This is a genomic window from Candidatus Nanosynbacter sp. HMT-352, from assembly GCF_022819365.1.
Taxonomy (GTDB): domain Bacteria; phylum Patescibacteriota; class Saccharimonadia; order Saccharimonadales; family Saccharimonadaceae; genus Nanosynbacter.
Map to the genome: position 1 here is coordinate 1 of NZ_CP089289.1, position 57,671 is coordinate 57,671.

Below are 57,671 nucleotides of genomic sequence, written 5' to 3' on the forward strand. Positions count from 1 at the left end.
ATAGCTCCTGGTCTTTCTTATTGTAGTGAAGGAGAGAAAGGAAGAGGAGGGAAAATGAGGGTATTAAGACGAAAAGAGGAAGCCCATATTTAAAAGCAGAAAATGCACCGATTATTCCTCTGATAATATCGTCAGATACTGGTAGTCGCGGATTAATATACGTATTAAACAATATAGCAATAAACTTCAATGGATTACTATGCAGAGGGTTGTGGGCTGCACCAGTAGTAAGCAGAGGTTGAGTGTATATTTGGAACCATAGCATTAAACATAGTCCTGCTAATATTGAGGCGAATATAATTAGACGCCACTTCTGAATATTAAAAGGAATCTTCTTATTTTTATTAGGAGAAAATAGGTGTTTTGGTAGGAATATTAAAGGGAAGAGCAAAAGTATGGAAACTGACTTAGTGAGTATTGAGAAGCAGAATATGAAAACAATAAGTAATTGTTGGCGGCGTGTCATTGGATGTTTCTGGCTGAATAAGTTTAATAGAGTAGCTACAGTGGTGAAAATTGCTATATTTGCCATACAATCTCCTGAGAGAGAAGCTGACAAGTGTATCATTAGTGGAAATAATCCAGTTGCCACGAATGCCCATTTACCAACACGTACCCATTTGATAATGAAATACAGAGCGATAGAATAAAATATTAAATTAAATAATCTTCCGAATAGAATCGTTATTCCCAATGATCTGTGTATAGTATTTGCTATACCGATGCCGATAGCTTGAGGTAAGTGCATAATTGGCGGATAACCAGTAGCACTACTGCATTTATGTATTTCTGTGTCGTTTTTATTGATAAGTTTTTTATAGCTAGTTATAAAATTGTTAGCTTCTGCTTCCTTCACTTTTAATAAAATATCTTTAGGTAGAGAACAGGATTTCCCTGACTCGATTCTTCCTTGAGATAATGTGTAGGAGCGCATGTAGTGATGGCCCTCATCTGCAACCGACAATAAAGGCACTGTAATTGCAGATAATACTCCAAAGAACAATGACAACGATATAAAAACATTCTCAGGCTTTTTAATAAATGATAAGAAATAGGACCAATATTTTTTCATATGCTAAGCAGATTATAAATTAGAATAATATATTGATCAAACTTGTTATACTATTAAATATATGCAGGCTCAAAAGAAGGATTATATATGGAACTCGATAGGGTCATTTTTACAGAGTGCAATTTCTCCAATTCTTCTGATTGTTATTACGCGTCTTAACGGAGTTGGTGATTCCGGGTTATTTTCTTTTGCAATGTCTCTTTCGGTGGTATTTTGGGCTATATCTTTATGGGGTGGTCGAACATATCAAGTATCCGATGTTAAAAAAGAGTTTTCTAGTGGTGATTATATTGTAGTGCGCTTTATATCATCATTAATTGTGGCGGTTTTTTCCATAAGTTTTTGCATATTAAGTGGATACGATCTTATAAAAACAGAATTAATAATGGTCTTGGTATCATTTAAGATTCTGGAGTCAATTGCTGACTCGATGTATGGGGTATTACAGATTCATAATAAATTGTATATAGTGGGAATTTCTCTAACCATGAAATCTGTTTTCGGCTTCATGCTCTTTACTCTGGTTGATATTTTGACCAAAAACATTATTTATGGCGCTTTATCTATATTTATAGTAAATATAGCAGTGGTTATTTTTTACGATATTCCATGGATGAAACATGTAGAAAGTGTTGGCTTAACTAAGAAAAATATTATACAAGCTGGAAAAATTATGAAAAAAACCGCAGAGGTGTTCGTTGTAGTTTTTTTAACGATGTTTTCTTTGAATATACCTCGTTATTTTTTGGATAAATATCATTATGACCAAATTGGGTATTTTGGAATAATGGCGATGCCGATCACTTTATTAACTCTATTTATATCATTCGTTCTTCAGCCTAATGTTGTAAATTTATCTGAATTATTGAAAAAGAAAAAAATAAATGAGTTTACTAAGATTGTTAGTAAGATAGATTTTATAACGTTTACATTGGGAATTTTATTTGTTGTTTCGAGTTATTTAATCGGAGTTTGGGCTCTTAATACTGTTTTTGGTATTGATATAAATAACTTTCGTATAGATTTAACTATTATGGTTATTGGCGCCGTAGCGAACGCTTTTGTGTCAATTTATGTTAATTTATTGATAATTCTACGTCGATTTAAGGGTCAATTTTATACTCTACTAGTTACGAATATTTTGGCTGTGATACTGTCTGTCTATTTAATTGATAGACTGGCTATGTTGGGTAGCGTGCTAGTTTTTATGATAATTAGTTTTTTACAAGCAATCATTCTTTTGTTTATATACAAGAGGTCTCTAAAAAATGTTATAATGCTTAGTGAGGATAAGGTGAGGTATGAGTAAAAAATATATAATTTTAGGAGCGGGCGGACAATTAGGTAAGGCTTTATGTGCAATTTTCCCAGATGCTAAGGCTCTAACTCATAAAGAGTTGGACATATCTGATGAAGCACAGGTAAATGCGTTTGATTGGTCTAAATATGATGTTATTTTAAATGCGGCAGCATTGGTTAATTCTGATGGTTCAGAGACTTCGGAATTAAGAGCTAAAACTTGGCTAGCTAATGCTTATGGTCCACGGAATTTAGCCAAAATTGCGATTGAGAAGAATAAAACTATCGTTCATTATTCTTCTGACTATGTTTGGGATGGGAGAAAAAAGAATCACAAAGATGATGAAATTGTTGCGCCGCTATTGGTTTACGGACAAAGCAAAGCTGCCGGCGATTTAGTAGTCAGTTTAGTGCCAAAGCATTATATTATGCGAGTATCTTGGGTAGTCGGTGATGGTCATAATATACCAAAAACCATGAAAAAACTGGCAGACATGCGTATTAATCCAAAGGTTGTTGATGATCAATTTGGACGGTTAACTTTCGCCTCAGAAATTGCTAGGGCTACTAAATATTTCTTAGACAATAAAGTGGCGTACGGATCATATAATGTGACTAATGATGGTCCAGTAAAATCATGGTACGAGATTGCTGCTGATGTATTCGAATATGCTGGATATGATCGTAATCGTGTGCATCCGGTTTCCACGGAAGAATATGCGGCAGATAAGCCAGGTTTTGCTCCACGCCCACTTAATAGTGATATGGATTTAGTGAAATTACGTCAAACAGGATTTATGCCGGTTGACTACACCGACATGTTAAAAGAATATGTTAGACATCTCCCACTAGATGAATAAGAGATTCAATAATTATGAATAAAGATATTTTAAATGTTTTATATCAGAGTGATGATAATTATGCGGCAGTAAGTGCAATTTCTATCGCATCTTTACTGGAAAATAATAAACACTTAAAACAGATTAATATTTTTTATCTTGGGCACAAGCTTAAAAAAAGTAGTATTAATAAATTTAACGAAATGGTTGGTAGTTATAAAAACGCTACAATTACCTTTGTCGACGTTTCTGGCTATCCTGATGAACTAAAGGAAATAGGCGTTAAGGCTTGGAAGGGGTTATATATAACTTGGTATAAAATGCTGGCATTCGCTAAGCTTGATATCAAGACCGATCGAATCTTATATATAAATCCGCATACGGTAATTAGTGGCGCTCTTGACGGTCTTTTGGAACTTGACTTTGAGGATAATATTTTGGCGTTATCGTATGACGCAACTATGGTTAATGCTCATAAGAATGCAATCGGCTTAAAATCTACTGACGGATATTTTAACTGCGGAATTATGCTTGTTAATCATAAAAAATGGATAAAAGACAAAATTGATTCTAAGATGCGCGAACATTTACGACATAATCATTATGAGGTGGCTGACCAAGATCTATGTAATGTCTTTTTTAAGGATAAAATTAAACTAGTTGGCGTTGAATATAATTTTTCTACTGTATTTTATGGTTATGATATCAAAAAATACATTAAAGCTAATGGTTTTATGTCAGAAAGCTTCTATAGTTATAATGAGATTATGGAAGCTTATTATGCTCCAAAGATTGTTCATTCTCAATTTGGTATAACAGGTCGACCATGGCAGGTAGGAAATGATAATCCAGTCGGCTTATTATGGCACAAGTATTTGGAGATGACTCCATGGAAGAACGCTAAAATGCCAGAAGCGAAAAAAGATATGAACTGGCGACTCTATAAATTACTATCACAAGCAATAGTTGTAAAATTATATGCTTGGGCAGTCAAACGTAAGTTTGCTAAATAAAATATTTCCATCAAAGCTTTGACAGTAGGCTGTGAGCTCGTGACGTAATGCGAGTTTTTGCGGCGAATGAAGCTTTATTCCAGTTGATACTCTTAAATTTATTGGCGAAATCGTTGTATACTTCTTTTTCTTCGTTGAATCGGATTCCGTTTTTGCTCTTTTCTTTGCTAGATAATGAGTCTGCAAATCTACGATATTGAAATGTTTCTGTCGAATCGAAACATAGAGAAGCTCCGTCAATTATCATAGTTAGTTCGATAATGACATCTTGAAGAATTTTATATCTTGGATCGAATGAGTATTTTTTAAGTGTGCTAGTTCTCCAGACAATAGACGGAAAATAGAGCCAATTACCATGACAAAGTGATGTAGCGAGTTTTTCTCCTGCTAGTACGCAAGTTTTTTTAGGATGTAATAATCGTTTGATTTTATCGACTAAAGGTAGATATGTATTACTTTTGGCGTCTATTACCTGTACACCAGGCTGGTAAAAATCAGCTTCGTTAATATTCTTTAATGCGGTTTCGACGTAATTGGGCAATAGTTTATCGTCACATCCCATAATTACACAAAAAGGAGCACTTACATGTTTAATTGCATAATTAAAATTGTTAGTAATACCTATATTTTTACGGTGTCTAATATATGTGATGCGTTTGTCGTTAATCTTACTGTAATAGTTTTTTGCAGTCTCATCTGGGTAATGATCGTCGAGAATAGTTAGATGCCATGCGTCACTAGTTTGTTCTAATACCGAATCGACAGCCTGTTTTAATAAAGAAAATTCTCCCCAATATGGAATTATTATATCTATTCTATTTTTCATTTGATAACCTTATGGACAATTCCTGATGTAAATCTCTTAACCTTCGTTCGTTTTGATCAATACGTTGACGCTGATTGTTGATTATGTAAAATAATAAAATTATTGCTGTGGTTTGTAATATATCAAATACACTTAATTCCGATGAGTCGAGCGGTGGGTGATTGATTGAAATATTATAAAGTGGAAACGATCCTACTAACACAACCATAATAATTAGCCAGATAATCAGTTGATGTTTGAAGCGTGTTGCGCTGACTCTACGGAGTTTAAATTGAGTGATTATATTAATGAGAGCCGCTAAGATAATCGGCACGTTAAGTAATACAAGAGTGATATATCTCATTCAAATAACTCCGTTAAACGTTGTTTAAATAATCGCTTGACAATATTAATAGCATTCCAGTTGTTTTGTCCTTTGGAGCGAGAATAGTCGGTGTAAATAGCTTTAATTGGGTACTCGGCAATATTCATTCCAGACTGTTTGGCACGCCAGATCATTTCAGAGCAAAATTCATATCCAGTAGATTTCCAGTCAAGATTATCGATTGCTTTTCGTGAGTAGATTCGTAGGCCAGATTGTGAGTCTGTAACGTTAGTCCCGAATAAAACATAAGTAATGAAGCTTAATCCTTTATTTCCTAAAATTTTTGTTTTTGACATGCCGTCACTGTTAATTAGTCGACTACCAATCAATAGATCTATATTAGAAGTGGAGATTTTTTTAATTCCAGCTAAAACATCTTCTGGGTCGTGTTGACCGTCGGCATCCATAGTAGCGGCAATGTCATAATTATTTTGTCGAGCGTAGGCGAGGCCGGTTAATGTGGCGCCTCCAGCTCCGGAATTCAATATATGATCAATAACTATTGCGCCGCCTTTTTTAGCTTGCTCAAGAGTGTCGTCTTTGGATCCGTCATTAATTAGCACTACATCAATAGAATATTCTTTTTTAGCCTCTGAAAATATTCTCTTAGATTTTTTAATAACATTTTTTATAACAGGAGCTTCATTGTAGGCAGGAATGATAATACAAACTTTTTTCATATTATTTATTAATTAATCTTGTAAAATAACTACCATATCCAGATTTAGCAAGTGGTTCGGATAGATTTTTTAGCTGATCTTTAGAGATCCAACCGTTGTAAAAGGCGATTTTTTCAGGACTGCCAATAATCCTACCGGTTCGTTTTTGGATAACTCTAACGAAGTCGGATGCATCAGTTAAGCTGTCAATCGTTCCTGTATCCAACCAAACGTCTCCATTATCTAAGGTTTGAACTTGCAATTTACCGCGACGTAAATATTCTGCATTAATGGATGTAATTTCTAATTCCCCTCGAGCTGATGGCTTTACGTTTTTAGCAATCTCTACTACGTCATTATCGTAAAAATATAAGCCGACAACTGCGAAGTGGGATTTTGGGGAAGTTGGTTTTTCTTCAATTGATATTGCCTGATTTTGGTCATCAAATTCAACGACACCATATCTTTCTGGGTCAGATACTTTGTAGGCAAAAACCGTGCCTCCGTCGGGATTTGTGCATTCCCGCAGAGACTCATCTAAACGCTCTCCATAAAATATATTATCTCCCAGCACTAGAGCTACTTTATCGTCACCAATAAAATCTTCACCAATAATAAAAGCTTGCGCCAGACCATCTGGAGTGGGTTGAACAGCGTATTCCAGATTTATGCCCCATTGTGATCCATTGCCAAGAAGCCTCTTGAAGCCGTCTTGATCGTCTGGAGTGGTAATTACGAGAATGTCACGAATTCCCGCTTGCATTAATGTGGTAAGCGGATAATAAATCATTGGCTTGTCATAAATAGGCATTAATTGCTTGCTTATGGCCTGAGTAATTGGCCATAATCGCGTACCCGATCCACCCGCTAAAATTATTCCTTTCATAAACCTCCTACTTTTCTGATATAAGTATAGCAAATAGGTATGTTGATTGACAAAGATAAGATTTATCGTACGAGATATTGGTACATATAGAAACTAATTAAATAATTTACTTAGTTTATCTCGCCAATCTTCTGGCGTAAATCCAGTTTTTTCAATTTTCGTTAAATTCAAAATACTATTTAAAGGACGTTTGGCTGAATCTGGTTTATCTGAGAAGTATTCGGCTGTAGAAATTGATCGCACATCCGAAGCTGGCTTGTCTGATTTTTCAAATACGATTTTAGCAATTTCAGCCCAACTAGCAAACGGACCTTCGTTGGTTATATTATAAGTTCCATATGGTAGATTTGCGTCTAAAAGATGCTTAATGCCACAGGCTAAGGTATCGGTAAAAGTTAACCTGCCGATTTGATCGCTTACTACAGACGGCTTTATGTTGCGTACCGCTAAATCTTTCATAGTATTTATGAAGTTTTTACCCTCACCGACGACCCAAGAGGTTCGGACTACATAATGCCTAGCTGTTGTAGATGCAGCTAAATCTCCGTCAGCTTTGGTTTTTCCGTAAATATTTAGTGGAGAGAAGGGTTCGTCTTCGTAATGAATTATTCGCGACCCATCAAAAACATATTCAGACGAAACGTGTACTAGAGTTAGATTGTGTTTCGTCGCTGCTTCTGCTAAAAATCGTACAGCTTGGTGATTGACAAGATCTACTTGGTGAAAGTTTTCAGGTTTCTCGGCTGCATCAACGTTAGTCCAGGCTGCGGCGTTTATAATGATCGATCCATGTTGCCAATCGAAAGAGTCGACAGCGGTTTTATTGGTAATGTCTAAATCTTGATGCGATAACGCCGTCGCATTGGGAAAAACACGCTGTAGTGCTCGTCCTAGTTGGCCATTAGCTCCAGTAATAAATACCGCTTTATTATCCATTAAATCTCCATAGGAATTACATTACTTAATAGTGGATGCGCGGCATCTTTTTCGGAAATAATTGCTTGATCCTTATCAATTGGCCAGTTGATTTTTAGTTCTGGATCAAATAAATTAACAAAAGTATATTTAGCATCTGGGAACCAATGAGCGTCAACTAGATATGTGTAGGCGACATTATCATCAAGTGTTTGATAGCCGTTAGCTACGCCTTTAGGGACGAAAATTGCCGTACCCGGATTAATCTCGTGCGTGAAAACTCGGCCGAAGCTATCTCCTTTACGGAGGTCACACCAAGCACCAAAAACGCGACCGTTAGCAGTTGATATAAATTTGTTCCAAGGCTCAGCATGAAGTCCACGAGTGGCGCCAGTTTTGTCATTGAAGCTTATATTGTTTTGTACGATATCGAACGACGGTAAGCCTAAGGCTTCCATTTTTTCTTTTTGATAATTCTCTTTAAACCAGCCGCGATTGTCGCCATGTACGGGTAATTTAATGACAAATAACCCTGGAATTGACGATTCAGTGACTGTAAGTTCATTGTAATCAGTTGGATCAAACATAATTATTGTCCTTGTTTTGCATAAGCTGCTTCAACGGCGTCTTTTTGGGCGCGCCACCAGTCTTCGTGTTCGCGATACCAGTTAATAGTTTGCATTAACCCATCGTGCATGCCTGTTTTATTATCTGTGTATTGCGGTTGCCATCCTAACTCGCGGCGTAACTTGCTGGAGTCCATTGCGTAGCGCATATCATGACCTGGACGATCGTTGACATGTTCGTACCAATCTTTACCTTTACCCATTAGTTCACAAATCAATTCAATCACCATCTTATTATTAACGTGATCATTATCTGCACCAATGATGTAGGTTTCTCCTAGAACGCCTTTTTCTAGGATTAAATGAACCGCTGAGTTATGATCATCAACATGAATCCAGTCGCGTACTTGTTCGCCAGTACCGTAAAGTTTTGGCTTGATATCACTTAAAATATTGGTAATCTGACGCGGAATAAACTTTTCAATATGTTGGTATGGTCCGTAATTGTTAGAGCAGTTTGAGATAGTTGCTTTAATACCAAAACTACGAATCCAGGCACGAACTAGCATGTCGCTGGAAGCTTTAGTGCTAGAGTAGGGGCTGGAAGGCTTGTATGGAGTGTCCTCTGTGAAGCGATTTGGATCATCAAGCTCTAGATCACCAAAAACCTCATCAGTTGAGATGTGATGTAATCTCTTATTATGTTTTCGAATAGCCTCTAGAATGGTATACGTACCAATTATATTTGTTTCAACAAATGGCCATGGATTACGTAAAGAATTATCATTGTGACTTTCGGCGGCGAAGTGTACAACTATGTCATTTTCAGCGACTAATTTGTCTATTAATTCGGCGTCACAAATATCGCCTTCTACGAATGTAATTTGGTCAGCTACAGTTTCCAAATTAGCACGATTTCCGGCGTAGGTTAATTTGTCAATAACAGTGACTTCATATTCTGGCTTGTGTTTTACGGTGTAATGCACAAAATTCGAGCCAATGAATCCCGCGCCTCCCGTGACTAGCATCTTTGTCATAAGTATAGTATATCAGGTATAATAGAGAAGTTATAGAGGAGGATATTATGAAAGTTGTAATTGTTAGCGGCTATTTTAATCCATTGCACGGTGGACATTTAGATATGATTGAGGCGGCTGCAAAAATGGGTGATTATTTGATTGTAGTGGTGAATAACGACAAACAGCAATTGCTAAAAAAAGGAAAAATTATTCTTAATGAAGAAAATCGACTCCGCTTAATGCGATCATTAAAGGGCGTGGATCGGGTGATGCTTTCTATTGATGAGAATCCTCCGGTTACTGAAACCTTAGAGATGATCGCTCGGCAATATCCGGGATGTCAATTGGTGTTTGCAAATGGTGGCGATAGATCAGCACCGGAAGTTGTTCCAGAGCGTGATGTTTGCGAAAAGTACAACATTGAAATGGTCTATGGAGTTGGCGGCTCAAATAAAGCAGACTCGTCTACTCGAATTAATCAAGCTACTGGACAGGAAAGCTAGCTTCAACTTTTCCGACCATATTTTTCATATACAGCCAAAGTTTGCTCGGCCATACGCTGCCATGAAAATGTCTTAACGTGTTTCTTGCCTTTTTTAACTAGTTCATTGCGTAATTTGTTGTCAGATAAGATGTCGTCAATTGATTTTGCTATATCCTCGACATTGAAAGGATCAAAATAGTGAGCAGCATCACCGTGGGTTTCCGGTAGGCAAGTAGCTGTGCTCGAAGCGACTGGCGCGCCGTGTAACATTGCCTCTAGTCCTGGCAAGCCAAATCCTTCACTGAGTGAAGGGAAGCAATAAACTGCCGTATTTTCATACATCCAGCGCAATTGCTCATCTGATATAAAGCCGGTAAACACGACGTTTTTAATTCCGTGCTCATTTACATATGTCTCGTGGCGAGCATAATTGCTATCTTTTTTACCTGCCAAAGCCAGTGTTAAATCTGGATATTTTTCCTGCAACAAGGCAAACGCGTCAATTAGCCGTCGAAGGTTTTTATGTGGCGTTGGTCTACCGATATACATAATGAATTTTTTACCAATCAGCTCGTCAACAGGTTCGTTGCCTTTTGGCAGTTCGTCTGCAGACTCCAAAGTTACAGTAATTTTCTCTGGGTTTACGCCGGTGAATTTAATCAAATCATTTTTTACGAAGTTAGAAATTGTGATGATATGCGAAGATTTTTTCGCAACTTTTTTATTGACCCATTTATAAATTTGCTGCTTAATCCAGAAAACGACAGGATTTTTATCTGGATTCTTAAACCTCACAGTGGTTAAATCTTGCATCGTAGTAACAACTGGGCTGGAATTATACCAAACAGGCTGCTGCACCATCGCAAAATGAACTAAGTCTGGATGGAGACTTTCAAGTTGTTTTTTAAAGCCGATTTGCTCGGCGAAAGTGTATTCTTTATAGGGGCAAATGACTTTTTTAAAGCGCGAATTGCTTGGTTGCCAACCATCGAAGTCTTTTGGCTTGAGCAGAATAACATAATCGTTTTTATTGTCAATTTTCTGCAAATAATGAATCAGTCGTTCGATGTACCGACCAGTACTAGTCCTTAATGTTCGGGCGTCAATTACGATTTTCACGATAATGTTCCTTCCATGATTTATCAACTATATTTTTTATCGCTTTATGAAAAATTGCAGCTGAAAATTCGTTGGCTGTGGCTGAGATTTTTGTTGGTGAAACTTTTTTACCAGGAAGTTTCTCTAAGGTTTTTATCAATGAAGAATCTGTTTGCTCAGAAAAGAACCAGCCGTTTTTTTCGGGTTTTATATAATCAAGCGCGCCGCCAGCTTCATACGCAACCACTGGAATACCAGACGCCAACGCTTCAACTGGCGCGATTCCAAAATCTTCGTGTGAACAAAAAATAAACAAATCTGCTTTTTTAATATATTTTTCTCGTGTGGCATTATCGACAAATCCTAAGAAATTAGTATGTTTATCGGCGATATTTTTTAGATTATCAACATCTGGACCTTTTCCAATAATATCTAATTGCCAGCCAAGTTTCTGACAAGCTTTAATAGCAATGTCAAGCCGTTTCATTGGCACAATTCGCCCCCAAATCAGGCAGCGAGGTTTTTTTGGGATGGACGTTTGCTTGCGATTTTTAGCAAGCGGCGAAAAGCTCGATACGTCAATTGGCGGAAAAATAACCGTACTTTTTCGTTTATAAAACTCTTCAATGTCAGCCTGAATTCCCGTAGAGTTGGCGATAAAAACATCAACTTGCTGAGCGGCGTTAAAATCTCGTTTTTTCAGTGGTCGGACTAGGGTTTTTAAGCCTAGGCGCGCCAGCCATTGTGGGCGAAAACTTGGTCGTTTGATGTATTCGTCGTAGTGTCGCCAATAAAAATGTGTTGGCGTGTGGCAATAGCAAATATGAAGTTGATCTGGTCTGGATTTGCGGACGAATTTTGCCTCACCATTTCCCGAACTGGAGATGATAATGTCAAATTCGCTAAGATCAAGCTTAGCAAACCACCACTGTCGAAGAAGCGGCAATAATCGTCGGATTTTTGAAAACGGCCATCGCTGTAAATAGCCAGTAACGACTTTATTGTCTAACCTTTCTCGCCATTCATCGCTACAAAAAGAAGTGTAAATTGGTGCATCTGGGTACAATTTGTGAATTTCCAAAACGACCTTTTCGGCTCCGCCGCCGTAAATCCAATCGTGAACTATGGCAATTTTTGGCTTACTCATTAATTATCTTTCTGGAAAATAACCAAGCAGGTTTTTAATAAAATCGTGATGTCCAGCCAGAGACTCCAGTTTTGAACATAATATAAGTCAATTCGTCGCCGTTCTTCAAAGCTGATGCTGCGTCGACCAGAAACTACAGCCAGTCCAGTGAGTCCTGATTTGACCGCTAATAAAACGTGTTTTTTGTCGTAGGCGCTTAACTCGTGTGGCACCAGCGCTCGCGGTCCGACTAGGCTGATATCTCCCCTAACGACGTTGAATAATTGTGGCAATTCATCAAGGCTAAATCGACGAATAAATCGACCAACTGGCGTTACACGAAAATCATGATCAAGCTTATCGCCGTTTTTGCGGTATTCTTCAATTAGCTCAGGCTTACCTACCATTCGAAACACTTCTTCGTCGGTTTTGCCGTCAAACTTTGCGTAATGCGAGCGGAATTTATAGACCTTAAACGGTCGATTGTAACGAGTGAGGCGTTTTTGCTGTTTACCGTGCATTAAAATCGGTCCCGCTGGGTCGCTGATTTTTACGGCAATTGCCACCAAAAGCATAATTGGCGAGGCGATGATAATCCCAGCTGTTCCACCGATAATATCCATAATTCGCTTAACAATTCGCCCATAGCCCATTAACGGTGTCGGATGAGTGTGAATTAGCGGCACGGAGTCGATGATATCAATAGTGTGTTTGGTGGTCATAATTCCGTCGAATTCCGGCGCTTGATAAAAATCCAGATAATGTTTCTGGGCAATTTGATAATGTTCGCTAACGTTTTTTGAGTCGGTTTGGATGATAACATCAATTTTATCCATGGTGAGCGCCGATTCTAATGACGAGCGTCGAAGCTTTTTTAATTCAATAGGAATGAACTGGGTTTGCGCAACAATTCCGCTAATCTTAAAACCAGTTAACGGATTGGTTTCTATGAAATCAGCCAGAACGTGAGTTAAATCACAATTGCCAATTAATACAACACGACGCGCACCCAAACCGCGCTTTAATAGCTTCAGGCGAACAATATTGGCGGCGCTGCGGAAAATCATTAGTAAGATGAAGCCAATTCCGGTGGCGTAAACCGCGACAAGCTTGGCTGGGAATAACGGAGTGTTGGTAAAGAACGTCACGGAAATCATTATCATAATTCCAGTGATTGATGCCAAAAGTATTCGTCCAAAGTTTCGCAATGGGTGCGTGTAAATCTCTCGGTCGTATAAGCCAAAGAAATAGAACATCACGATCCACAACGGCAACGTCATAAAAATTGAGGTAATAAAATCTATAGCATTAATGCTGATATGGAATGGTCTAGGGTCTAGGGAAATTCGCAAAATATAGGCAATAGTAAATGCACTTAATAAAGCTAAGATATCAAGAATGACCAGAGCAATTTTGAAGTAAAAATCAGACTTTTTCCGCATAATCTCTGGGGTAATTATACAAAAATATGCCGATTATAGCAAAACAATGAATCGTATTTATAAAACTGCCAAAAAACCAGAAATGCACAAACATCGCGATGGTTAGAGATAAGATAAATTGAGCTTTAATTTTACGGATATTTTTTATGGCAAAAAATGTAATCGTCAATGGGGCGATTAGAAGAGTAAATAGTCCAACAATTCCTAAGCCGCTGAGTAATAATATATAAAAAACGTAGACTGTTTGGTCCGCTGGGACGTTTACGTGAAGGTGTTTTTGGATGAAATTTCCAAGGTTGCCGAGCCCGACGCCGAAGAAGAACGTTCGTGGCGATGATAGCCAGGATTTTACGGCCAGGTCACTAGCGCTAAGTCTGTCGTTGGCGGAAGCTTCAACAAAACCGGCAGGCTGGAAAGAATTGTTGCTTGACGGAACGTTTTCGGCGGGTTTTGGTGACAGATTTTTGGTGATGGATTTTTGCGGAATCTTAATTTTCCCGAGAGATAATTGATCGACCATACTGACGAAGGTATTGTGCGCAATGAAAGGCGTATTGGCATATCTAATGTTGGCTGACGAGAATAATAAGGTGAATCCAAATAGTAATCCAGCGAAGATGATTGGAAGTTTTTTACGAATAAAAGATGCGTCAATTCGTTTTATGAAAGCGATTATCAATAAGGCTGTGATGGCTAGAAAAATTGCCAAAAATCCGCCACGAGAAAATGTTAAAGATATGGCAAGAGTCGTGAAAAATAGGCTAAATTTGGCTAAGCGAGATTTTGATTGAAATAGCGCAATGAAGAATGCTGGAAGTAGAGAATTGGCGAAGAATTGCGGTTCGGCGGCGAATAAATTGATTCGTGGAAATCCAAAAACGTCGGCTTTACAGCCAGCGCAAAGCGTACCAAATCCTGTTGGCTCAAAAGTGGCGACGACGAGCTGAATGATTGCTAAAATCCCAAAAACTAGTCCGCTCCATAATCCGATTCTGATGAGTTTACGTTTTTCTGATTTTGACAATTCGCCGTAAATTAAGCCAGCGGATAATCCGACGGCGAGTAGGAATAATAGCGATAACGAATATAACGCGGTGCGCAGGCGCGCTTCTGCGAAAAATATGCCGACGACGATGGCGATAAAAATTGCCAAAAATCCGCCGATTAGCCATCGGTTTTTCAGTAATTCTTGGCGTTTTTTAAGTAGTAATGGCAAGGAGAATAACAATAGGCTTACGGCAACGATTTGGTATAATCCTACGCGCAGTGACGGGAAATCCAGAATTGATAAGCCGACGCTGGGATGCAGGGCGAAGCCGCCGCCAAAAATAATAATAGCCAATAGCCAGAATCGAATGTCGTTAATATATTTTTTTGCCATATTTTAAGTATAGCGTATGGTGTATACTTTAGATATGAAACTGACGAAAAAGCAAAAAATAATGTTGGATTTTATCGATGGGTTTATAAAGGGCAATGGCTACAGTCCGACGCTTCGGGAAATTATGCGCGCCTTGGGTTATAAATCGGTGTCGACGGTAGCAAAACACGTTGATAATTTGGTGGCTGCGGGGTTTTTGGAGAAGCAGGACGGCGAAGTTAGGTCTTTGACGCTGAGTAGTGAGAAAAAAGAAGTTTGGTGGCAGAATTTAGCGAAAGAAATTAAGAAGAGAGAAGCTGAAGATGACGAAAAATCACGCTCGGAAGTGGAGATTTTAAAAAAAGCATTGGAAATTGTCCGTCAGTAACTTTACAACTATTCAAAAACTCGCTATAATACAAGACATATTCCGGCATAGCTCAGTGGTAGAGCGGTTGGCTGTTAACCAATAGGTCGCTGGTTCGAGCCCAGCTGCCGGAGCCAAATTGAATTTTAAGACTTCAACAAATATAGTTGAGGTCTTTTTATTGTTTTTGCAGTTATACATTTCTAATAACGCGGAATAGGTGAGATAATAATGATTATGAATAACACTTATTGCGATGGCATGTGGGCTAGATTTCTTTCTAGTCAATGTCTGCGGGATGATTTTAAGAGCAGCTCAAGAAGTAATGATTTAAAGGATATTTTTAACTTTGTCAGTAGTTTGGCGGAAAGCGCTGAAGATTTTGAGCAGCGATCTCCAGTGATTGCGCATATTGATCTTTATGGGCATACTGCTGTAGATGGCTACCCGTATGTTCTGCTGATGGAAAATGAATTGCCAGAGATACGAAAGTTAGCGGAAGAGAGACAAGAGGTTGACATTGTTAAGCAGATAGATGATTTGATGAGGTTTATAGAGTTGGGTGTTAATGGCGCAGATGGCGATGTAGTTTTATTGGTCTTTGATGGCATGTAGGCATTCTGAGATATTTGCAGATGTCTTAAAGCATTTTTACAGAACGCTTGTTTATAGTGGTTTGCATAAGAGCAATAACCACACCCCAACCATTAGCTAGGTCGCGACTTATTACGTCCGATTCTAGTTCATCGCCGTTTCGGGCGATAGATAATCCATTTGTCGACATAGTCGTGCCGGTGCTGAACGAGGAGAAAATTCTTCAAAGCAGCATTGAAACGCTTGACGAATACATGATGGAAAATTTGCCATATCGTTATAAGATAACGATCGCGGATAATGGCAGTCAAGATAACACCTTAAAAATAGTGAAAAGCTTAGCACAAAACCATCAATCAGTTCGTGTTGTAAGGCTGGCTAAACGCGGTCGCGGGCGAGCATTAAAGCAGGTTTGGCAAAGCAGTCAGACGGATATTCTGACGTATATGGATGTCGATTTGTCTACCAGTTTGGATGATTTTCTACCGATGATTCAACCGCTTGTGGCGGGCGAAGCTGGTGTGGCGATTGGTTCTCGATTGATGAAAAAATCAAAGACCAGTCGCGGTTTTAAGCGGGAGTTTATTTCACGGTGCTATAACAAGATTATAAAATTGACGTCGCGTACCAAATTTAGCGATGCGCAGTGCGGATTTAAGGCAATTCGTAGTGACGTGGCGAAGAGATTTTTGCCAAAAATTAAGGACAATGAATGGTTCTTCGACACGGAGCTTTTGATTAAAACGGAGCGCGCGGGCGTGCCGATTCATGAGCAGCCAGTCACTTGGATTGAAGATACTGATAGTCGTGTGAAGATTGTAAAAACTGCGGTCGATGACTTAAAAGGACTTCATCGAGTTAATAAGGAATTGGACAATCGTTCGTGGTTTGAGAAAATAGCGTTTCCGATTCTGTTGATTGCGACGGGCGCGTTGTATTTGTTTGGCGTGATGCATAATGGTATGGCGAATAGTTATTACGCGGCGGCGGTACAGGCGGCAAGCCAAAACTGGACGGCGTGGTTGTTTGGCAGTTTGGATGCGGCGAATTATGTTTCAATCGACAAGCCTCCACTGGCGACGATGATAATGGGACTTAGCGCTCGACTGTTTGGATTTTCCAACTTTTCAATGTTACTACCAAGCGTATTAGCGGGCGTCGGTTCGGTTTGGTTGTTATATTCGGCGGTGAAACGGCAATTCGGCTTTACTAGCGCGATAATTTCTGCAGTCACATTAATGCTAACTCCTGTTGCGGCGTTAATGTTCGGATTTAATAATCCAGATGCTATTTTGACATTTATGCTCACCGCTAGCGGTTACGCATTTCTCAGATCATTAGAGGGCAGGCGACCGCTTTTATGGCTCGGTCTGGCGGGACTATTTACGGGACTAGCGTTTAACACGAAAATGCTTCAGGGCTTGATGGTTTTGCCCGCGATGGTAATTGTCTATCTAGCGTTCGCCAAGCCGCCAATTGTTACGCGATTTCTACATTTGATGTTTGCGGGCGTGATTACGACGGTGTCGACTTTATGGTGGAGCGTGCTTGTTTGGTTGACGCCGTCTGGCAATCGACCGTGGGTTGGTAGTACGAATGACAATAGTATTTGGAGTTTGATTTTTGGCTATAACGGATTTGGTAGGCTATTAGGAAACCGCGGCGGCGGAGGTGGCGGAACTCCTCCGAGTGGTGGAATGGCAATAGTAAGCCCTGGTGGAATGGGTGGCGCTCCCAGTGGTGGTCATGGTCCTGGCGGCACTGGATTCGGTGGACAGACTGGAATATTCAGGATATTTAATAATGATTTCGGACCGAACATCGCATGGTTGCTAGTCTTAGCATTAGCAAGTGGCGGACTACTTTTATGGATTTTACGCAAGACTCCGCGGACTAATCGTGGACGAGCGGCAGTGATATTCTGGACGCTTTGGCTGATCATTCACATCGTAATATTTAGTATGACTAGTGGCGTGATTCATCCGTACTACGTGGTGGTTATGGCGCCAGCTGTCGCGGCTCTGGTTGGAATTGGCGTACCGTTTCTGTGGGGTGCGTACGTCAGACGAAAGTCGTATGCTTGGATTTTGCCTATGCTGGTCGGTGTAACGGCGGCGATTGCGATAATTATTCTTAGCTACGCTGGTACGATGACTTGGCTAATGTGGACGGTTGGCATTCTGGGGGCTATCGGTATGATTGGACTATTAGTCAATTTGTATACACCGAAACGTTGGCTTCAGAATTTAGCAATTATCACCTCCGTGGCTGCGTGTATGACCGCTCCAGTTGTCTACACGCTGTCGACCGTCAACGTCACGCATACGGGCAGCATTCCGACGGCTGGCCCGAGTTCAACAGCGATGCAGGGAAGTAATAATGAGAAATCGCAAGCTGACAGTGCGCTGGTTCAGTATCTTTTACAAAATCAAAATGGCGCGACTTGGTTGGTGGCGGTGGATAGCGCTAATGAATCAGCGGCAATTCAGCTAACTAGCGGTCAGCCAGTCATGGCAATTGGCGGATTTAACGGCAGCGACACGCCGCTCACGCTTGAGCAATTTAAGCAATTGGTGGCGGACGGTAAATTGAAATATTACGCCGCCAGCTCGCACGGTCATGGTGGCGGTCCAAACGGTGGAAATAGCGAAATCACAAATTGGATTAAGAAAAACGTTAAAGTCGTTAATTATGGAGGTAGTGATGTAACATTATACGAACTATCTGCATAAGAAATAAATTTAACTAAAGGAGAAATATTATGAGAAAATTAGACCAAGAATCTCAAACAACACCAGAAAATATCTTTAACAATTCGGAAAGCACTTCGAATGAAAAACGCTCAATTAGCGTCGGCGCGGCAATGGGAATAGCAATTGGTGGCGTGGTTTTGTGTGGACTGGGATTTGTTGCGGGTATGCAAGTTGGCGGCTCGAGCGGAAGCCAAACGGGCGGGCAAGCTGGCGGCCCTCCAGGAATGAGCCAATCTCAAGGCGGTCCTGGCGGATATAGGCAGCAATCTGGCGGAAATGGCAGCACGTCTCAAGTTCAATCTGATCAATCGGGACAATCGGGTTCATCTTCGGTTGGGCAAACTCCGTCAGCTCAAAATAGCACAACTAACACGCCGCCATCAGACGCTTCACAGTCTGGTGTGACACCGCAACCAACTTCTCAATCCTCTCGACAATAAAAACCTAGTTCTCAATAAAAAATTACCACCTCATCGCGGGGTGGTAATTTTATGTAGTTGCAAGTTAGCGTAGAATTAATAGTCCTGCAGCAACTAATGCTAGGGTGGCTATAACACCTAAGAAGACATTAAATCCTGTGTTTGCAAGTAGTCCACTTATAGCATTCTGAGGCTTATTAGCTGGATTATGAGCGGCAGCTGGCGGATTCCCAGGCTGAGGTTGAGGTTGAGGCTGTACTGCCCTAGGGATTGCTGATGTATCAATAGCCAGAGTGCCGCTAAACGTAGTTGAAACTGTTCCGATTGTTATACTTCTGGTCCAAGGAGTATTCAGTATAGGAGATGCTCCGCTAGCTGGCAGTGACAGTAGCTGAATGTTTCCAGGAGTTGCCGTGTCGTTAATGACTTCTGCTGAGTTGGTCACGGAGACTACATTTCCTGCCAAATCCTTTAATGGCGAAGCGAATGACTTGTCGTTAGGCTTAGCATTAGCTCGCTGATCTTCAAGGTGTAGGGAAGTTAGAGATGTTAATCCAGTTAGTGGACTTATGTCGGTGATAGAATTCTCTTTTAGAGACAGGGTCTTTAGAGAAGTTAGGCTAGATAGTGGGCTTAGGTTTGAGATTGAGTTGTGGTTTAATGACAAATTCTTAAGGTTTTTGGCGGCTTCTATTCCGGTTAGGTCGGTAATGTTTGAGTTGTCCAGGTTAAGATCTGTCAATTTTTCTAGCTCTACGTCAGTAATCTTTTGATTGTCTGTACGAGTTGTGCCAAGTTTTTCTCCCAGTTTTTTATTAAGTAGCTTACGTAGTTCTGTATCTTTTACTTCAATCTCTTTAGGTTGTCGTCTTTGGTATATACGAACGTAGTCGACTGACATAGTTGCAGGGAATGTGCCTGGTTCTTCTGCTACGACATTGTAGGCATTCGACCATTTACCACCAGGGCCGTCGATATAAGTACCGCCAATTGCCATGTTAAGACGCAGGAAGAACGGTACGTCGAATGGTCCGTGCGGTGTGTTTGCGGCATTTGGTTGACCAAATCCTTCAACTGTATGATAGCTTTTTCCATCAATGAAGTATTCTAGCTTTCCTTCGGTCCATTTTACTCCATATGTATGCCAGTCAGTAGTATTTGAAAAGCCTGCCGGTAGGTCCGATTTGTGGCTGTTCTTGTGTGTCTTATTGGTTATGGATTTTCCCCAGTGTGCATCCGCGGCAGCATAGTCCAAATCAGAACCCTTTGTTTCTACGATGTCGATTTCGCCATTCATAGGCCACCCGTCACCGTATCTTTTTTCATTAGGGCTCATCCAGAATGCTGGCCAGGTGCTCTTATTATTTGGCATTTTTATTCGAGCCTCAAAATATCCGTAAGTCCAGGTTTTTTTGTCTCTTGTTTCTATAAATCCAGAGGTAAAATCTTTATTTTTGCCCTTATTACAGGTTACGCCTGGTTTATATAGACCGATCAGATTCAGGCTACCTCCACTGACGTTTATATTTTCCGCGGATTCTGTATAGCACCCCTGAACCTCACTAGCGTTCCAGCCTCCTATGTATGGAGACCATACGTTCGTATCTAGTGAATCTCCATTAAACTCATCTGACCATACTTTCTCGTATTCACTATCTGTTGGCGGATATGGACTTCCTGCACTTTTGGCATTATCTATAGGCATAGTAAACAACGCCCCGCCAATAATAACCGCAGCGGCCATTAATCCAGTTACCGACTTAAGCTTTGTATTCAAAAAACGTTTTTTTATTAACATTTTTTATCTCTCCCAATATTTTGATATTTAACACCACTATAACAATAAGCGGAATAAAAGTAAAGTTTAGTATGTAGTTATTTTAACAACAGAACTATAGAGATGTCGAATACTGGAGTTTCAGGTTGAAATAAAAAATTGCCACCCCGTAATGAGATGACAATTTTCCTGTAAACACTTAAGTCGAATTAGCGATTAATCGTTAGGTTTACTGATTTTAGAGATTTGATATTAGAAACTGCTCTTAGGTCGAAGACAGAGTTGTTCTTAAGAGACAAAGTCTTAAGGTTTTTAGCCGCCTCTAAGCCTGTTAGGTCGTGAATCTTTTCTGCTTCTGATGCGTTGTCGGCTGCGTCCAAGTTAAGGTCTGTCAATTTTTCCAACTCTACGTCAGTAATTTTTTGATCGTCTTTACGATTAGTACTAAGCGCTGTTGACAATTTTTTATTAAGTTGAGCGCGCAAGTTATTGTCTGGTACGTTAACTTCTTTAGCTGTTCGCCTTTCGTATACGCGGACGTAATCGATTGACATAGTTGCCGGGAATGACTTTGGATATTCAGCTAGAGCGTTGTAGGCATTTGACCACTTGCTACCATTGCCGTCAATGTAGTCGCCGCCGATTGCCAAGTTAAGTCGTAGAAAGAACGGCTTGTCGAATGGGCCGTAAGGTGTGTTTGCTGCGTTTGGCCATCCAAAACTACTGACGGTATGGAACTTTACGCCGTCAATGTAATATTCCAATTTTCCTTCAGTCCATTTTACGCCGTAAGTGTGCCACTGAGTAGTGTCTTTAAATCCAGCTGGCAATTTTTTACCTTGGGCATGCTTCTTGTATCCTGGTGAGATTCCCCAGTGAGCATCTGCTGCTGCGTAATCTAAGTTAGAGCCTTTAGTTTCTACGATATCAATTTCACCACTGCGAGGCCAACTACCATATGCAGATTCGTTAGGACTCATCCAGAATGCTGGCCAAGTACTCTTATTATTCGGCATTTTTATGCGAGCTTCAATATAGCCGTAAGTCCAAGCTTTTTTGCCCTTCGTTTCTACGAATCCAGAGGTGAAATTGCCGCTTTTTTCATTGCCACTACACTTTTCGCCTGGCTTATATAACCCAACCAGATTTAGACTGCCATCTTTAACATTCACGTTTTCTTCTCTATTTCTATAGCAACTTTGAACGTGGTTCGCACCCCATCCGCCACTGCGCACATTCCAAGATTCTGCGTCTAATGACGTGCCATTAAATTCATCACGCCAAACAGGCTCTTGATTCCAGTTGGCGCTATCATTTAGTGGATAATCATCGCTAACAGTATTCTTAGCTTGTACGGTTGGCAAGGTAAGTAGTGATCCACTGACAACTAATCCAGCTATCATTATGCCGGTTAATATTTTAACTTTTGTATTTAAAAAGCGTTTTCTTATTAACATACACTCCCCTTAAATTTATGTTAGACACCAATTATAACAACAAGCATTATAAAAATAAAAGAAGAATAGTCAATTTTACAGCAAAATTAAAGAACCATTATTTACTATATAAATAGCATTAATTAGAGGAATAATTACCATGAAAAAGGTATAAATGAGAACAAGTTAATTTAACAACAAACCTACGGCGACGATGACCTCGCAGGAGATTAACTTGACCGCTAAGGAATATGGTGTTCTGGAATATTTGATGCGGAACAAAGGTAAGGTTTTATCGAAAGAACAGATAGAATATATAGTTTTTTTTGTTGTATTTTATACAATTATGCTTGTAAAGCTCATTTAGTAATGATATTGTGAAGTCACAAATTAAATTAAAACACAAACGTGTACGGGAGGGAAACAAAATGGGTGTTTCTTATACTAAAATAATCGGCGCCGCGTCGGTGGCGGCTATTGTTGGCATAGTGGCGCTTCATTCGCCGGTAAGTGCTGCGCCAGCTTCATTTACGTGGACTGGCTCAGCTGGTGACCATAAAATGTCAACCGCTGGTAACTGGAAAGAAGGTCAGGTACCAACAGAAGGTTCTAAGTTGGTATTTAAGTGTGTTGATGGGCCTAATGAAAACATTCAGAACGATTTAACGGTAGCTCTGTCAGGATTAGAGGTTAAAAAGGGTAGTCTTCCTGACGACAAATTTTGCGCCTATTATCGCATTGATACGATGCGATTTACCTCAAATGCTGAATTTACTGGCGACGAGACTAGTAGCGACAGTAAAGATAAAATACCAGGTGTTCATATTACAGGCGCTGTCACTGGCTTATCAAATCTGAAATCGAATGGATTTGATGGTAGATTTGATGGCAAACCGACAATAAGCCGTTTTGAGGTTACTAATGCTGGATGTAATAATATAGATGGTTATATAAAAGCTGCAGAAAAAATTGTCGGAGAAAATGCTAGTGTGTCGCTAGCTGGCGCTAATAGTATCTTGGTTAAAAATAAAGGCCAGTTAGATATTGATTATTATGACAATGAAACAAGTTCTAGCAAAATCACTTTTGAAAATGGTGCGATGATTTCTCACGGAATGGGTTGTCAAGGCGGCGGTGGTGGTAGTGCTTCGAGCGTAACGACTGTTCTGTCTGGTGACATTGTACTTAACGGTGATGTTGAATATCGGCTAGCGTCAAATGTCACATTGAAGATTACCGGTAAACTTAGTGGTCCAGGTAAGCTGGTTGCGCATAAAGATAATGAAGGTACAGTACTGGTTGAGTCTTCAAATAACACCAGTGGCACGCCGAATGGTCAGATTGGTAATGCTCATGAAGCTAAAACAATACAATTAGACGGCGACAAACCTGATGAGTTTGTGACTGTTAAAAAAGGTGAAACAGTTTTACTAAATGGTAGCCGTTCTGAGGTAAGTGTTGATGAAGGCGGCGTGTTCGGTGGTGACGCTACTGTGAAAAGTCTTTATGTATCAGGTGTTGTTGCTCCGGGTAATTCACCAGGTAAAATTACCGTATTGGAAACCTTCGCTCTACAGAATACCGGTGTTTATAAGGCGGAAATCTTAAACAAAGATCACTATGATCAGATTGTTGCACATGATGTTTATCTAAATGGTAGTCTAGACTTAACATACTTGGCTGGTGGTGTCATTAAGAAGGGCGATACCTTTACGATAGTCAGCAACAACGGCACTAACCCTGTTCAAGGAACATTTAAGGACTTACCTGAAGGTGCAGAGGTAACTGTAAGCGGTGCAACCTTCAAGATTAGTTATGTTGGCGGTGACGGTAATGATGTTGTACTGACGGCACAGAATGACTCAAAAGCTCCAAAAGCTCCAAATACGGGTGGTGAAAAATTGTCTGTTAATTTGATTGGGGCTATAGCTGGAGTAGCTTCAGCAGCCGCTCTGCTATTCGTAACAAAGCGAAAGAGTCTTAGCAAGAAGTAAAGAGCCGAAGTAAAGGCTTAAAAAAACCGACAGGCACGCCATAAGCGGTTTGACGCAGAGCGTGCCTGTTGGCTACAATGAGGTAGGTATGATACGGGGAGAACGAAATATACGCAATTTACAGACACCGCCAAAGGCTAGGGGTCGAGTGGTCGTACCGCGACGCAGGCTGATGAGTGATATTGTTGTAAATGTGACTGATAGTGTGAATATGAAACATACTGCAGATATTGCTCATCATTCTGCGTCGACTAAGACAAAACAGCCTCGGCAGTGTATAAAATCAAAGAAACCTACGCTAATTAATAAAAAACTGACTCGAGCAGCCCGCTTGCTAGATGTCTACGGAGAATCTGTGATTGTCGGCGATTTTCGGGGTAGTAAGCGGAGACGTATTAAGCAATCTTTGCGAAATATTTTAGGTGGTAATTTTCGTAAAAAGCTTCCTGGCGTAATTGCAGTTATTCTTTTGACAGTCTCGATATATTCGTTTGTTGACTCTTGGCTGTTGAATAGTCGAATAAAGAACGCCGTTAATGGGGCGCCAGTAACAGCACGCAGCGATGATTCTAATGACCGTAGAAGTAGTGAAGGTAAAGATGAAACTAAAGTGTCTAATGATGCTATTGCCAAATATAGGGTTGCTGCAGATTTGCCGCGAGTCATCACCATTGAGAAGTTGGGGGTTAAGGCTAGGGTTTTGCAAATGAGCGTCAATTCGGATGGTTCAATGCAGTCTCCTGTCAACATCTTTGATGCTGGATGGTATACCGGCAGTGTTAAGCCAGGTCAGCTGGGGGCATCTATTATTGTCGGACATGCATCCGGTACAACGTTGGGCGGGATTTTTAATAAACTAGAATCTCTAAATACTGGTGATACGATTAGTGTCGAGCGTGGCGACGGTAAAATACTACGTTATCAGGTGATAAAAAAACAAACAGTTAAATTATCTGATGTGGATATGAATAGTTTTATTCGGCCAGCTGATGGTGTATCTGAGGGTCTGAACTTGATGACGTGCGCAGGGGAATGGATAAAAAATTCCCAAACTCGTGATCGTCGAGTGATGATATTTACTAAGCGGATTTAAGTTGTCTGATGTTATAATTTATGCATGGGAACATTACCAGATCACGATAAATTATTAACCAACAGAGCCTTGCGGTGTGCGGCGACGGAGCTAAAAGTTGATTCATCTGAATTACGGATCACGCCAGTAAGTGGTGGTTTTTCGCTTAATCGCCGAGCGTTAGTGTCGTCTGGTGATCGAACGATTTTCGTTAAAGAAGTTGATACTAATTTATTGTCGGATGAGGGCGAGCGGGAATTAGGCTGGCTAAAAAAAGATTATGCAGTAGCACGCTTGTTACAGAAAACTTATCCGCAATATGTTGCTGATTGGACTGAATTGGCTGATGACGGTTACGTGTTGATGACGAGCAGTTACGCTTCGTCAGATGGTTGGTTGTGGCAACCTCCGACGGATAACTCTGTCGCGGAACGTTATATTTCGACGGTGATAACCGCGGTTCGAGAGTTGGAAAAAATAAAATTGCCGCAGGAGCTAATTGAAGAATTGCAACTACAACCGTTTGCGGCGGAAAAGCTTGGCTTAGATGATGGGATTGATCAGATTATTGCTGACGCTGATATTCGTCGTCGGTTGATTGATAATTATCAAAAACTATTGCCAAATCAGTTGGAAATTAATCAGCGGCGTTGTCAGGCTATAATTGAGTTGCTAGAAAAGCGCGATGAGTTGACTGATATTTCGGTGCGTGCTAAAGAATTTGCCAAGCAGACGGAAGATTGCTTTAATCATTCGGATGTTCGTAGTGACAATTTGGCATTTAATCCGCAAACTGGCGAGTTGAAGTTGGTTGACTGGAATTGGGCTTCCTATGCGCCACAGGGATCTGGTGCGACAGAATTTCTGGTTGATATGGCACGCCATGGTCATGACGTAACGCCGTGGCTAGGTGAGTTGAACGTGGAAATGCTGGCGTCATTTGTCGGATTTTTCCTTACACGTAGCCTCAAGCCACCACTCAAGCCGGGTGATAATCTTCGTCAAATGCAGGCGTTATCAGCGGCTGCTGCTTACGATTTGCTGGAGCGTATGTGACGGCCTCTCATCCACTAATCATTCTCCGCGGTAATTCTGGTTGCGGCAAAACCAGCACGGCGCGCTTACTCCAGCATCAACTAGGCTACGGCACGATGTTGGTGTCACAGGATGTGGTGCGCCGAGAAATACTGCGCGTGAAAGATAACGAAAGCAATCCGGCGATTCAGCTGATTTACGATCTATGCATGTATGGCAATAACGTTGGTTATACGGTGATTTTGGAGGGTATTTTGAGCAATAAAAAATACGGCGCGATGCTGCGCCGGCTGCTGGATGATTTTCAGGGTGAAAAACTGATTTATTATTTTGACGTATCGTTTGAGGAAACGGTGCGCCGCCATGCTACCAAGCTAAACGCTCATGAATTTGGCGAATTAGAAATGCGCCAGTGGTGGAAAGATCAAGATGTTTTGAATGTACCGGGCGAGCAGCGAATCGATGAACAGCTGTCTCAGGCAGGAATTGTCGATCTGATTCGCCGCGACGTTTTTATATTATCAGAGGGAGCAAATGCTTCCGCACCTCGCATGTAAATAATACAATGTACTTTCATTGACAGACGCTATATATCGCGTGTATATTCAATATTAAGCACTACATATGGTGTTTTAGAAAATAAATAACGTTTTTTGCAACATGTACCCACTGGAGAGGTTGGGCTAGTTTGCTATTTTTATAAACAAGGAGGGGGAATGTATAAATCAATTAAAAAACGCGATGGTCGAACTGCTAAATTTGATCGAAAAAAAATTGAAAAGGCAATTGAAAAGGCAGGGCTGGAAACTGGCGAATTTGACGCCGCTCAAGCAGTTGAATTAACCGATAAGGTTTTGGGCGTTTTGGAAACTCGTAACCAAAAGCGTTTACCAAGCGTTGAAGATATTCAGGATATTGTTGAGGATGCGTTGATTGACTCTAAGTTTAAGAAGACTGCAAAGGCGTACATTATTTACCGCGATCAGCATAAAAAATTGCGCGAAATTACCTCTAATGCACACGTTGATTTGATTGATAAATATCTGGAAAATTTGGACTGGAAAGTTAATGAAAACTCTAATATGGGCTACAGTCTTCAGGGTTTGAATAACTATGTTTCAGCGGAGATTACGAAGACTTACTGGCTGGATAAAATTTATACATCGAAGATTGGACAAGCTCACAAAGAAGGCGACTTGCACATTCACGACCTTAACTTGCTAAGTGTTTATTGTGTTGGTTGGGACTTGACTGACTTATTACAAGAAGGATTTACTGGCGTGGCTGGTAAGGTTGCCTCTAAGCCAGCTAAGCATTTCCGATCAGCACTTGGTCAAGTTGTAAACTTCTTTTATACGTTGCAGGGCGAAGCGGCTGGTGCGCAGGCTTTCTCTGATTTTGACACGCTATTAGCACCATTTATTCGTGCCGACAAATTGAGTTATAAAGAAGTAAAACAGGCTATTCAAGAATTCGTCTTTAATGTCAACGTGCCGACTCGTGTTGGCTTTCAGACGCCGTTTACCAACATTACACTTGACCTTGAATGTCCAAAACACATGGCAGATAATCCAGTGATTATTGGTGGCGAAATGCAGGACACGACTTATGGTGAATATCAAGAAGAAATGAATATGCTAAACAAGGCTCTGCTGGAGGTTCTTTCTGAGGGCGACGCTAACGGTCGAGTCTTTACGTTCCCAATTCCAACGGTTAATATTACCAAGGACTTCAATTGGGATAATCCGGTGATTGAAAGTTTGTGGGAAGCTAGCGCCAAATACGGCATTCCGTACTTCTCAAACTTCATTAATTCCGACATGGATCCAGAGGATGCTCGCTCGATGTGTTGTCGATTGCGTATTGATAATCGTCAATTGGAATATCGTGGCGGTGGCTTGTTCGGCTCAAATCCAATGACCGGTTCGGTCGGTGTGGTAACGATAAACTTGCCACGACTGGCGCTAAAATCTAAGAATGAAAAAGAATTCTTTAAGGGGTTGGCTGAACTTATGGATATGGCAAAGGACAGTTTGGAAACCAAGCGTAAAGTTTTGGAGCGATTGACCGACGCCAATTTGTATCCGTACACCAAGTTTTATTTGCGAAACATTAAGCAACGCTTCAATCAATATTGGAAGAACCATTTTTCAACTATCGGTTTGATCGGCACGAACGAGGCGGCGCTTAATTTGTTGGGCGTTGATATTGGCACGGAAAAAGGTAAGGCTTTTGCTGAGAAGACGCTTGATTTTATGCGCGACCGTTTGGTGGAATATCAGAAGGAAACTGGCAATAATTACAATCTTGAGGCAACGCCAGCTGAAGGCACGACTTATCGATTGGCACAACTTGATAAAGCCAGTTTTCCAGATCGAGCGCATTTTGCTAATGGAATTGGCGCCGAAGTTAAATGTCCGTTCTATACCAACTCTAGCCACTTGCCGGTCAATTACACGGACGATTTGTTTGAATTGATGGATCTTCAGGACAATTTGCAAACCAAGTACACGGGCGGCACGGTGATTCACTTCTTCTTAGGTGAGCGTATGGACGATCCGCAAACTTTGAAAAAATTAGTGAAAACGATTTGTGAAAATTACAAACTGCCATACTTCACGTTCAGTCCAAGCTTTTCAATTTGTAAGAATCACGGCTATATTGTCGGCGAACATTCAGATTGTCCAAATTGTGGTGAAGCAACTGAAGTTTACTCACGCGTGGTTGGTTTCTTGCGTCCAGTTTCTCAATGGAATAAGGGTAAGCAAGCGGAATTTGAAATGAGGGAGCATTATGACGATGCCGCCGAACACCAGCGACTTAGCGCCGTCGCGGCAGCTTAAGGTATCAATTGGTGGAATTCAGAAGCTGTCGCTCGTGGATTATCCAGGGCACGTGGCGGCAGCTCTGTTTCTCTCTGGTTGTAATATGCGCTGCGGTTATTGCCATAATCCTGAATTGGTATTGCCTGAACGGTTAGCACCGAGCCTTCCAGTTGATGAAGTGATGATATTTCTAAAATCGCGAGTTGGTCGACTGGACGGCGTGGTGATTTCTGGTGGTGAGCCAACGGTAAATGAAGATTTGCCGGAGTTATGTCGGATGATTAAGAAACTTGGTTTTGATATTAAATTGGATACCAACGGCACGCATCCAGATGTGGTTCGCGAAATGGTTGAAGAAGGACTGATTGACTTTATTGCGATGGATGTAAAAGGTCCGCTGGAAAAATATGTTGAAATTGCGGCGCGACCGATTGATTTGGAAGCGATTAAGGAGAATGTCCGGTTGATGATTGATTCGGGAATTGATCACGAATTCCGTACGACAATTGTCCGCGAGCAACTAGAAGTTAGCGATTTTGAGAAGATTGGCGAGCTAGTTAAGGGCGCGAAGAGATTTGCCTTGCAACATTTTCGCACTGGCACGACAATTAGTCCAAAGTTTGCGAATTACCACACTTTTACCGACGAAGAATTTAGAGAAGCTCAGAAAATAATGGAAAGGTACGTTGAAGAATGCGTGATTCATTAGAGGTTGAAATTGTGCGCGTCCGTCAGGAAAATCCTGAGGTGAAGACGTTATATTTTGCGCGACCGTTCGACTTTACCGCCGGACAATACATTACGGTTTTTATTGATGGCAGTAGCGTGCGTGAAGGGAAGGCTTATAGCATTTCTTCTACTCCTGACGATGAGCTAATGTCGATTACCGTGAAGAATGTTGGTGGCGAATTTTCTAGCTATTTATGTTCACGGAATGTTGGCGATAAATTACAAATTAGCCACGCTTATGGCGATTTTAATCCGCAAACAGAAAGCCCTTTGGTCGGAATTGCTGCGGGTTGCGGACTTAGTCCAATTTGGAGCGTTATGGCAAGTTCTAGCCAGCCGACGTTTTTATATTTTAGCCAAAAATCGCCAGAATATATGGTTTTTGGAAATGAGCTAGCGGCGTCAAATATTAAAGTGAAGAAGTTTAGTACTCGCCAGCAAGTTGAAGAAAAAGACGGTTGGTTTAACAGTCGATTTAATGTGGAAAAAATTGTTCATGAAACGCCAGAAGATGCGCATTTTTTGGTCTGTGGAAGTTTGCCGTTTGTTAAAGATGTTTGGCAAAAATTATCCGCCGCCGGCGTAAGTGAATTGAAAATTTCAACGGAGACGTTTTTCGAGCAATGAACGAAGGTTTGGCGGATGGAGCGGGCGATTTTAATGTTTTCTCGGCGTTGAATGGCGATGTTAATTTTCAGGATCTATCTTCGGAAATTGATGACAATGCGACTGAATTAAATTTGGTAGAAGCGGTTGCTAGCGGTGAAGCAGAGTTACCTTCTACCGAGAAAGTATCAGCGTCAATTGGTCAAACGGCATGTGCGACATGTGTTGGCTGCCCATTTCTTAGTCAGTGCGTAAAACCTCAGGCGTTAGTCATGAAACAGGAGTCGGAAAGACAGGAGAATGTATCTGATGATATGAATTCTGCGGATGAAGAGGCGATTCCTAATTTGTTGGAAATGACACCAAAACAAAGCTATTTGGATAGACTATTGGCTCCAGATGATTTCGATAGTCTGGATGAAAATGGACGCGGAGAATTGGTGTTGGCGGGATATTCAGAGTCTACCGATTATCAAGAGCCTATTATTAAAAAAGCACCTGAGCCAGTGGTATCAGAGGCGAAGCCCATAGATTTGACAACTAAAACAAATAAGTCAACTGAGAAACTCATACCGCAGGAACAAGAAGATAAAACTTCGACTAACCAGGCGGTTGAAGTTTCGGGCGAGGATGTGGGCATTGAGAAGATAGGGGTGGTTAGCCCTTCGGTGGAGATGAAGCCGCACATTATTGATTCTATTTCTGACGCAGTGCATAATGACAGCAAGAAGCCGGCACCAGAGTCCTTAGATGCGCCGACAAAGACGGAAAATGCGCCGGTATCGGTAGTGATAGATAAGAACACCCAAACCGTTGATGATAATAGCAATTCGCTGGAACATGAAACTGTTTACCCTGCGGCTAGCGATAATAAGATTGCTGCTAAGGCTGTAGAGTCTGAGCCGAGCCGAGAAGCAGAAAATGATGAAAGTGCTTTTACGTCAATTTCCGAGCAGCAGCACTTGGCAGCACAATTTGATGCAGTAGGGGCGGATAAATCTGCGATTACGGTACCAATTGACAATTCTGGTACGAAAGCACCAGTATACATTCAATCTAACGAGATTAATATAGATGCGACGCCGGATTATAATAATTCTGTCGAATCGACTGACATTGTTGATAATGAGCGGCTGGTTGATACCGCAATAGTTGATGAAGCTAAGGTTGATCCTCTAAACGAGGAGATTGACATATTGGCGGCGGATCAAATTTTCACTGATACACAAGACTCGTCAACTAAGCAACTTGACTATAGTGGTACGGCGATAGAGCGTAGTCATGGTAAGGATAATGATTTTTGGGCTGAAGAAGATGCGGTTTTCTTTATCGAACGGCAGGAGTCCCCAGCAGTAGAGTCGGAAGCGTCTTCTGCTGAAGCAGTGACGATTGCGCTGCCAGTAGAAACGATTACAGTGCGTGAAGAAACTGATGACTATGAGCCAGTGGAGCAAGTAATTATTTCCACCTCACCGATTATTGAGCCAACACTTGATGTTGAGTCGGACGAGGTGGCAACGAAAATTCCAGAGGAATGTCTCGTGCTTCGTGAGGAGTTTGTGAAAATATCGGAAAAAAGCGATTTGCTGCGCAGTGATGATGAAATTGAAAGTGTAATTATGGATGTTAGTGACATAAAATCAGGCATCAACTTGTCCGGAGAGCAAGCAGAACTTAACGATATTCTGGATGATTGTGTCTATAATGGCGAAGAAAGTGTCGCGAATGGTGATGATTTGCTGATGAATACCCATCCATCATCTGGTTTATGGTCAGACGATAGTCCGCTAAATCCAGAAGAGGGGTTGGTGACAATGACTCAATCGGCTGCGGATGACTCATCATTGGTATCGCGGCTGGTTGGTGTGTTGGTGGTGGCGATGTGTGTGGCGCGCGGCCGACAAGCTAGAGCGATTCCGAATAGCTGATGATCTTTGCGTGGTGTAAGCGATAAATAGGGCTGCGCGAAATGATAGCGCGAAGATTGGCAGCTGATGAATGGTTAAAGCCTGATATAATGAAACTATGAAAGTGCTCGACAAGCCGAAAATTGATCGTCCCCGCGAGAAGTTGGCACGTTACGGTACGGCGCGGCTGAGTGACTTGGAGCTGTTGATGGCGATTATTGGCAGCGGTAATGCTCGGGCCGATGTCGGCAAGATTGCGCGCGAAGTGCTGAAAATTTTGCGTCAAAAGAGCGGTGATGTTTCGTATGATGATTTACGTAGCGTGGTTGGTTTGGGCGAAGCGAAAATCCCGGTGATTTTGGCGAGTTTGGAACTGGCACGGCGGTACTTGCTAGATAGCGACCAGCCAATTATCGATAGCTCAGAAAAAGCCGTCGAACTGCTGTCTGACATTCGTGATAAAAAGCAGGAATATTTCGTCTGTCTGACGCTGGACGGTGTGAATCGTTTGATCGCCAAGCGGGTAGTGACCATCGGCACGCTGACCGCCAGCCTGGTACATCCGCGCGAGGTCTTTGCCGACGCCATCGCCGATCGTGCCGCCTCGATTATCGTGGCGCATAATCATCCGAGCGGGAGTTTGGAGGCGAGTCAAGCAGACCGGGAAGTAACGCACCGTTTACGCCAGGCGGGTGAACTGTTAGGAATTAGTTTGGTTGACCATATTATATTGACAAAACATTCGTACAAGTCAATTACATAAAATCACGTATATTTCCCCGTAGGATACATATTGACAAGAAATGTATCCTACGGGTATACTGTTTATAGTATGAGGGTATTTCTGTCGAATCAGGGGAACTTGCGCAATATACAAACCTTTTTGCGGTCTATTGATTGGTCTAAACCTAAAGAGCTGGAAATTGCGACGCACGATAAATGGATAACAGTTCACCCGGCTAACCTTGCCTTGGTGGCTGCTTTGGCCATGCAAGTTGGTAAGAATAAAACGAAAATTATTGGTACAGTTCCAGCTACCGGTATCTATCTTGATAGAATGGGGCTTTACAACTTAGCAAGCACAGTATCGCCATTTACATATCAAGAAAAAGAAGCAGCTGGGCGATTTGTGCCGCTAACTGTCATAAAAACACCCGAAGACCAATCTTATTTTATCGCCGAAATGATACCATTGCTGCACCTGCCGGAAAAGGACGCGATGGTTATCAAATATATTATTGGCGAACTGGTGCGCAATGTTTTAGAGCATGCTAACGCGAAGTGCGGCGCTATCGTTGCCGCGCAATACTATAAAAAAACGAATAAAGTCAGTATCGCCATCTGTGATACCGGTATAGGAATCTGGAAAAGCATGAACGAGACGTGGCATCCAAAAGATGATCTGGAAGCGGTACGGTACAGTCTTACTCCGGGCATAACAGGAACAACTTCGCGAGAGGGTGGTACGAGTGAAAATGCTGGTGCCGGATTGTTTTTTATTAAATCAATTGCCAAGATTACCCGCAGTTATTTTACGATATACAGCGGCAAGGCAGAATATACGCTGCTGAAAAATAGGACCGACCAAAAATCGATTACATTATACGCCGACCCGTTTCGCGACAATAGTAGGCGGACTAATGATTTGGGAGATTTTCACGGCACGCTAGTTGCTGTAGACATCGCGCTGGATAACACACCAGAGTTTAAAGCAATCATGTCTCATATTGGCAGCGTATACGGCGAAGCGATTCGTGAACGAAAGAGAATAAAATACAGGAGGCCAAATTTTATATGATCATCCATTTGCAGCCAGTTGTCGGCTCGTTTGCTGAGAATAAAGAAAAGGCTAAGGAGCTGCGTGTAAACAAAATTATGCCAACCCTAGCTCAGCGAAAAAAAGTCACATTAGATTTCAAAGGCGTTGATGGTGCAACCCAGTCGTTTATTCACGCTCTCATCAGCGATCCAATCCGCAAGTATGGCGACGAAGCCTACGATAAGTTGTACTATAAAAATATCAACGAAGATGTGAAAGAAATCGTATCTACGGTCTACCGATACATGCAAGAAAGCCTAGACGGTGGGAGTGGCGAATAAAATGAACGGCTATAACGACAATATACACCAACAACAAATTGACAAACTCCAGCAGCTCTTCCCCGAGGCAGTCACTGAGGGCAAAATCGACTGGCAGAAGCTTCAGGCGACTTTAGGCGAGGCGGTTGATTTGGGCGAACGCTATGGGCTTGGCTGGAAGGGTAAGAGCGACGTCTTTGCTGTCATCCAGGAGAAGACTGTCCAGACGCTCCATCCTGACCGGGCGAATTCCGTCGATTGGGATACGACGGGTAACATGTTTATCGAGGGTGATAATCTGGCGGCGCTAAAGATCTTGCACAAGGCGTATTATGGCAAGGTTAAGATGATCTATATCGACCCGCCCTACAATACTGGTAATGATTTCATTTACAACGACGATTTCAAGCAGACACGCCGTAGCTATGAGGCAGAGGCGGGCATCACTGATGATGAGGGTAATGTTGTGCGAGATGACGGCCTGCGCACCAATACCGGCGGGCACAAGCACAGCAACTGGCTAAACATGATGTATCCACGCCTCTTTTTGGCACGCAACCTGCTCCGCCAAGACGGCGTCATCTTCGTCTCGATCGACGACAACGAAGTCCACAGCCTCCGCCTGATGATGAATGAGATATTTGGGGAGGAGAATTTTGTAGCGCAGATTGTGTGGCAACGCAAAAGGGGTAAAGATAATTCCGCGAAGTTTTTAAGCCGTAACCATGAGTACTTGTTAGTTTTTGCTCGTTCAACTGACAACCTTAATTTTAATAGGCTTGAACTTGATGAGACGACGCTAAGGGCTTATAAAAACCCCGATAATGATCCCCGTGGAGCATATCGGTTGCTTGGCGTGTGGGCTCGTGGAACCCAAGGTGGATCCAGATATGAGTTTAAGTCAAAAACTGGACAGATATTTTCCGAGAGACTATGGCTGATGAATAAAGAATCGATGGCAAGGCTAGATGAAGAAGATAAGCTAGTATACTCCTCGTCATCTGATAAGGTCTATAGGAAACTATATGTTAGCGAAAATAGCGGCAACATCCCGGAGACCATTTGGAGTGATGCGTCTAATGCCGCAAATGCCGCAGACGAAATAAAAAAGATGTTTGAATTTCAGATTTTTGATACGGTTAAGCCCATACCTTACATCAAGAGAATGTTACAGTTAGCGACCGATGATAACGACATCATCCTCGACTTCTTCTCTGGTTCTGGCACAACCGCTCATGCTGTCGCCGAGCTCAATGCGGAAGACGGCGGTAACCGTCGCTGGATTTGCGTGCAGCTGCCTGAGCTGACCGACGAGAAGTCGGAGGCGTATAAAGCTGGCTACCGCACCATCGCTGATATTGCTCGTGAGCGCATTCGCCGGGCGGGTGCCAAAATCCGTGCTGACCAGGCGGACAAGCTAGCGTCTCGCAGTGTCCCGCTTGACCTTGGTTTTCGGGCGTATCGGGTGGATTATAGTAATTTTAAGCAATGGAATGAGCTGGTTTCCGATCCGGAGGAGATTCGCCAGCAGGCGCTCGCCAATCTCGATCCGCTAAAGGAGGGTACGACCGATGATGATCTGCTGACCGAGCTTCTGCTCAAGCGCGGCATCTCGCCATTGGCGAAGATTGAGCAGCATGATAATTTCTGCCTTATTCCGTCCGAAAAGCTCGTCATTTGCCTGGTGCATTCCATGGCAGAAGAGTTATCTGCGACCATCCTCGCCGACAGTCCGTCATGTGTCATCCTCCTCGACCGAGCCTTCAGTGACGACGTAAATCTAAAAGTAAACTTGCTCTTACAAGCCGAACGGCAGGGTGTAGAGGTGGAGGTGGTGTGATGTTTTTACGCAAGCTTAAGAGAAAGACGTTGCAAGATAAATGCCCACAAGAGCTGACTATACCCACTCCGGTTTATCTGGATTACCAAACTGTATTTGATATGCTTGCTGTGATTGAAGATGGTCTTAGTCAATTTCAGGAGATTAAAACTGTCTACAGCGATTCAAAAAATGACTCTAATGTAGACAATGCAAGAATTAACTCACAAGGTAAAATACCGCTTGGCTTCTTGAGTATGGACGGAGAGGGTGGTTTTAATAAATCTAGAGAAAAAACTCAATCAAATAGTAAAGAAATTTCTTCTAAAAAGATTCACACAAGTGTTTCTTTATTTGCTAAACTAAGGGCTATACTTACTGAAAGAGATAAAGTTAAATATACTTTGGATGGTGAGTCCAGTGTTGGAGATTTTGTTGAGTTTAAGTCTAAATTTCAAAAAATCGAAATTGTAAGGCTGATAAACACGATGGTCCAAGCTATGGCTTTAGGTAACAAGTTTACTAATAGTAAGAGTAAAACTAAATTAACGAAAGAGATGGACGAGATATGTAAACTTATTAAGCCGATAGGAGACACACTCTTATCTTGTGAAAATATAGAAAACGCAAGGTGCCTCATTGAATTAGATGAAGATGTTGCAAAACAATTCAATATAGAACGATTATTGCGTGGTGAGTATAGTGTTTTTGGAAAGATAGTTAGGGTTGAAGAGTATGGATTTAATATATTTGAATCAACCGATTTAGGTCTAATAAAGTCAGACTATTTAGATACCGTGCTTTTTGGTTCGTTTAACGGCATAGTTAAAGAAGATAGTGATATAAGTAAGATGTTTAACGTTCCAGATAAAATACCGATCATTATAGAAGGCAGGGTATTTATTGTGAAGCCTATAGCAATTTTTATATAAGGAAGGTTTATATGAATGATAAAGACTCTAGTTTTCAAAATATAATAAGTATACTGGGCTTAGTTGCTGCATTTATAGCAGCCATAATTCCTCTGTTTGGACAATCAGAGTTGGATAAATATTTTGTCGGCACATCTTTTGTTGTACCTATAACAATACTTACTATCATAATAGGCATTCCGCTATCGTGGAACATAATTGAGAATCATAAAATGATTATGATTCCTGTAAAAAAGAGAGGTTCTGAATACCCTGGATATATTAGACTGCATCATATAGTATGGGCTTTGATAACCCTGGCTACTATTCTACTTATACTATTCTTTGTTGCGCGGGAGCTAAGGTGGCAACCTTATGTTCAATATATTATATATCCAATTTTTTTCTTAAGTATGTTCGCTACTTTTTCTCTACTGCTCGCTTCAGCTATGGGGCGTTTAGAATATGAAAATGAAAAAGCAGCTATGCCTTATAAAATATTAAAAACTCTCGAGAGTAACGGATTAGTACAACCAAAAATCAAGGTTCTCGAAAACGTTAGTATTCAAGACAGTGATTTTATACGCACTCAATTGAGCATATCAAATGAGTTTGGCGTAAGACTAGTGACAGTTGAAGTTGATGGTCATGAGATTAAGGCTATTCTAACTCAAGATTTATCCCAATTGTTACGAAAAATTGAACCATCTAATGGCAAAGAGAATTAGTAAAATGGTGATTTTATGTTTTACAATACCATGAACGATAAACTGTCTTTGACTAGCGGGAGTAAGCCCGGAGAAACTCCAGCTGTCTGGAAAAACCAGACGGCTAACGGAATAGTCACTTGTCCGGAAATTGTGAATAGTTATCTAGAAAATTCGGGATTTCCGAATTTCGTGGAGGTGGCGCGATGAATGGTGATGAAGATAATGAATATGTAATAAAGCTAAAATCAAGGTTTGAAAAAATAGAGAAGCTTGAATCTACGCCTATGATAATGCGAGACCAAGCGGTGCAATGCCTTGAGAAAGTAATAAATGAATCAAAAAAGCTTGTACATAATGACAAAAAGGTAATTCAGAATAACATTGATTCTCTTGAAAACATAAAAGAAGAGTCTATGAAGGAGCAGTTCAGTGTAATATATTCTCAAATGTGTGTTTTGGCTGTCTCATCCTTAGAGGCAATTCTAAAGGACTATTTTGTAGATAGCTTTAATAATAAAACAGACATTAATATGGAAAACAAGAAACTAAATGAAATAAAAGTAACGATAAGAGATATTATTGATAACGAGCTTAATTTTGACAATAAATTGGGAGCATTAATACTCGAGCGTGACAAACCCAACTTTCAAGATTTAAAATCCATACTGAATAATTTTAAAAATTATTTCAATAAAGGAATTAAACTAGAAAGTGATCTTCAGAAGAAGCTATGCTTTTATCTTGAGGTAAGACATTTGCTGGTACATAAGGGTGGTGTAGTTGATAAAAAGTTTATCAATAGTACTGAGGTTTTGGACGCAAATATAAAGAACTACAAAGTAGGTGATACTGTAGAAATCAAATCATCTGACTGGATTGATATGAAGCAAGCGTTTCTAAGTCTACTGGATGTGTTAACAAGAGGAAAGGCCGTCGCGGAGATAGACAACGGATCTTTAAAGAGTAGCAGGAAGGGTACTTGATTAGCTTTATGAAACTAAAATTTGACTCTAACCAGCAGTATCAACTTGATGCTATCCAGGCGGTGGTGGATATATTTGCTGGGCAGCCAGCGGATAGTGACGGTGCGACTTGCCATATGGATCAGAATGGGCAGTTAAGCTTGGAGGCGACTATCGCCAAGGGAAATAGCTTGACGCTAGATATAGTGCAGATAATCAAGAATACGCATAAAATTCAAGAGAAAAATGACATCGAGAAAAGCGAGACGAAAGAAGGTGGCTTTAGTTTTCCGACGAATTTTCCACTGGAAACCAGTGAAAAATCTCTGAAGTACGGCATGAACTTCTCCATCGAGATGGAGACCGGTACGGGTAAAACGTATGTATACTTGCGGACGATTCATGAACTGCATCAGTGCTACGACTGGAAGAAATTTATCATCGTGGTGCCGAGTGTGGCGATCCGTGAGGGTGTGCTGAAGAATTTGGCGATTACCAGGGAACACTTCGCCAATCTCTACAACAAGCCAGAGATGGATTACTACGTTTGGGACAGTAAGAAGACGGGTCAGGCGCGTGAGTTTGCCACGAACGATACCTTGCAGATTATGGTGATTACCATTGATAGCTTTGCCAAGGCACAGAATGTGATGAATCGGCAGAGTGACTATGGCCGGCCACTCGACTTTATTAAGGCTACTCACCCGGTAGTTATTCTCGACGAGCCGCAGAATATGGAGACGGACATACGGCGGAATGCTATTGATAGTCTTAATCCACTGTGTACGTTGCGCTATAGTGCCACGCACAAGCACTTATACAATTTGCTTTATCGGCTGACTCCAGTCGATGCCTACGATAAAGGCCTAGTCAAGAAGATCGAGGTGCATAGTGTCCAGAGTGAGGATAATTATAATGATGCGTACATCAATGTATTGTCGCTAGAGCGCCAGTCGAAGACTCGTTCGTTTGCTAAAATTGAAGTAGATGCGAGTGACGAGTATGGCTTGCAGCGCAAGATCATCAAGGTGTTTCCGGGCGACGATTTGGAGGCAAAGACGGGACGTTCGGTCTACGCTGGCTACTATATCGAGTCAATCAATCACGGTGATAATTGCGTGGAGTTTAGTAATGGTAAGGTAGTTTACGTTGGTCAGCGCGATGAAAGATTGCATGATGATATTATCAAGCGGCAGATTGAACTGACGATTGATGATCATTTTGATAAACAGCGCCGACTGGGGAGTAGCGTCAAAGTGCTGAGTCTATTCTTTATCGATAAGGTCATGAACTATCGCGAATATACGGCGAATGGTGCCAGTAAGGGTAAGTTTGCTAAGTGGTTTGAGGAAGCCTACATCAAAGTCTCGTCTAAACCAAAATATGCCGGCGTCATGGATAATTTATCAGCAAGTGAGGTTCATAATGGTTACTTTGCGGCAGGCAAGAGTGGTCAGTGGAAAGATTCTCGTGACACCAAGGGTGAGGGTGGACGGACGAAGGACGATGATACGGCATATACCTTAATCATGAAGGATAAAGAAAGACTGCTGGATATAAATGAGCCGCTACGGTTTATCTTTAGCCACTCGGCGCTGCGCGAAGGCTGGGATAACCCCAACGTTTTTCAGATTTGTACGCTTAACGAAACGTCGAGCCAAATGAAAAAGCGCCAAGAAATCGGACGAGGACTGCGTCTGCCGGTCAATATTGATGGACAACGAGTGTATGATGATAGTGTCAATGTGTTAACGGTAGTGGCTAATGAAAGTTATGCAGAGTTTAGCCGGAAGCTTCAGACGGAGATTGAGGAAGAGACCGGTATCCACTTCGGCGGACGAATCAAGAATCGTGATAATCGGCGACCTGTCAGGTTTCAGAAATCACGGGCGCTTGATCCGGCCTTTAAGGAATTATGGGATAAAATTAAGCATAAGACGACTTATCGGGTGACAATTGATACAGAGAAGTTAGTAACGGAGGCGGCTAATGAATTAGCGCAGGTCACTATTAGCAAACCGCACATTGCTGATACTAAAACACTGATTGACTCGATGAATAATGACAGCGGTTTTATGGTGCGCGAGACCGGCTTTAACGCCTATGCGGCACGCCAAACTGAAGTTAAGATACCGAATTTATTAGCGGATATTCAGCGCCAGACACAAATGACCCGCCGGGTGATATTTGATGTGCTTGATCAGGCGGGGATGTTTGAGCAGATTGCTATTAATCCACAGCAGGTTATTGATGAGACGGCTCGGGCGATTAATCGGGTGAAGCAGCGCTTGGCAATTGACGGTGTTAAATATCACAGAACGGGTGAGCATTATGACATGACGTTGTTTGAGAATAGTGAATTACAGACATACCTGTATGATGCAGCGATGAAGAGTGGGGCAGTTGCAGTGACCGACCTGGCAAAAACCATCTACGATTATGTGGCGGTTGATTCGGAAGTTGAGCGTGAATTCATGCAGTCGCTGGAGGATAATGCTGATGTGAAATTCTATATTAAGCTACCAAGTTGGTTCAAAATTGATACCCCGGTCGGTAAGTATAATCCAGATTGGGCGGTGGCGTTTGATGGCGATAAGCGGATTTACTTTGTAGCGGAAACGAAAGGCTCGGATGATATTAACGATAATCACTTGAGCGTCAATGAACGAGGTAAAATTACTGCGGCCCGCCAGCATTTTGCAGAAATTAATGTACCATATGCGGCGCCGGTGCGGAGTTTGCGGCAGGCGTTGACTATGGTCGGAGATGGTAATTGTGACACCTGATACACACGCAAATTATTATGTTCGCCCGTTGTTGGCTACTGGGTGCTTACAAATGCTTTTGGAGCGGAGTAAAGATGCTAAGGAGAATGCATGAACAAACCAAACAAAACCATCATCATCGCTCGTGCCATCATCCGCATCGGTGATGCTGCCAGGAATGTCAATGATTATAGTTTGCTGGGCGCGCTGCATGAGATGGTGGAGCAATTGTCGCAGCATGGCGTTAAAGACACTGACGTTGATATGGATTTGCTGCTGGAATATGTCGAGGCAGCGGATGGTTGCGATTATTGTCGAGCGGGCGACGGTAAGCCGAGTGTCGAGGAATTGACAACAAAAATCAATCAGCAGCTGGCGCGCCGCGGTCAGGCGCAGGTGGAAGCGAGTGATCAGTCAGTATTGAAATTTGAGCCGCTGGTTCATTTGGTGACGGCGGCGTATGCCAAGAATGAAGATGGTGTAACGTCGGGCTTGTCGATAGTCCTGGTCGTCAATCAGGACGGTTCAGTGGGTCTGCCGCGCGATCATTTTCTGAATGCGGAGCTGCTGGATTATTTTGATGAAAATCACCCGGTTAATTGGCGTTCAGCCGAGCGTGACTTGCCGTCAAAGCTGCATGGTTATCATTTGGTAGCAGGTTCAGTGGAAGTACAGGAGATTTTGCCGCGGGAGCTGGAGGTGATATCGTTTTAAGGGTAATGATTATTGAATTATGAAAATCTCCGTCCATCTCAAACCCAACTCTCGCCACCGCGAAGAAGTCGTCCCGAACGATGATGGTTCGCTGACAATCTACACCAAGGCGTCAGCCATTGAGGGGCGAGCGAATCTAGCGGCAGGAAAGTTGTTGGCAAAATATTTTGGTGTGGCACCTTCACGGGTAAAATTACTACGCGGTGCAACCTCGAAATACAAGGTGTTTAACATTGATCAGTCGGACTAATTCAACCGTTGTATCGTCACAAATGAATACCCCTGCTGCTTCAGTGAGCTGAGGATGCACGGCACGGCATTGACGGAAGTTTGGTGTATGTCGTGCATCAAGATGACGGCTCCAGGGCGAGCGCCAGCGACGGCACGTGAACAGACAATCTGGCTATTGCGATCAGCCCAATCCCGCGTGTCGACCGACCACAAGATTGATGACATATTCCGCAGGCGAAGCTGTTCCAGGACAACGCCGTTGACCGCGCCGTAAGGTGGTCGTAAGATGCTCGGCTTGACACCAGTGGCTTGCCTGATGGCCTCGTTAGTACGGTCGATTTCGCCAGCAATTTGGTCAACTGATAGCTTAGGTAGTTCCGGATGTGACCACGAGTGATTGCCCAGTTGATGACCACGCGCCTGTATACTACGTACGACGCTAGCTTGCCCAGAAACTTTGCTACCAATCAAGAAAAATGTCGCTTTCGCACCATACTGATCCAAGATGTCCAGTAGGTGCGCGGTGTATGGACCTGGTCCATCATCAAACGTCAAGGCAATCACTTTATTGCCAGTGGTTGGTGCAGGTGTTGGCGCAGCGGGTGCTGGTGCTGGTTCTGGCTTTGGCTCGGGTGGCTTGGGAATATTGGCTAGTTTCCGAGCTGTTGGGTTTTGCAGATATTTAGAGACGGAGGAAATTGGCACGGTAATTGTCAATTCGCCGTAAGATGATGGTAGTAGCGACGCCTGACCGAGTGGCCAAGCCAATGAATTGCCGTTATTAGTGATGATGAAATTAGATAAAGCTTCTTTATTTATGATTTCGTTCAGGTCAATTTCTGGCTGCTGACGTTGTTTGATGGTCTGAGAAATGCTATTTTTGGCAGCGGATATGATTGCTTCGGCGGCTTCATCGGACTGTTCTGTAAAATCAGCCAAGCCGACAACTTCGCCAGATTTTTTGTCGAAAGTCCAAAATTGCGTCATTGATGCTGGATGTGCGCCGTTCATATCCTGCTTAATATTGACGATAATCGACAGCGCTTCTGAAGTGTTGTGCATGACTTGATAGCTAATTGTTTCGGTCATTGGCTTATCAAAAACTGTCGCCAGTAAAACCGTATTTTGAAAATCGCGATCAATTTTATCAATCGACTCGCTAATTAAGCGATTAATTTTTTCATTTTCCGTGATCGGATATTCAATTGAAACTTTTTCCCGTTTGTTATCTCTGGTGACAAATTTTGAGCGAATGCCAGAATATTTCGAGTCGGCAAAATAATACTTTTCGTCAGATGGCGCAGTCGTTTGTCGCGAGTGTGATTGATTGAGGAAATATATCCCAAATAGCCCTGCCGAAAATAGCAATATCAAAAACGGTATGATAATAAATAGTTTTTTCGATTTTGGTTTTGCTTTTTTTCTCTGAATGCGCATATTATAAGTATAGCACTAGTATTTTGGTTTTGTTATTATTGATAATAAGTAGAGACTAGCTTGATCAAAAATTACAACAGAGAGGAATTTACGGAGTGGAACTTGAGCCAATTATAAAAGTCGATAAACTCGTTAAGACTTATGATGGAAATAACGTGGTTGACGGCGTATCGTTTGAAGTTAAAAAGGGCGAGATATTTGGGATTCTTGGTCCTAACGGCGCGGGCAAAACAACAACATTGGAAATGCTGGAAGCGCTCAGACCAATTGATGGCGGCGTGGCTACAATTGATGGCATAGATGTCGCTAAGAAACCTAAGGATATTAAGAATATAATTGGTATTCAACTTCAGTCGACGGCTTTTTATGATAAGCTGACTTTGCGTGAACAATTGAAAATGTTTGGTAGTTTATATGGTCGAACAGTTGATACTGAGGCGCTGCTCGCTAAGGTCCAATTGACGGAAAAGGCTAAGAATTACGTCGAGCAACTTTCTGGTGGTCAAAAACAGCGTTTTGCGATTGCTTCGACATTGGTGAATAATCCAAAAGTGTTGTTTCTGGACGAGCCGACTACGGGGCTTGATCCGCAGGCGCGTAGAAATTTGTGGGATTTAATTAAGGAAATTCGCGACGAGGGAATTACGATTCTTTTGACGACGCATTATATGGACGAGGCGGAATTATTATGTGACCGTCTGGCAATTATGGATAGCGGTAAGATTATCACAATTGATACGCCACACAATCTCATTCAGCAATTATTGGCGCGTGGTTTTAAGAAGGAACAAGTTGTCGAGCAAGCCAACTTAGAGGACGTGTTTATTGATTTAACAGGAAAGGCAATTCGGGATTAATATGAAAAAATATTGGATTGGAATATTCGGGCAAGTTCGCGCTCAGCAAAAGCGTTTCGTCCGAGATAAAATGGCGCTATTTTTCACTTTCCTTTTTCCGCTGATTTTTCTATTAGTGTTCGGGTCGGTTTTTAGTAATGATTCGACCAGTTTTAATATTGCAATCGTTAATAATTCACAGACGGAATTTGCCAAAAGTTTTGTTAAAAATGCCAAAGAAAATTCGAAGGATTCGATTCTCAAAATTAAAGACGTTAAAGATATGAATGACGCACGCGAAAAAATGAAGCGGTCGGAGCTTAACGGTATTATTGAGCTTCCAAGCGATTTTGGCGCGATAAAAAATAACGGCAATCATCCTATTCCAACAGGCACTATGAATGTTATTTACTCCAAGGGTTCTGAGCAGACAGGCGGCGCGTTGGTGGCGGTGATGAATCAAATTACCAATAGTATCAATAGTCAGATGGGCCAGCCTGAAGCTCCGCTTAAAGCTGTTGGTAAAGCGATTGGTGATGAGCAATTAAAATCGTTTGACTACATGTTTACGGGACTATTAACTTTCAGTTTGATGAGTATGGGTATTTTTGGTCTATCTAACCAAATACCGGCTGAGAAGAAACGTGGTCTATATCGTCGGTTACGTGCGGCGCCATTTACTTCGGGCCAGCTAATCATCTCCACGGCAATTCATTATACGATGATTTCCTTACTCAGTTTGGTGATGATGGTTATCGCTGGAACGTTGATATTCCACTTTAATATGCGAGGCGACTGGGCGTTATTTGTAATGATGTCTGTATTGTCTGCATTTATGACTGTGGGTGTGGGGTTATTAATTGCCGGATTGTCAGAGAACGAAGATCAGTCATCGTCATTAAGTAACTTAATCTCTTTCCCGATGATGTTTTTATCTGGTACGTTTTTCCCACTTCATCTATTTCCGGAATGGCTGCGAAGTGTCGCTCAGTTTATTCCTCTGACTCCAGTTACGGATGGATTCCGGTTAATTATGACCGAGCACGCAAGTTTTATGGAAATATTGCCGCAATTCGGTATTATCGCGGCTTGGACTTTCGCTGTTTATTTCTTAGCCATTAAGCTATTTAGGTGGGAATAGCTATTCAATAATAGCGAAACAAATAGAAAAACGTTACGCTTATCATAAGCGGGTGCTTGATATTTTTGACAATGGAAACGGTACAGTTCTATGCGGCAAATCAAATAATTATTCGACACCGCCAGCCTTAAGAATACTTCTTAATCCGTTTTCTCCGCCGACGAATCCGCTGGTTTGATAGTCGTTAATAACCATATATGGCAATCCATTCACGCCAAGCGACAGGGCTTTTTGTGTGTTGCTATCAATTTCTTTTTGGTGTGGCTTTTTGGTCATACAGTCAGAAAATTGCGATTCATTCATGCCGACGTTTTTGGCGGAAGTCAGGAAATATTCCAGTGGAAGAGCAGGGATTTTTTTCGGCACAGCAACGTTTTTTACACCAATTCCTTTATCGAAATAATCGCTTTTAATGCGCGGGACGATATCGTGGGTGTACTGCCAATATTTATCTTGATCAGCAGCACAAAACGCAGCGTGAGCACCGGTTTCGGTATTGTTGGTCATCTCCTTTAATAGCGTTACCACACGGTGCTCATAACGAACCTTTCCGGATTTAATATAGTCATTTTTGAAGAACTCTGTGCTGGTTGCGGCTTCAACCTCGGCACAAAATGAACAAAAATAGTCAGTATAATCAATGAATACGTTTTTCGCGTCAGCGGATCCTTGTGACATTTTTTCATTCCACGGTTTATTATCGCCAATGTGACGATTCGGCGGGCGATTGACAATTCCATAGATAAACAAAGCTACGATTCCCACGATTACAATTACCGAAAGAACCCAAATAAGCGCTATGCCTGATGATTTTTGTCGATTCATATTTTCTCCTGTTTAGATAATTCTGTGTACATAAAAATAATTTGACCTGATTTATATAGCGAGAATAAACTGAGCAGCAAAGCCAACAAAAGGACTATTGTGCTGGCGATATTTGCGGCGGTAGCGGCAGCAGCTCCCGAGAAAAATAGGGTTACAATTGGTAAGATTAGTGACGTTCCGCAGGGAACGCAGCCGAGTCCAATTGTTGCGGCAATTGATGCAATTCCGCTTAATCCGACTTGTCGAGATACAGTTTTTTCATTGTCGCGATTATTCTTTGCTGTAAAAATTACAGCGGCGATCGATACACCTTGAAGAATTGATACTACCATAAGTAGCGCGCCATTTGGTGAAGTGAAACTTTGTTTGAAGATGTCTATAATCATCGAACCGAGCAGCGCGATTTTATCGATGATTGGTAAGCGCGACATCATCAGCGGTCCGTAAAAATTGGCGTTGATTGCGAAATAAATTACTATAGCGAAGGCGATGGTCGCGACAATTGTTAGCAAGAAATATTTCGGTAAAGCAAGCATTCTGCAAATTCCTAAAAACGCTGATTTGATGGTTAGTCTGTAGTGCTTATCGTTGTAATTCATTGTGGTAGTTGTGTTATAAAGTTTGCTGGTGTGTTATTACGATCTTTTTTTTAGTTCGTAAATAACCTTTGTTGGCCATGGAATACTATCGATTTTGAAGTATTTTTGTAAATGTGGCAAATAGGTTTCATCGAATTCATTCTGCGACTGTATTATTTTGTAACCGCGTGGCGCGCAAATCCATTTGTGAATAAGGTGGTTCATGATAACGTACGATTCTTTTGATTCGCGTTCAAGTGAATCTAGCCCCCAAACCGCGTGAAACATGATTTCGTAAATAGTTTGACTATTTGCCTTGTAGAGGTACGGAGTGATAGGATTATCATTGTCGTCGCAAACGATAGTAGGCATGCTAATCACTGAATTTTTAACAAGCGCTTCGATCCATGTGCAAACTTCATCGTTGACATCTTCGGATGCTACTTCGATAGACGCGACTAGGCTTGACGTCTCACCGGGACCCCAATCGCGGATGATAATGGTGCCGTCAGGCTTGAGTGCTTTATCTAGCATTGCGAACGTTTTAGTGCGCTCGGGTCGAGATAGATAGCTCATCAATTCGTGAAATACACTCGACATATAGATGATGTCGAACTCATCTTTGGTGTTTTCAAGTTGTTCTTTAGTAACAAAATCAATGTTATTTTCTTGAAGCTGAGATTGAACAATTTGTGAAACATCATAGGCTACGTAGTGAGTTTCTGTTTGCGTCACTTGTTTGATGAATTCTGGCGAGAAACCAGAACCGAAATCAAGCAATTTAACGTTTTTACCAAGATGTTTTGCGATAGCTCCGAATTTGGATGACGCTGTCTGATTCATCCGCTCTTGATAGGTTTTGTTGGTATGATTTTCCAAGTACTCGTTGCGAATTTGATCCATGCGTCTATTATACGATATTCGTAAAGGCAATTCGATCATCCGCGACAGCAACTTTTACTGTATCTCCGTCGTGAATTCGCCCGTCGATCAGTTCGAGCGCCAAAGGATCAAGCACGCGTTTTTGAATCAAACGCTTAAGCGGTCGAGCGCCGAAACTTGGGTCGTAGCCGTATCGCGCCAACATATCACGAACGCTATTGTCAAAATTCAGCGTTATGTCGCGACTATCTTTAACTTGGCGAACAACTTTTTCTAATTGCACGTCAACAATTGCACGCATCGATTCAGGGTGAATGCGATCAAAAATCACGATGTCGTCAATTCGGTTTAAGAATTCTGGACGGAAATGACCACGAAGCGTTTCTAAAATTTGATTGTCGAGAGAACTAATGTCATCACCTGTGTAGTCCATAATCATTTGCGATCCGACGTTGCTGGTCATGATGATAATGGTGTTGCTAAAGTCAATCGTTCGTCCTTGTCCGTCCGTCAATCGACCGTCGTCTAAAACTTGCAACAGTACGTTAAACACGTCGGGGTGTGCTTTTTCGATTTCGTCAAACAAAACCACGCTATACGGACGTCGTCTAACGGCTTCCGTCAATTGACCGCCCTGATCATAGCCGACATATCCTGGAGGCGAACCGATCAATCTGGCTACGGCGTGGCGTTCCATATATTCGCTCATGTCAATTCGAATCATGGCGTGCTCGTCGTCGAATAATTCACGACATAAACTGCGCGCGACTTCTGTTTTTCCCACGCCAGTAGGGCCGAGGAATAGGAATGAGCCAATCGGTCGATTGATATCGCCGAGTCCAGCGCGTGACCTACGGATGGCGCTTGCTACAGCTGTCACAGCGCGATCTTGTCCGATGACTTGGCGGCTAATTGATTCTTCCAATTTGGTCAATTTGCTAGATTCACTTTCCATCAATCGCTCCACCGGAATTCCGGTCCAGCGCGCCACCACGCCGGCGATATCGTCAGGCGTAACTTCTTCGCGGAGTAATCGGTCGTGAGTTGGAATTGCTGCTAGCTCCTCGCGGGCGCTTGCTAATTTTTTCTCCAGCTCCGGCAAATCGCCATACTTAATGCGGCTGGCGGTGGCTAAGTCCGCGTCGCGTTCAGCAATTTCTAATTGTGAGCGCAGATTGTCCATTTTTTCGGTAGTCGTGTTGACGGTTTGCAAAATGTCTTTTTCGTGTTGCCATTTTTTATCAATCACTTCGGCTTTTGCACGAATCTCGGCAATTTGCTCCTTAATTTCATCTTTGCGAATATTGGCGTGGTCGGATTTGTCCTTTTTCAGCGCCGCTTCCTCAATTTCCAATTGCAAGCGTCTATTGTTCAATCGATCCAGTGCAATTGGCACGCTTTCCAATTGCATTTTAAGTGAGCTGGTTGCTTCGTCAAGCAAGTCGACTGCTTTGTCTGGCAAGAATCGGTCGGGCAAATATCTGGTGGATAATCTGGCGGCTGCCACGATTGCGTCATCAGCGATTTTTACTCCGTGGTGAATTTCGTATTTTTCCTTCAATCCGCGCAAAATGGCGACAGTGTCGTCAAAGCTTGGTTCGCCAACGTAAACTGGTTGAAACCTTCGTTCTAAGGCTGCATCTTTTTCGACATATTGGCGATATTCAGCGAGCGTCGTCGCGCCAATCATATGTAATTTTCCGCGAGCCAGCGCTGGCTTTAACATATTGCCCGCGTCCATACTGCCTTCACTTTTTCCAGCGCCAACCATGGTGTGAATTTCATCGACAAAAAGAATAATCTCGCCGGCCGCATCTTCTACCTCTTTCAGAACGGCTTTCAATCGATCCTCAAATTGTCCGCGGAAACTGGCGCCCGCCAGAAGACTGGAAATTTCCAGGGAAATTAGTCGCTTGTCCTTCAGTGAAGCGGGAACGTTACCTTTGACGATTCGCTGCGCCAACGCCTCAACAATCGCGGTTTTACCAACTCCCGGTTCACCGATGAGGACGGGATTGTTTTTAGTGCGGCGACTTAGGATCTGCATAGTGCGTCGAATTTCTTCATCTCGACCGATCACTGGATCGAGTTTACCTTCTCGCGCCAACGCCGTTATATCTGTACCAAATTTTTCGAGCGGCTTAGTTGTTTCCTCTTGATTCATGTTTGGTGGCATAAAATCCTCCTTTTTGGTTTTTTAGGTCTAATTTGTTACGCCCCAGCAAAAGACAGAATGGTGAAATTTGATATAGCTATCATAGCAAATTAGCACTCTCAGTGCAAGAGTGCTAATAAAATAAGTAGCCATTTTGTGATATGTTAAATGTATGAATATTCTTGTCACTGGTGGCGCTGGATATATCGGCAGTCACACTATCATCGAACTATTATCATCAAATCATAACGTAGTGGTGGTCGATAATTTATCAAATTCATCCGTCGAGAGTCTGGGGCGAGTTGAAGAAATCATCGGTCAATCAATACCGTTTCATGAATTTGATTTATGCGATCATCAGCGACTATCAGAATTGTTTAAGACTGAGAAAATTGATGCTGTAATTCACTTTGCTGGGTTGAAGGCGGTTGGTGAATCGGTTGAAAAGGCGCTTCTTTACTATAAAAACAACCTTGAAAGCACGTTGGTTTTGCTTGATGTGATGCAAGAATTTGGTGTGAAGAAACTGGTGTTTTCTAGTTCGGCAACAGTTTACGGCGATCCAGCTAAATTACCAATTACCGAAGATATGCCGTTGTCTGCCACAAATCCATACGGTCAGACAAAGTTGATGATTGAGCAAATGCTCCGCGACATTTCTGCAACGAATCAAGATTGGCAATTTACGTCTCTCCGCTATTTTAATCCAGTTGGCGCGCATCCGAGTGGCCGCATCGGGGAAGATCCTTCCGGAATTCCAAATAATCTTCTGCCGTTTGTGTCGCAAGTTGCTGTTGGTAAGCGAGAGCATTTGAGCGTTTTTGGCGATGATTATGACACTCCAGATGGAACTGGTGTGCGCGATTATATTCACGTGGTTGATTTGGCAAAGGCTCACGTGGCAGCTCTGGAGAATTTAGGCCGACCGAACGAATATAAAGTCTATAATATCGGCACCGGTCGTGGCACTTCAGTCTTGGAATTAGTGAAGGCGTTTGAGAAGGCGTCTGGTCGCGATGTTCCATATCAAGTTACGCCACGTCGAGCGGGTGACATCGCGGCGTGCTATGCGGACCCGGGGTTGGCAGAAAAAGAATTAGGTTGGCGAGCAGAATTGACGATTGAAGATGCTTGCCGCGACGCTTGGAATTGGCAGAGCAATAATCCGAATGGCTACAATGGCTAATTGCCGGATTTGGTGAAAATCTTATTTTCGTAATAAGCGGAACGTTTGGAAAGTTCTGAATTTAAGTTTTCAATTCCGCCGTATTGCTCGACTAAGGTCTTCTTTCCAGAAAATAAGTTTGTGCCCAGACCTAAGCGGTCGCCGTCAATTTTAACTCCCAGCGCCGCCAAAGTTGACGGATACATATCGAATGTCGTGAATTGACGATCCTTTGAATGGCTAGTCGAAATAGCTGGATTTATGAACGTGTTGTAAATGGTTCGCTGATAATTAGTTCCGCCAATTTTTTCGTCGTAGTATGAAGTCTGCATGCCTAAATGGTCGCCAGAAATGATAATTGTGGTATTTTCATAAAATGGCTGAGACTTAACCCAATTGACGAATGCGGCGACCTGTTTTGAGGAACAAGCGTGGACATTGTCGTATTGATTACTGAAGGTTTTAGCGCAGGTTTCATCCAAATAGCCATCGGTAAAATGTGTGTCAGCGGTCAATAATTGCAAGTTGAATGGCTTGTCTGACGCCGCCAAACGCGAGGCTTCTTCGCGGGCAAATTGGAATAATTTTTTATCTTCATAACCCCACCAAACTTTGTAATCTTCGGATATTTTTCCGTGTTTTTTGGCGTAATTGTAATCCTCAATATTGAAGTTGCCGTGTTGAGTTAATAATTTATCGCGTCCGCCAAAACTTGCCTCAGAGCCCATAACAAATGTTTGATTATAGCCTTGTTTTTCTAAAATCTCACCAAGACTGTAAGCGCCTGGCAAGAACTTTTTAAACTCGCCCAGGGCGTTATGGTCGCGTCCGCCAACTAAGTTTTCTTTCAGTGGGACGCCAGCAGATTGCGCAGCCATTCCCGCTACAGTCCAGCCAGTGTTTGTTGCAGGCAAGGCGCCGCCGACACCGGATGCTTTGTTTGAGAATGAGGTATTTTTTAACGCCAATTCTTCCAGCTCTGGAATAACGGAGGTTTCGGAGCTGCCGCCATTAGCCTTTGACGCCAAAGTGTTTTCCATTGACTCTAAATAGATGTATATTAAGTTGCGTTTTTTCTCTGGGAAAGTCAATTTGGCGGTTTTTGGATTGACGTAATTTTCTTCGTATAATTTGGTCGATTGGGTCAGGGCGTAAATATAGTTAGGGATGCCGAAACTTTGAATCAGAAGGACAATTGCAATTAAAAACATACTCAGCGAGTAAATTGCTTGATTTCGTAATCTCAAAAACGGCAAGGTGAGTTTTCGTGATGATTTGATTTTTTTCAAGCAAAAGGCGATTATGCGATTGATAAAAGAGATCGATTTGTCGAACATTGGGATTAATAAAGCGCCGAATAATAGGAAAACCAGCGGAAGATTCTGCAGGACGGCCGACCATAAATTGTCAGATTTGCCACCAGCTAATCCGTTGACGAAATAAAAAATTATCTCGTCGATTTGCGAATTTTTAAAGACGATATATTTATAGCGCGCCGCAATTAAACAAAATGCCGCCAAAAAAAGCAAGATTATTGATATTGATTTAATCCAGAAACGTTTGGTAAATTTAATTTTTCTCACCATTCTATTATATCACTTACGTTTTTTGAGGATGAAGGGGTATAATAAAAGCATGAGCAAGAATAAGACGCGCACATTCGGAATTAGTTGGTGGATTGGGCTGGTTTTATTTGCGGGGATGATTTGTTTGATGTTGGGCGATATTTTACATCGAGATGGCGTAATTGGCTCAAAAACTGATGTTTTAGTGATGGGTACGAATGCTGGATTTAAGCCGTTTGAATATATTGATAACAATCAAGTGGTTGGGTTTGATGTTGATTTGGCGAGGGAAATTGCTAAAAGCTTGGGCAAAGATTTGAAGGTCGAAGATATGTCATTTGACGGGCTACTTCCGGCGTTGGATAGTGGTCAAATTGATATGGTGGCGGCTGGAATGACGGTGACGCCTGAGCGAGAGAAAAATGCGCTGTTTTCAGATCCGTATTATTCGGCGTCACAGAGAATAATTGTTAAAAAGGGCAGTCCGATTCGCAATAAATATCAATTGCCAGGGCGAAAAATTGGTGTACAGCTGGGTACGACTGGCGATACTTTGGCGTCTAAAACTGCTGGCGCATCAGTCACGCAATTCCAAACCGCGCCGAGTGTTTTGCAGGAATTAAGTTCGGGAAAAATTGAGGCGGTCATTCTGGACGACGCTCCCGCAAAGCAATATTCGGCTGGATTTTCTGACTTAGAAATCTTACCGGGCGCGCTCAGCGATGAAAGTTATGCGATTGCTATTAAAAAGGACAATAAAGACCTCCTAGAAAAGGTCAATAAAGAAATTGCCAAGATGAAAAAAGATGGCCGCTATGAAAAGCTGATCCGCAAATATTTTGGCGAGGAGGCTAAATCGTGAATTTTTGGGAAGTGATTTTTGGCGGCGGTCGATGGCTATTTTTATGGCATGGATTAGAGGTGACGCTGGTTTTGACCGTACTGTCGCTTATTTTAGGGTCGGCAATTGGTGTACTTGTCGCCCTGATGCGCACGTCGAATTTACGACCATTTGGCAGGATGAAAACAAGCAGACTCGCGAACTTTAATCCGCTGGCTAGTTTGGGAAAAATTTATGTCGATATTATTCGCGGCACGCCACTTTTGGTTCAGTTATTGATTATGTATTATGTCGTTTTTGGGTCGTATCAATTTATGCCGAAGATTTTTGTGGCGGCGGTGGCGTTCGGAATAAATAGCGGTGCGTACATCGCTGAGATTATTCGTGGCGGAATTCAGAGTATCGACAAAGGGCAAATGGAAGCAGCCAGGTCTTTGGGCTTGAGTAATTGGCAGGCAATGCGTCTAGTCATTTTACCGCAAGCAATGAGAAATTCATTGCCGGCGTTGATTAGTGAATTTATCGCGCTATTAAAGGAAACTTCGGTTGTTGGTTGGATTGGCTTGAATGATATTATGCGAGGCGCGGACAATATTCGTTTTCAGACGGCGACAGCTTTTCAGTCGCTATTTGCCGCTGCGGCGATGTACTTAATTTTGACGGCGATTTTTACGCGAGTAATGGCGCGAGTAGAAAGGAAATTGAAGCATGACGATGATCAGCGTTAAAAACTTGAAAAAAACGTTCGGCACGAATCGAGTTCTTCGCGATATTGACGTGGAAATTGAAGAGGGTGAGATTGTCGTGGTGGTTGGCTCGTCTGGTTCTGGCAAGTCGACGTTCTTGCGTTGTCTGAACTTGCTGGAGGAGCCGACTTCGGGCGAGATTATCGTCGATGGAGTAAAAATTACTGATCCACACGTAAACTTGAACGCGTTGCGTCAGAATATTGGCATGGTTTTTCAGCAATTTAATCTGTTTCCGAATTTGAGTGTGATTGAAAATATTAAATTAGCTCCGAAAAAGCTGCGCAAATTTTCAGATCAAAAAGCGACAAAATTGGCGCGAAGTTTATTGGACGATGTTGGACTATTGGATAAAGCGAACGCTTCGCCGAATAGTTTGTCTGGCGGTCAAAAACAGCGAGTAGCAATTGCGCGGGCGCTAGCGATGGAGCCGAAAATCATGCTTTTTGATGAGCCGACTTCAGCGCTAGACCCAGAGATGATTGGCGAAGTTTTGGATGTGATTAGGAAAGTTGCCAAAAAAGGAATGACGATGGTAATCGTGACGCACGAGATGAAATTTGCCCGTGAAGTTGGGACTAGGATGATTTTCTTAGACAAGGGCGAAATTATCGAAAATGGAACGCCTGAGCAAGTTATGGATCACCCGAAAACTGAACGTGCCAAAAAATTCTTCGCTAAATAGTCTAAGCAGCCCAGCTATAATTCGCTTAGAACTGGGACTTCTGTCAATTTGTTAACCAGCTGGTCCAGGTCAACCTCTGTCAGATAACTCGGTAAAATTCGCGTCGTTTTCGGGTCAACAAAGCCGCATTCCGCCACTTCCTCGACACCGTGCGATGTTTTTTCTAAGTCAATGTTTTGATAATCTTGCCAGTTGGTGATGAGGAAGAAAAATTCCAATTGTTCGTTCGGGCCATGCGCTGATTGCTCGCCGGATTCGGCGAATTGCTGGATAAATAACAGCTTACCAATTTCTGGTTTGACGCCAGTTTCTTCAATCATTTCTCGACGCAAGCCGTCCAGTAAGCCTTCGCCCATTTCTAAACCGCCGCCCGGCGTACACCAAAAATCACGACCTTTGCCGGTGTTTGCGGTTAATTTTTGGCAGAAAATTTCGCCGTTTTCATTGATAATAATTCCGCGTACGTTTACTCTTCGTCGCATAAAACCTCCTTTGATTGCTAATAGCCAGAGGTTCAATTAAGCTGAACGTACACCCAATAATTTCATGGTCGGGGTGACTGGATTTGAACCAGCGACCTCACCGTCCCGAACGGTGCGCGCTACCGAGCTGCGCCACACCCCGACGCTAAAAACAGTATAAAACTAACAGATATTTTTGTCCAATTGTAATTATTAAAATGAAATCAACTAGTCCTAAAATGATATAATATAAGGTGGACTTAGGACATAAAGGGCTATAAATGAAACATATTTTACGAATTTTTAGAGGCTATTGGTTGCTGTTTATTATCTTGATTGGATTCACGTATGGAGTTGTGATGGCGAATTTGTGGCTGCCGGATAAAATGTCGGAAATTGTCAATAATGGCATTATTAAACAAGATATGTCGGCGATTTGGAATAATGGCTTGATGATGATTTTGGTGACGGCGGCTGGTGGTTTTTGTTCAATTGTCGTGGGTTTTTTGGCGGCGCGAATTGCTACGGGAATGGCGCAAAAATTGCGATTGAAATTGTTTGAACGAATAGAAAGTTTTTCTTTGGCGGACTTTAATAAGTTTTCTACGGCGTCGCTGATTACGCGCTCAACGAATGATATTCAGCAGATTCAAACAACGTCAATAATGCTGCTGAGACTGGCGTTAATGGCACCGATTATGGCAATTGGTGGTCTGCAAAAAGCCATGAATAACGCGCCGGATCTGAGCTGGATTATCGCTTTGGCGGTGTTTGTTTTGCTCGTAGTTATCGCTACACTATTTACGATTGCCGTACCTAGGTTTAAGAAATTGCAGACTCTGGTGGATAAACTTAATTTGGTGGCGCGGGAAAATTTGGTTGGACTAAAAGTTATTCGTGCGTTCCATAACGAGAAGATTGAGCAGAAAAAATTCCAAGAAGCTAACACGGAATTGAATAAGATGAACTTATTTGTGAATCGTTTGATGATGTTGCTTGATCCGATTATGATTTTAGTGATGAACTTTTCGAGTGTGGCAATTGTGTGGTTTGGTGCGCATTTGATAAGTAGTGGCAATTTGCAAATTGGTAATATGATGGCGTTTTTGGAATATGCGATGCAAGTGATAATCTCGTTCTTGTTGCTGTCGATGGTGTTTATTATGGTGCCGCGAGCCGCCGTATCGGTGCGCCGAGTCGGGGAAGTTTTGGATACAATGCCGTCAATTACTGACCCGAAGTCGCCGAAAAAACTACCAAAAGATGCCAAGGGAAAAATTGAGTTTAAGGACGTTACGTTTACTTATCCTGACGCGGATTTGCCAGTGCTTTCGGATATTAATTTTGTAGCCGAACCTGGTCAGACAACGGCGTTTATTGGCAGTACTGGTTCGGGAAAGTCTACGTTGATTAATTTGATTCCTCGTTTTTATGATGTTTCGGCGGGGCAGATTTTGCTTGATGGTGTGGATATTAGAAACCTGAAACTGGAAGATTTGTCTGGTCAAATTGGTTACGTGCCACAAAAAGGTGTGCTGTTTAGCGGAACGGTTGCTAGCAATATCAAATACGGCAACGCTACGGCTGATGATGAGTTGGTCGAAAAAGCGGCCAAAATTGCCCAAGCGGAAGAATTTATTAGCGAGTTAAAAAATGGTTATAAAAGTGAAATCGCTCAGGG

Annotated in this window: 53 protein-coding genes, 2 tRNA genes and 2 pseudogenes (1 of these 57 running past the window's edge); 36 read left to right on the forward strand and 21 right to left on the reverse strand. The window is 42.1% G+C overall.

Annotation, left to right across the window (positions count from 1 at the left end; translation table 11 throughout):
- Positions 1–220: 220 nt before the first annotated feature.
- Positions 221–1,072 (reverse strand): annotated as a pseudogene (locus LRM49_RS00005) (DUF2142 domain-containing protein); the annotation flags it as partial.
- A 61-nt stretch (positions 1,073–1,133) separates the two neighbouring features.
- Here LRM49_RS00005 and LRM49_RS00010 point away from each other — a divergent pair.
- The 3 genes from LRM49_RS00010 to LRM49_RS00020 are packed head-to-tail and all read left to right on the forward strand — an operon-like array spanning position 1,134 to position 4,223.
- The gene (locus tag LRM49_RS00010) at positions 1,134–2,381 is read left to right on the forward strand and encodes a lipopolysaccharide biosynthesis protein (protein ID WP_243777862.1); all 1,248 of its coding nucleotides are present in this window, start codon (positions 1,134–1,136) and stop codon (positions 2,379–2,381) included.
- Positions 2,374–3,231: an SDR family oxidoreductase gene (locus LRM49_RS00015; protein WP_243777863.1), complete on the forward strand. Its 858-nt coding sequence runs from the start codon at positions 2,374–2,376 to the stop codon at positions 3,229–3,231. Before LRM49_RS00010 ends, LRM49_RS00015 begins: the two co-directional genes overlap by 8 nt.
- Before the next feature lie 14 nt (positions 3,232–3,245).
- A complete protein-coding gene (locus LRM49_RS00020; protein WP_243777864.1) occupies positions 3,246–4,223 on the forward strand; it encodes a glycosyltransferase family 8 protein in 978 nt (325 codons plus the stop codon).
- Between the two features lie 10 nt (positions 4,224–4,233).
- On the opposite strand, the gene LRM49_RS00025 is transcribed toward LRM49_RS00020, so the two are convergent.
- The 5 genes and pseudogenes from LRM49_RS00025 to rfbB all read right to left on the reverse strand — a co-directional run bounded on the left by LRM49_RS00025 (position 4,234) and on the right by rfbB (position 9,476).
- Entirely contained in the window at positions 4,234–5,049 is an 816-nt protein-coding gene (locus tag LRM49_RS00025) for a glycosyltransferase family 2 protein (protein ID WP_243777865.1), read from the reverse strand.
- A 339-nt stretch (positions 5,050–5,388) separates the two neighbouring features.
- Positions 5,389–6,093, reverse strand: coding sequence for a glycosyltransferase family 2 protein (locus LRM49_RS00030; RefSeq protein WP_243777866.1), 705 nt, complete (start codon positions 6,091–6,093; stop codon positions 5,389–5,391).
- Position 6,094: 1 nt separating this feature from the next.
- Positions 6,095–6,958 carry a glucose-1-phosphate thymidylyltransferase RfbA gene (rfbA, locus tag LRM49_RS00035; RefSeq protein WP_129631894.1) on the reverse strand — a complete coding sequence of 288 codons (864 nt, stop codon included), beginning with the start codon at positions 6,956–6,958 and terminating at the stop codon, positions 6,095–6,097.
- Between the two features lie 93 nt (positions 6,959–7,051).
- Positions 7,052–8,460, reverse strand: a pseudogene (locus tag LRM49_RS03890) (sugar nucleotide-binding protein).
- Between the two features lie 2 nt (positions 8,461–8,462).
- Positions 8,463–9,476, reverse strand: coding sequence for a dTDP-glucose 4,6-dehydratase (rfbB, locus tag LRM49_RS00050; RefSeq protein WP_243777869.1), 1,014 nt, complete (start codon positions 9,474–9,476; stop codon positions 8,463–8,465).
- Between the two features lie 47 nt (positions 9,477–9,523).
- Between rfbB and LRM49_RS00055 the strand changes: the two genes are divergently transcribed.
- A complete protein-coding gene (locus LRM49_RS00055; protein ID WP_243777870.1) occupies positions 9,524–9,961 on the forward strand; it encodes an adenylyltransferase/cytidyltransferase family protein in 438 nt (145 codons plus the stop codon).
- Between the two features lie 2 nt (positions 9,962–9,963).
- Here the strand turns inward: LRM49_RS00055 and LRM49_RS00060 are convergent, their stop codons facing one another.
- The 4 genes from LRM49_RS00060 to LRM49_RS00075 are packed head-to-tail and all read right to left on the reverse strand — an operon-like array spanning position 9,964 to position 14,989.
- Positions 9,964–11,061 (reverse strand): glycosyltransferase family 4 protein, encoded by a 1,098-nt coding sequence (locus LRM49_RS00060; protein WP_243777871.1) that lies wholly within the window; start codon positions 11,059–11,061, stop codon positions 9,964–9,966.
- Positions 11,045–12,187, reverse strand: a complete 1,143-nt coding sequence (locus LRM49_RS00065; protein WP_243777872.1) for a glycosyltransferase — start codon at positions 12,185–12,187, stop codon at positions 11,045–11,047. The genes LRM49_RS00060 and LRM49_RS00065 overlap by 17 nt, the downstream gene beginning before the upstream one ends.
- Positions 12,187–13,608, reverse strand: coding sequence for a sugar transferase (locus LRM49_RS00070; protein WP_243777873.1), 1,422 nt, complete (start codon positions 13,606–13,608; stop codon positions 12,187–12,189). The genes LRM49_RS00065 and LRM49_RS00070 overlap by 1 nt, the downstream gene beginning before the upstream one ends.
- A complete protein-coding gene (locus tag LRM49_RS00075; RefSeq protein WP_243777874.1) occupies positions 13,592–14,989 on the reverse strand; it encodes an O-antigen ligase family protein in 1,398 nt (465 codons plus the stop codon). The genes LRM49_RS00070 and LRM49_RS00075 overlap by 17 nt, the downstream gene beginning before the upstream one ends.
- 34 nt (positions 14,990–15,023) lie before the next feature.
- On the opposite strand from LRM49_RS00075, the gene LRM49_RS00080 reads away from it, so the two are divergent.
- The 3 genes from LRM49_RS00080 (at position 15,024) to LRM49_RS00090 (ending at position 15,950) form a co-directional block, all read left to right on the forward strand.
- Positions 15,024–15,356 carry a LexA family protein gene (locus tag LRM49_RS00080; RefSeq protein WP_146424139.1) on the forward strand — a complete coding sequence of 111 codons (333 nt, stop codon included), beginning with the start codon at positions 15,024–15,026 and terminating at the stop codon, positions 15,354–15,356.
- A gap of 41 nt (positions 15,357–15,397) precedes the next feature.
- Positions 15,398–15,472 (forward strand) — tRNA-Asn (locus LRM49_RS00085).
- Between the two features lie 124 nt (positions 15,473–15,596).
- Positions 15,597–15,950 carry a hypothetical protein gene (locus LRM49_RS00090; RefSeq protein ID WP_243777875.1) on the forward strand — a complete coding sequence of 118 codons (354 nt, stop codon included), beginning with the start codon at positions 15,597–15,599 and terminating at the stop codon, positions 15,948–15,950.
- A gap of 25 nt (positions 15,951–15,975) precedes the next feature.
- On the opposite strand, the gene LRM49_RS00095 is transcribed toward LRM49_RS00090, so the two are convergent.
- Positions 15,976–16,119, reverse strand: coding sequence for a hypothetical protein (locus LRM49_RS00095; RefSeq protein WP_243777876.1), 144 nt, complete (start codon positions 16,117–16,119; stop codon positions 15,976–15,978).
- A 4-nt stretch (positions 16,120–16,123) separates the two neighbouring features.
- Between LRM49_RS00095 and LRM49_RS00100 the strand changes: the two genes are divergently transcribed.
- Positions 16,124–18,661 (forward strand): mannosyltransferase YkcB-related protein, encoded by a 2,538-nt coding sequence (locus tag LRM49_RS00100; RefSeq protein ID WP_243777877.1) that lies wholly within the window; start codon positions 16,124–16,126, stop codon positions 18,659–18,661.
- Positions 18,662–18,690: 29 nt separating this feature from the next.
- Positions 18,691–19,122 carry a hypothetical protein gene (locus tag LRM49_RS00105; RefSeq protein ID WP_243777878.1) on the forward strand — a complete coding sequence of 144 codons (432 nt, stop codon included), beginning with the start codon at positions 18,691–18,693 and terminating at the stop codon, positions 19,120–19,122.
- A 64-nt stretch (positions 19,123–19,186) separates the two neighbouring features.
- On the opposite strand, the gene LRM49_RS00110 is transcribed toward LRM49_RS00105, so the two are convergent.
- Together LRM49_RS00110 and LRM49_RS00115 are read right to left on the reverse strand one after the other, a co-directional pair.
- Positions 19,187–20,899, reverse strand: a complete 1,713-nt coding sequence (locus tag LRM49_RS00110; RefSeq protein ID WP_243777879.1) for a family 16 glycosylhydrolase — start codon at positions 20,897–20,899, stop codon at positions 19,187–19,189.
- Between the two features lie 188 nt (positions 20,900–21,087).
- The gene (locus LRM49_RS00115) at positions 21,088–22,281 is read right to left on the reverse strand and encodes a glycoside hydrolase family 16 protein (RefSeq protein WP_243777880.1); all 1,194 of its coding nucleotides are present in this window, start codon (positions 22,279–22,281) and stop codon (positions 21,088–21,090) included.
- A 247-nt stretch (positions 22,282–22,528) separates the two neighbouring features.
- On the opposite strand from LRM49_RS00115, the gene LRM49_RS03895 reads away from it, so the two are divergent.
- The 20 genes from LRM49_RS03895 (at position 22,529) to LRM49_RS00210 (ending at position 42,692) form a co-directional block, all read left to right on the forward strand.
- Positions 22,529–22,681, forward strand: a complete 153-nt coding sequence (locus LRM49_RS03895; RefSeq protein ID WP_445082938.1) for a winged helix-turn-helix domain-containing protein — start codon at positions 22,529–22,531, stop codon at positions 22,679–22,681.
- 61 nt (positions 22,682–22,742) lie between these two features.
- Positions 22,743–24,308 (forward strand): hypothetical protein, encoded by a 1,566-nt coding sequence (locus LRM49_RS00120; RefSeq protein WP_243777881.1) that lies wholly within the window; start codon positions 22,743–22,745, stop codon positions 24,306–24,308.
- Positions 24,309–24,396: 88 nt separating this feature from the next.
- The gene (locus tag LRM49_RS00125; RefSeq protein WP_243777882.1) at positions 24,397–25,401 is read left to right on the forward strand and encodes a class F sortase; all 1,005 of its coding nucleotides are present in this window, start codon (positions 24,397–24,399) and stop codon (positions 25,399–25,401) included.
- Positions 25,402–25,425: 24 nt separating this feature from the next.
- Positions 25,426–26,436 (forward strand): aminoglycoside phosphotransferase family protein, encoded by a 1,011-nt coding sequence (locus tag LRM49_RS00130; RefSeq protein WP_243777883.1) that lies wholly within the window; start codon positions 25,426–25,428, stop codon positions 26,434–26,436.
- Complete coding sequence (locus LRM49_RS00135) at positions 26,433–26,972, forward strand: kinase (protein WP_243777884.1); 540 nt, start codon at positions 26,433–26,435, stop codon at positions 26,970–26,972. The genes LRM49_RS00130 and LRM49_RS00135 overlap by 4 nt, the downstream gene beginning before the upstream one ends.
- 159 nt (positions 26,973–27,131) lie before the next feature.
- On the forward strand, positions 27,132–29,258 hold the full coding sequence (locus LRM49_RS00140) for a ribonucleoside triphosphate reductase (RefSeq protein ID WP_243777885.1): 2,127 nt from the start codon (positions 27,132–27,134) through the stop codon (positions 29,256–29,258).
- Positions 29,209–29,949, forward strand: a complete 741-nt coding sequence (locus LRM49_RS00145) for an anaerobic ribonucleoside-triphosphate reductase activating protein (protein WP_243777886.1) — start codon at positions 29,209–29,211, stop codon at positions 29,947–29,949. Before LRM49_RS00140 ends, LRM49_RS00145 begins: the two co-directional genes overlap by 50 nt.
- Positions 29,934–30,596: a ferredoxin--NADP reductase gene (locus LRM49_RS00150; RefSeq protein WP_243777887.1), complete on the forward strand. Its 663-nt coding sequence runs from the start codon at positions 29,934–29,936 to the stop codon at positions 30,594–30,596. The genes LRM49_RS00145 and LRM49_RS00150 overlap by 16 nt, the downstream gene beginning before the upstream one ends.
- Positions 30,593–32,503, forward strand: a complete 1,911-nt coding sequence (locus LRM49_RS00155) for a hypothetical protein (RefSeq protein ID WP_243777888.1) — start codon at positions 30,593–30,595, stop codon at positions 32,501–32,503. Before LRM49_RS00150 ends, LRM49_RS00155 begins: the two co-directional genes overlap by 4 nt.
- A gap of 97 nt (positions 32,504–32,600) precedes the next feature.
- Positions 32,601–33,245, forward strand: a complete 645-nt coding sequence (gene radC / locus LRM49_RS00160) for a RadC family protein (RefSeq protein WP_243777889.1) — start codon at positions 32,601–32,603, stop codon at positions 33,243–33,245.
- A 69-nt stretch (positions 33,246–33,314) separates the two neighbouring features.
- Positions 33,315–34,280, forward strand: a complete 966-nt coding sequence (locus LRM49_RS00165) for an ATP-binding protein (protein ID WP_243777890.1) — start codon at positions 33,315–33,317, stop codon at positions 34,278–34,280.
- A complete protein-coding gene (locus LRM49_RS00170) occupies positions 34,277–34,582 on the forward strand; it encodes an STAS-like domain-containing protein (RefSeq protein ID WP_243777891.1) in 306 nt (101 codons plus the stop codon). Before LRM49_RS00165 ends, LRM49_RS00170 begins: the two co-directional genes overlap by 4 nt.
- Position 34,583: 1 nt before the next feature.
- Positions 34,584–36,401, forward strand: a complete 1,818-nt coding sequence (locus LRM49_RS00175) for a site-specific DNA-methyltransferase (protein ID WP_243777892.1) — start codon at positions 34,584–34,586, stop codon at positions 36,399–36,401.
- Positions 36,401–37,312 (forward strand): DUF6414 family protein, encoded by a 912-nt coding sequence (locus LRM49_RS00180; protein WP_445082941.1) that lies wholly within the window; start codon positions 36,401–36,403, stop codon positions 37,310–37,312. Before LRM49_RS00175 ends, LRM49_RS00180 begins: the two co-directional genes overlap by 1 nt.
- Positions 37,313–37,323: 11 nt before the next feature.
- Complete coding sequence (locus tag LRM49_RS00185) at positions 37,324–38,019, forward strand: hypothetical protein (RefSeq protein ID WP_243777894.1); 696 nt, start codon at positions 37,324–37,326, stop codon at positions 38,017–38,019.
- A gap of 30 nt (positions 38,020–38,049) precedes the next feature.
- Complete coding sequence (locus LRM49_RS00190; protein ID WP_243777895.1) at positions 38,050–38,208, forward strand: hypothetical protein; 159 nt, start codon at positions 38,050–38,052, stop codon at positions 38,206–38,208.
- Complete coding sequence (locus LRM49_RS00195; RefSeq protein WP_243777896.1) at positions 38,205–38,984, forward strand: hypothetical protein; 780 nt, start codon at positions 38,205–38,207, stop codon at positions 38,982–38,984. The genes LRM49_RS00190 and LRM49_RS00195 overlap by 4 nt, the downstream gene beginning before the upstream one ends.
- A gap of 8 nt (positions 38,985–38,992) precedes the next feature.
- On the forward strand, positions 38,993–41,749 hold the full coding sequence (locus LRM49_RS00200) for a restriction endonuclease (protein ID WP_243777897.1): 2,757 nt from the start codon (positions 38,993–38,995) through the stop codon (positions 41,747–41,749).
- 90 nt (positions 41,750–41,839) lie between these two features.
- On the forward strand, positions 41,840–42,442 hold the full coding sequence (locus LRM49_RS00205) for a hypothetical protein (protein WP_243777898.1): 603 nt from the start codon (positions 41,840–41,842) through the stop codon (positions 42,440–42,442).
- Between the two features lie 19 nt (positions 42,443–42,461).
- Positions 42,462–42,692 carry a DUF167 domain-containing protein gene (locus tag LRM49_RS00210; RefSeq protein WP_243777899.1) on the forward strand — a complete coding sequence of 77 codons (231 nt, stop codon included), beginning with the start codon at positions 42,462–42,464 and terminating at the stop codon, positions 42,690–42,692.
- On the opposite strand, the gene LRM49_RS00215 is transcribed toward LRM49_RS00210, so the two are convergent.
- Positions 42,689–44,110 (reverse strand): polysaccharide deacetylase family protein, encoded by a 1,422-nt coding sequence (locus tag LRM49_RS00215; protein ID WP_243777900.1) that lies wholly within the window; start codon positions 44,108–44,110, stop codon positions 42,689–42,691. The genes LRM49_RS00210 and LRM49_RS00215 overlap by 4 nt on opposite strands.
- Before the next feature lie 95 nt (positions 44,111–44,205).
- On the opposite strand from LRM49_RS00215, the gene LRM49_RS00220 reads away from it, so the two are divergent.
- Together LRM49_RS00220 and LRM49_RS00225 are read left to right on the forward strand one after the other, a co-directional pair.
- Positions 44,206–44,967: an ABC transporter ATP-binding protein gene (locus LRM49_RS00220; RefSeq protein WP_232736164.1), complete on the forward strand. Its 762-nt coding sequence runs from the start codon at positions 44,206–44,208 to the stop codon at positions 44,965–44,967.
- 1 nt (position 44,968) lies between these two features.
- Positions 44,969–46,087: an ABC transporter permease gene (locus LRM49_RS00225; RefSeq protein ID WP_243777901.1), complete on the forward strand. Its 1,119-nt coding sequence runs from the start codon at positions 44,969–44,971 to the stop codon at positions 46,085–46,087.
- A gap of 108 nt (positions 46,088–46,195) precedes the next feature.
- Here the strand turns inward: LRM49_RS00225 and LRM49_RS00230 are convergent, their stop codons facing one another.
- The 4 genes from LRM49_RS00230 to LRM49_RS00245 are packed head-to-tail and all read right to left on the reverse strand — an operon-like array spanning position 46,196 to position 50,548.
- Entirely contained in the window at positions 46,196–46,912 is a 717-nt protein-coding gene (locus LRM49_RS00230) for a DsbA family protein (RefSeq protein ID WP_243777902.1), read from the reverse strand.
- Positions 46,909–47,511, reverse strand: coding sequence for a hypothetical protein (locus tag LRM49_RS00235; protein WP_243777903.1), 603 nt, complete (start codon positions 47,509–47,511; stop codon positions 46,909–46,911). The genes LRM49_RS00230 and LRM49_RS00235 overlap by 4 nt, the downstream gene beginning before the upstream one ends.
- Positions 47,512–47,547: 36 nt before the next feature.
- Positions 47,548–48,393, reverse strand: coding sequence for a class I SAM-dependent methyltransferase (locus tag LRM49_RS00240; protein ID WP_243777904.1), 846 nt, complete (start codon positions 48,391–48,393; stop codon positions 47,548–47,550).
- 7 nt (positions 48,394–48,400) lie between these two features.
- Positions 48,401–50,548, reverse strand: a complete 2,148-nt coding sequence (locus LRM49_RS00245) for an ATP-dependent Clp protease ATP-binding subunit (protein WP_275973018.1) — start codon at positions 50,546–50,548, stop codon at positions 48,401–48,403.
- Between the two features lie 151 nt (positions 50,549–50,699).
- Between LRM49_RS00245 and galE the strand changes: the two genes are divergently transcribed.
- Positions 50,700–51,713 (forward strand): UDP-glucose 4-epimerase GalE, encoded by a 1,014-nt coding sequence (gene galE / locus LRM49_RS00250; protein ID WP_243777905.1) that lies wholly within the window; start codon positions 50,700–50,702, stop codon positions 51,711–51,713.
- On the opposite strand, the gene LRM49_RS00255 is transcribed toward galE, so the two are convergent.
- Positions 51,710–53,275, reverse strand: coding sequence for an LTA synthase family protein (locus LRM49_RS00255; protein ID WP_243777906.1), 1,566 nt, complete (start codon positions 53,273–53,275; stop codon positions 51,710–51,712). The genes galE and LRM49_RS00255 overlap by 4 nt on opposite strands.
- 52 nt (positions 53,276–53,327) lie before the next feature.
- On the opposite strand from LRM49_RS00255, the gene LRM49_RS00260 reads away from it, so the two are divergent.
- The 3 genes from LRM49_RS00260 to LRM49_RS00270 are packed head-to-tail and all read left to right on the forward strand — an operon-like array spanning position 53,328 to position 55,529.
- Complete coding sequence (locus tag LRM49_RS00260; RefSeq protein ID WP_243777907.1) at positions 53,328–54,119, forward strand: basic amino acid ABC transporter substrate-binding protein; 792 nt, start codon at positions 53,328–53,330, stop codon at positions 54,117–54,119.
- Positions 54,116–54,826: an amino acid ABC transporter permease gene (locus tag LRM49_RS00265; protein WP_232272879.1), complete on the forward strand. Its 711-nt coding sequence runs from the start codon at positions 54,116–54,118 to the stop codon at positions 54,824–54,826. Before LRM49_RS00260 ends, LRM49_RS00265 begins: the two co-directional genes overlap by 4 nt.
- Positions 54,813–55,529 carry an amino acid ABC transporter ATP-binding protein gene (locus tag LRM49_RS00270; RefSeq protein WP_243778168.1) on the forward strand — a complete coding sequence of 239 codons (717 nt, stop codon included), beginning with the start codon at positions 54,813–54,815 and terminating at the stop codon, positions 55,527–55,529. The genes LRM49_RS00265 and LRM49_RS00270 overlap by 14 nt, the downstream gene beginning before the upstream one ends.
- Before the next feature lie 14 nt (positions 55,530–55,543).
- On the opposite strand, the gene LRM49_RS00275 is transcribed toward LRM49_RS00270, so the two are convergent.
- On the reverse strand, positions 55,544–56,011 hold the full coding sequence (locus LRM49_RS00275) for an NUDIX domain-containing protein (RefSeq protein WP_243777908.1): 468 nt from the start codon (positions 56,009–56,011) through the stop codon (positions 55,544–55,546).
- Positions 56,012–56,076: 65 nt separating this feature from the next.
- Positions 56,077–56,153, reverse strand: a tRNA-Pro gene (locus LRM49_RS00280).
- Positions 56,154–56,271: 118 nt separating this feature from the next.
- On the opposite strand from LRM49_RS00280, the gene LRM49_RS00285 reads away from it, so the two are divergent.
- On the forward strand, positions 56,272–57,671 hold the 5' portion of the coding sequence (locus LRM49_RS00285; RefSeq protein ID WP_243777909.1) for an ABC transporter ATP-binding protein. Its footprint extends 361 nt past the window's final position; the window shows 1,400 of its 1,761 coding nt (coding positions 1–1,400); it begins with the start codon at positions 56,272–56,274; its stop codon lies beyond the right edge, outside the window.

Bases quoted from the DNA above. Each gene is read 5' to 3' on its own strand.
- LRM49_RS00170 (WP_243777891.1), top strand. From the start codon at position 34,277: ATGATCATCCATTTGCAGCCAGTTGTCGGCTCGTTTGCTGAGAATAAA.
- LRM49_RS00205 (WP_243777898.1), top strand. From the start codon at position 41,840: ATGAACAAACCAAACAAAACCATCATCATCGCTCGTGCCATCATCCGC.
- LRM49_RS00215 (WP_243777900.1), bottom strand. From the start codon at position 44,110: ATGCGCATTCAGAGAAAAAAAGCAAAACCAAAATCGAAAAAACTATTT.
- LRM49_RS00185 (WP_243777894.1), top strand. From the start codon at position 37,324: ATGAATGATAAAGACTCTAGTTTTCAAAATATAATAAGTATACTGGGC.
- LRM49_RS00175 (WP_243777892.1), top strand. From the start codon at position 34,584: ATGAACGGCTATAACGACAATATACACCAACAACAAATTGACAAACTC.
- LRM49_RS00070 (WP_243777873.1), bottom strand. From the start codon at position 13,608: ATGCGGAAAAAGTCTGATTTTTACTTCAAAATTGCTCTGGTCATTCTT.
- LRM49_RS00165 (WP_243777890.1), top strand. From the start codon at position 33,315: ATGAGGGTATTTCTGTCGAATCAGGGGAACTTGCGCAATATACAAACC.
- LRM49_RS00150 (WP_243777887.1), top strand. From the start codon at position 29,934: ATGCGTGATTCATTAGAGGTTGAAATTGTGCGCGTCCGTCAGGAAAAT.
- galE (WP_243777905.1), top strand. From the start codon at position 50,700: ATGAATATTCTTGTCACTGGTGGCGCTGGATATATCGGCAGTCACACT.
- LRM49_RS00010 (WP_243777862.1), top strand. From the start codon at position 1,134: ATGCAGGCTCAAAAGAAGGATTATATATGGAACTCGATAGGGTCATTT.
- LRM49_RS00025 (WP_243777865.1), bottom strand. From the start codon at position 5,049: ATGAAAAATAGAATAGATATAATAATTCCATATTGGGGAGAATTTTCT.
- radC (WP_243777889.1), top strand. From the start codon at position 32,601: ATGAAAGTGCTCGACAAGCCGAAAATTGATCGTCCCCGCGAGAAGTTG.
- LRM49_RS00225 (WP_243777901.1), top strand. From the start codon at position 44,969: ATGAAAAAATATTGGATTGGAATATTCGGGCAAGTTCGCGCTCAGCAA.
- LRM49_RS00270 (WP_243778168.1), top strand. From the start codon at position 54,813: ATGATCAGCGTTAAAAACTTGAAAAAAACGTTCGGCACGAATCGAGTT.
- LRM49_RS00275 (WP_243777908.1), bottom strand. From the start codon at position 56,011: ATGCGACGAAGAGTAAACGTACGCGGAATTATTATCAATGAAAACGGC.
- LRM49_RS00125 (WP_243777882.1), top strand. From the start codon at position 24,397: ATGATACGGGGAGAACGAAATATACGCAATTTACAGACACCGCCAAAG.
- LRM49_RS00080 (WP_146424139.1), top strand. From the start codon at position 15,024: ATGAAACTGACGAAAAAGCAAAAAATAATGTTGGATTTTATCGATGGG.
- LRM49_RS00110 (WP_243777879.1), bottom strand. From the start codon at position 20,899: ATGTTAATAAAAAAACGTTTTTTGAATACAAAGCTTAAGTCGGTAACT.
- LRM49_RS00235 (WP_243777903.1), bottom strand. From the start codon at position 47,511: ATGAATTACAACGATAAGCACTACAGACTAACCATCAAATCAGCGTTT.
- LRM49_RS00240 (WP_243777904.1), bottom strand. From the start codon at position 48,393: ATGGATCAAATTCGCAACGAGTACTTGGAAAATCATACCAACAAAACC.
- LRM49_RS03895 (WP_445082938.1), top strand. From the start codon at position 22,529: ATGACCTCGCAGGAGATTAACTTGACCGCTAAGGAATATGGTGTTCTG.
- LRM49_RS00065 (WP_243777872.1), bottom strand. From the start codon at position 12,187: ATGAGTAAGCCAAAAATTGCCATAGTTCACGATTGGATTTACGGCGGC.
- LRM49_RS00195 (WP_243777896.1), top strand. From the start codon at position 38,205: ATGAATGGTGATGAAGATAATGAATATGTAATAAAGCTAAAATCAAGG.
- LRM49_RS00245 (WP_275973018.1), bottom strand. From the start codon at position 50,548: ATGCCACCAAACATGAATCAAGAGGAAACAACTAAGCCGCTCGAAAAA.
- LRM49_RS00020 (WP_243777864.1), top strand. From the start codon at position 3,246: ATGAATAAAGATATTTTAAATGTTTTATATCAGAGTGATGATAATTAT.
- LRM49_RS00200 (WP_243777897.1), top strand. From the start codon at position 38,993: ATGAAACTAAAATTTGACTCTAACCAGCAGTATCAACTTGATGCTATC.
- LRM49_RS00015 (WP_243777863.1), top strand. From the start codon at position 2,374: ATGAGTAAAAAATATATAATTTTAGGAGCGGGCGGACAATTAGGTAAG.
- LRM49_RS00030 (WP_243777866.1), bottom strand. From the start codon at position 6,093: ATGAAAAAAGTTTGTATTATCATTCCTGCCTACAATGAAGCTCCTGTT.
- LRM49_RS00120 (WP_243777881.1), top strand. From the start codon at position 22,743: ATGGGTGTTTCTTATACTAAAATAATCGGCGCCGCGTCGGTGGCGGCT.
- LRM49_RS00260 (WP_243777907.1), top strand. From the start codon at position 53,328: ATGAGCAAGAATAAGACGCGCACATTCGGAATTAGTTGGTGGATTGGG.
- LRM49_RS00105 (WP_243777878.1), top strand. From the start codon at position 18,691: ATGAGAAAATTAGACCAAGAATCTCAAACAACACCAGAAAATATCTTT.
- rfbA (WP_129631894.1), bottom strand. From the start codon at position 6,958: ATGAAAGGAATAATTTTAGCGGGTGGATCGGGTACGCGATTATGGCCA.
- LRM49_RS00090 (WP_243777875.1), top strand. From the start codon at position 15,597: ATGTGGGCTAGATTTCTTTCTAGTCAATGTCTGCGGGATGATTTTAAG.
- LRM49_RS00095 (WP_243777876.1), bottom strand. From the start codon at position 16,119: ATGTCGACAAATGGATTATCTATCGCCCGAAACGGCGATGAACTAGAA.
- rfbB (WP_243777869.1), bottom strand. From the start codon at position 9,476: ATGACAAAGATGCTAGTCACGGGAGGCGCGGGATTCATTGGCTCGAAT.
- LRM49_RS00130 (WP_243777883.1), top strand. From the start codon at position 25,426: ATGGGAACATTACCAGATCACGATAAATTATTAACCAACAGAGCCTTG.
- LRM49_RS00155 (WP_243777888.1), top strand. From the start codon at position 30,593: ATGAACGAAGGTTTGGCGGATGGAGCGGGCGATTTTAATGTTTTCTCG.
- LRM49_RS00180 (WP_445082941.1), top strand. From the start codon at position 36,401: ATGTTTTTACGCAAGCTTAAGAGAAAGACGTTGCAAGATAAATGCCCA.
- LRM49_RS00075 (WP_243777874.1), bottom strand. From the start codon at position 14,989: ATGGCAAAAAAATATATTAACGACATTCGATTCTGGCTATTGGCTATT.
- LRM49_RS00190 (WP_243777895.1), top strand. From the start codon at position 38,050: ATGAACGATAAACTGTCTTTGACTAGCGGGAGTAAGCCCGGAGAAACT.
- LRM49_RS00230 (WP_243777902.1), bottom strand. From the start codon at position 46,912: ATGAATCGACAAAAATCATCAGGCATAGCGCTTATTTGGGTTCTTTCG.
- LRM49_RS00210 (WP_243777899.1), top strand. From the start codon at position 42,462: ATGAAAATCTCCGTCCATCTCAAACCCAACTCTCGCCACCGCGAAGAA.
- LRM49_RS00145 (WP_243777886.1), top strand. From the start codon at position 29,209: ATGACGATGCCGCCGAACACCAGCGACTTAGCGCCGTCGCGGCAGCTT.
- LRM49_RS00055 (WP_243777870.1), top strand. From the start codon at position 9,524: ATGAAAGTTGTAATTGTTAGCGGCTATTTTAATCCATTGCACGGTGGA.
- LRM49_RS00140 (WP_243777885.1), top strand. From the start codon at position 27,132: ATGTATAAATCAATTAAAAAACGCGATGGTCGAACTGCTAAATTTGAT.
- LRM49_RS00115 (WP_243777880.1), bottom strand. From the start codon at position 22,281: ATGATAGCTGGATTAGTTGTCAGTGGATCACTACTTACCTTGCCAACC.